Origin of the sequence: Peribacillus cavernae (genome assembly GCF_003989135.1) — a bacterium.
GTDB lineage: Bacteria > Bacillota > Bacilli > Bacillales > DSM-1321 > Peribacillus > Peribacillus cavernae.
This window is the reverse complement of sequence record NZ_RYZZ01000016.1, coordinates 57,294-111,395: the sequence shown is the minus strand read 5'-3', so window position 1 is coordinate 111,395 and position 54,102 is coordinate 57,294. Positions and strand designations below refer to the sequence as shown.

At 43.5% G+C, this 54,102-nt stretch carries 55 protein-coding genes and 1 pseudogene (1 of these 56 cut by a window edge); 48 read left to right on the top strand and 8 right to left on the bottom strand.

Going from position 1 to position 54,102, the window contains the following annotated elements:
* The 11 genes from ELQ35_RS22835 to deoC all read left to right on the top strand — a co-directional run.
* Positions 1–209, top strand: a 209-nt coding sequence (locus ELQ35_RS22835; protein ID WP_221884966.1) for a hypothetical protein, incomplete at its 5' end; no start/stop codon positions are given.
* On the top strand, positions 202–2,037 hold the full coding sequence (gene lepA, locus ELQ35_RS12865; RefSeq protein WP_126865230.1) for a translation elongation factor 4: 1,836 nt from the start codon (positions 202–204) through the stop codon (positions 2,035–2,037). The genes ELQ35_RS22835 and lepA, both read left to right, overlap by 8 nt.
* Positions 2,038–2,126: 89 nt before the next feature.
* Complete coding sequence (hemW, locus tag ELQ35_RS12860) at positions 2,127–3,266, top strand: radical SAM family heme chaperone HemW (protein ID WP_126865229.1); 1,140 nt, start codon at positions 2,127–2,129, stop codon at positions 3,264–3,266.
* Between the two features lie 85 nt (positions 3,267–3,351).
* Positions 3,352–4,383, top strand: a complete 1,032-nt coding sequence (gene hrcA, locus ELQ35_RS12855; RefSeq protein WP_126865228.1) for a heat-inducible transcriptional repressor HrcA — start codon at positions 3,352–3,354, stop codon at positions 4,381–4,383.
* A gap of 532 nt (positions 4,384–4,915) precedes the next feature.
* Positions 4,916–5,503: a nucleotide exchange factor GrpE gene (gene grpE / locus ELQ35_RS12850; protein ID WP_126865227.1), complete on the top strand. Its 588-nt coding sequence runs from the start codon at positions 4,916–4,918 to the stop codon at positions 5,501–5,503.
* Between the two features lie 34 nt (positions 5,504–5,537).
* Positions 5,538–7,373, top strand: a complete 1,836-nt coding sequence (gene dnaK / locus ELQ35_RS12845) for a molecular chaperone DnaK (RefSeq protein WP_126865226.1) — start codon at positions 5,538–5,540, stop codon at positions 7,371–7,373.
* Positions 7,374–7,756: 383 nt separating this feature from the next.
* Positions 7,757–8,884, top strand: coding sequence for a molecular chaperone DnaJ (dnaJ, locus tag ELQ35_RS12840; protein ID WP_126865225.1), 1,128 nt, complete (start codon positions 7,757–7,759; stop codon positions 8,882–8,884).
* Between the two features lie 21 nt (positions 8,885–8,905).
* Positions 8,906–9,847 carry a 50S ribosomal protein L11 methyltransferase gene (prmA, locus tag ELQ35_RS12835; protein WP_126865224.1) on the top strand — a complete coding sequence of 314 codons (942 nt, stop codon included), beginning with the start codon at positions 8,906–8,908 and terminating at the stop codon, positions 9,845–9,847.
* A gap of 76 nt (positions 9,848–9,923) precedes the next feature.
* Complete coding sequence (locus ELQ35_RS12830) at positions 9,924–10,676, top strand: 16S rRNA (uracil(1498)-N(3))-methyltransferase (RefSeq protein WP_126865223.1); 753 nt, start codon at positions 9,924–9,926, stop codon at positions 10,674–10,676.
* A gap of 5 nt (positions 10,677–10,681) precedes the next feature.
* Entirely contained in the window at positions 10,682–12,034 is a 1,353-nt protein-coding gene (mtaB, locus tag ELQ35_RS12825; protein WP_126865222.1) for a tRNA (N(6)-L-threonylcarbamoyladenosine(37)-C(2))-methylthiotransferase MtaB, read from the top strand.
* Between the two features lie 279 nt (positions 12,035–12,313).
* Entirely contained in the window at positions 12,314–12,985 is a 672-nt protein-coding gene (gene deoC / locus ELQ35_RS12820; protein WP_126865221.1) for a deoxyribose-phosphate aldolase, read from the top strand.
* Positions 12,986–13,101: 116 nt separating this feature from the next.
* On the opposite strand, the gene ELQ35_RS12815 is transcribed toward deoC, so the two are convergent.
* A complete protein-coding gene (locus ELQ35_RS12815) occupies positions 13,102–14,031 on the bottom strand; it encodes a Na/Pi symporter (RefSeq protein ID WP_126865220.1) in 930 nt (309 codons plus the stop codon).
* Positions 14,032–14,209: 178 nt separating this feature from the next.
* Between ELQ35_RS12815 and rpsU the strand changes: the two genes are divergently transcribed.
* The 26 genes and pseudogenes from rpsU to ELQ35_RS12685 all read left to right on the top strand — a co-directional run bounded on the left by rpsU (position 14,210) and on the right by ELQ35_RS12685 (position 38,302).
* Positions 14,210–14,383, top strand: coding sequence for a 30S ribosomal protein S21 (gene rpsU / locus ELQ35_RS12810; protein WP_126865219.1), 174 nt, complete (start codon positions 14,210–14,212; stop codon positions 14,381–14,383).
* Between the two features lie 14 nt (positions 14,384–14,397).
* Positions 14,398–14,844, top strand: a complete 447-nt coding sequence (locus tag ELQ35_RS12805) for a GatB/YqeY domain-containing protein (protein ID WP_126865218.1) — start codon at positions 14,398–14,400, stop codon at positions 14,842–14,844.
* A gap of 229 nt (positions 14,845–15,073) precedes the next feature.
* A pseudogene (locus ELQ35_RS12800) lies at positions 15,074–15,835 on the top strand (NfeD family protein); the annotation flags it as partial.
* A 24-nt stretch (positions 15,836–15,859) separates the two neighbouring features.
* Complete coding sequence (floA, locus tag ELQ35_RS12795; protein WP_126865217.1) at positions 15,860–16,852, top strand: flotillin-like protein FloA; 993 nt, start codon at positions 15,860–15,862, stop codon at positions 16,850–16,852.
* Between the two features lie 30 nt (positions 16,853–16,882).
* Positions 16,883–17,323: a hypothetical protein gene (locus tag ELQ35_RS12790; protein ID WP_126865216.1), complete on the top strand. Its 441-nt coding sequence runs from the start codon at positions 16,883–16,885 to the stop codon at positions 17,321–17,323.
* Between the two features lie 145 nt (positions 17,324–17,468).
* Positions 17,469–17,753 (top strand): sporulation protein YqfC, encoded by a 285-nt coding sequence (gene yqfC / locus ELQ35_RS12785; RefSeq protein ID WP_126865215.1) that lies wholly within the window; start codon positions 17,469–17,471, stop codon positions 17,751–17,753.
* Positions 17,754–17,770: 17 nt separating this feature from the next.
* Positions 17,771–18,958 (top strand): sporulation protein YqfD, encoded by a 1,188-nt coding sequence (gene yqfD / locus ELQ35_RS12780; RefSeq protein WP_126865214.1) that lies wholly within the window; start codon positions 17,771–17,773, stop codon positions 18,956–18,958.
* A gap of 3 nt (positions 18,959–18,961) precedes the next feature.
* Positions 18,962–19,924 carry a PhoH family protein gene (locus tag ELQ35_RS12775; protein ID WP_126865213.1) on the top strand — a complete coding sequence of 321 codons (963 nt, stop codon included), beginning with the start codon at positions 18,962–18,964 and terminating at the stop codon, positions 19,922–19,924.
* A gap of 293 nt (positions 19,925–20,217) precedes the next feature.
* The gene (locus ELQ35_RS12770) at positions 20,218–22,395 is read left to right on the top strand and encodes an HD family phosphohydrolase (RefSeq protein WP_246026063.1); all 2,178 of its coding nucleotides are present in this window, start codon (positions 20,218–20,220) and stop codon (positions 22,393–22,395) included.
* Positions 22,392–22,868, top strand: a complete 477-nt coding sequence (ybeY, locus tag ELQ35_RS12765) for an rRNA maturation RNase YbeY (RefSeq protein WP_126865211.1) — start codon at positions 22,392–22,394, stop codon at positions 22,866–22,868. The genes ELQ35_RS12770 and ybeY overlap by 4 nt, the downstream gene beginning before the upstream one ends.
* Positions 22,846–23,256 (top strand): diacylglycerol kinase family protein, encoded by a 411-nt coding sequence (locus ELQ35_RS12760; RefSeq protein ID WP_126865210.1) that lies wholly within the window; start codon positions 22,846–22,848, stop codon positions 23,254–23,256. Before ybeY ends, ELQ35_RS12760 begins: the two co-directional genes overlap by 23 nt.
* An 88-nt stretch (positions 23,257–23,344) precedes the next feature.
* Positions 23,345–23,743 carry a cytidine deaminase gene (locus tag ELQ35_RS12755; RefSeq protein WP_126865209.1) on the top strand — a complete coding sequence of 133 codons (399 nt, stop codon included), beginning with the start codon at positions 23,345–23,347 and terminating at the stop codon, positions 23,741–23,743.
* Positions 23,736–24,665 (top strand): GTPase Era, encoded by a 930-nt coding sequence (gene era / locus ELQ35_RS12750; RefSeq protein ID WP_126865208.1) that lies wholly within the window; start codon positions 23,736–23,738, stop codon positions 24,663–24,665. Before ELQ35_RS12755 ends, era begins: the two co-directional genes overlap by 8 nt.
* 139 nt (positions 24,666–24,804) lie before the next feature.
* Entirely contained in the window at positions 24,805–24,948 is a 144-nt protein-coding gene (locus ELQ35_RS12745) for a YqzL family protein (RefSeq protein ID WP_126865207.1), read from the top strand.
* 38 nt (positions 24,949–24,986) lie between these two features.
* Positions 24,987–25,739: a DNA repair protein RecO gene (recO, locus tag ELQ35_RS12740; RefSeq protein WP_126865206.1), complete on the top strand. Its 753-nt coding sequence runs from the start codon at positions 24,987–24,989 to the stop codon at positions 25,737–25,739.
* A 586-nt stretch (positions 25,740–26,325) separates the two neighbouring features.
* Entirely contained in the window at positions 26,326–27,222 is an 897-nt protein-coding gene (glyQ, locus tag ELQ35_RS12735; protein ID WP_126865205.1) for a glycine--tRNA ligase subunit alpha, read from the top strand.
* Positions 27,209–29,281, top strand: a complete 2,073-nt coding sequence (glyS, locus tag ELQ35_RS12730; protein WP_126865204.1) for a glycine--tRNA ligase subunit beta — start codon at positions 27,209–27,211, stop codon at positions 29,279–29,281. The genes glyQ and glyS overlap by 14 nt, the downstream gene beginning before the upstream one ends.
* 77 nt (positions 29,282–29,358) lie before the next feature.
* Complete coding sequence (gene ccpN, locus ELQ35_RS12725; RefSeq protein WP_126865203.1) at positions 29,359–29,997, top strand: transcriptional regulator CcpN; 639 nt, start codon at positions 29,359–29,361, stop codon at positions 29,995–29,997.
* 27 nt (positions 29,998–30,024) lie between these two features.
* The gene (locus ELQ35_RS12720) at positions 30,025–30,834 is read left to right on the top strand and encodes a pyruvate, water dikinase regulatory protein (protein ID WP_126865202.1); all 810 of its coding nucleotides are present in this window, start codon (positions 30,025–30,027) and stop codon (positions 30,832–30,834) included.
* Between the two features lie 365 nt (positions 30,835–31,199).
* Positions 31,200–31,700: a YaiI/YqxD family protein gene (locus tag ELQ35_RS12715; RefSeq protein ID WP_126865201.1), complete on the top strand. Its 501-nt coding sequence runs from the start codon at positions 31,200–31,202 to the stop codon at positions 31,698–31,700.
* A 29-nt stretch (positions 31,701–31,729) separates the two neighbouring features.
* A complete protein-coding gene (gene dnaG / locus ELQ35_RS12710) occupies positions 31,730–33,538 on the top strand; it encodes a DNA primase (protein WP_126865200.1) in 1,809 nt (602 codons plus the stop codon).
* Between the two features lie 43 nt (positions 33,539–33,581).
* Entirely contained in the window at positions 33,582–34,715 is a 1,134-nt protein-coding gene (gene rpoD, locus ELQ35_RS12705; RefSeq protein WP_126865199.1) for an RNA polymerase sigma factor RpoD, read from the top strand.
* A 423-nt stretch (positions 34,716–35,138) separates the two neighbouring features.
* Positions 35,139–35,687, top strand: a complete 549-nt coding sequence (locus tag ELQ35_RS12700) for a hypothetical protein (RefSeq protein ID WP_126865198.1) — start codon at positions 35,139–35,141, stop codon at positions 35,685–35,687.
* Positions 35,688–35,866: 179 nt separating this feature from the next.
* Complete coding sequence (cccA, locus tag ELQ35_RS12695) at positions 35,867–36,235, top strand: cytochrome c550 (protein WP_126865197.1); 369 nt, start codon at positions 35,867–35,869, stop codon at positions 36,233–36,235.
* Between the two features lie 241 nt (positions 36,236–36,476).
* A complete protein-coding gene (locus ELQ35_RS12690) occupies positions 36,477–37,187 on the top strand; it encodes a tRNA (adenine(22)-N(1))-methyltransferase (RefSeq protein WP_126865196.1) in 711 nt (236 codons plus the stop codon).
* Positions 37,184–38,302 carry a Nif3-like dinuclear metal center hexameric protein gene (locus ELQ35_RS12685; protein WP_126865195.1) on the top strand — a complete coding sequence of 373 codons (1,119 nt, stop codon included), beginning with the start codon at positions 37,184–37,186 and terminating at the stop codon, positions 38,300–38,302. Before ELQ35_RS12690 ends, ELQ35_RS12685 begins: the two co-directional genes overlap by 4 nt.
* Before the next feature lie 92 nt (positions 38,303–38,394).
* On the opposite strand, the gene ELQ35_RS12680 is transcribed toward ELQ35_RS12685, so the two are convergent.
* Positions 38,395–39,339 (bottom strand): 4-hydroxy-3-methylbut-2-enyl diphosphate reductase, encoded by a 945-nt coding sequence (locus ELQ35_RS12680; RefSeq protein ID WP_126865194.1) that lies wholly within the window; start codon positions 39,337–39,339, stop codon positions 38,395–38,397.
* Between the two features lie 178 nt (positions 39,340–39,517).
* Positions 39,518–40,123 carry a VrrA/YqfQ family protein gene (gene vrrA / locus ELQ35_RS12675; RefSeq protein ID WP_126865193.1) on the bottom strand — a complete coding sequence of 202 codons (606 nt, stop codon included), beginning with the start codon at positions 40,121–40,123 and terminating at the stop codon, positions 39,518–39,520.
* 204 nt (positions 40,124–40,327) lie between these two features.
* Between vrrA and ELQ35_RS12670 the strand changes: the two genes are divergently transcribed.
* Both ELQ35_RS12670 and ELQ35_RS12665 read left to right on the top strand, forming a co-directional pair.
* A complete protein-coding gene (locus ELQ35_RS12670; RefSeq protein ID WP_126865192.1) occupies positions 40,328–41,641 on the top strand; it encodes a DEAD/DEAH box helicase in 1,314 nt (437 codons plus the stop codon).
* Positions 41,642–41,673: 32 nt separating this feature from the next.
* Complete coding sequence (locus ELQ35_RS12665) at positions 41,674–42,567, top strand: deoxyribonuclease IV (protein WP_126865191.1); 894 nt, start codon at positions 41,674–41,676, stop codon at positions 42,565–42,567.
* A gap of 161 nt (positions 42,568–42,728) precedes the next feature.
* On the opposite strand, the gene ELQ35_RS12660 is transcribed toward ELQ35_RS12665, so the two are convergent.
* Positions 42,729–42,989, bottom strand: coding sequence for a DUF2624 family protein (locus ELQ35_RS12660; RefSeq protein WP_126865190.1), 261 nt, complete (start codon positions 42,987–42,989; stop codon positions 42,729–42,731).
* Between the two features lie 184 nt (positions 42,990–43,173).
* Here ELQ35_RS12660 and ELQ35_RS12655 point away from each other — a divergent pair, with 184 nt between their 5' ends.
* Genes ELQ35_RS12655 through ELQ35_RS12645 form a run of 3 tightly spaced genes read left to right on the top strand, consistent with a single transcriptional unit; the run spans position 43,174 to position 45,220 of the window.
* The gene (locus ELQ35_RS12655; protein ID WP_126865189.1) at positions 43,174–43,929 is read left to right on the top strand and encodes a metal ABC transporter ATP-binding protein; all 756 of its coding nucleotides are present in this window, start codon (positions 43,174–43,176) and stop codon (positions 43,927–43,929) included.
* Between the two features lie 18 nt (positions 43,930–43,947).
* Positions 43,948–44,787, top strand: a complete 840-nt coding sequence (locus ELQ35_RS12650; protein WP_126865188.1) for a metal ABC transporter permease — start codon at positions 43,948–43,950, stop codon at positions 44,785–44,787.
* A gap of 13 nt (positions 44,788–44,800) precedes the next feature.
* On the top strand, positions 44,801–45,220 hold the full coding sequence (locus tag ELQ35_RS12645) for a Fur family transcriptional regulator (RefSeq protein WP_126865187.1): 420 nt from the start codon (positions 44,801–44,803) through the stop codon (positions 45,218–45,220).
* A 137-nt stretch (positions 45,221–45,357) separates the two neighbouring features.
* Here ELQ35_RS12645 and ELQ35_RS12640 read toward each other — a convergent pair whose 3' ends face one another.
* The gene (locus ELQ35_RS12640; RefSeq protein WP_126865186.1) at positions 45,358–45,933 is read right to left on the bottom strand and encodes a 5' nucleotidase, NT5C type; all 576 of its coding nucleotides are present in this window, start codon (positions 45,931–45,933) and stop codon (positions 45,358–45,360) included.
* A gap of 151 nt (positions 45,934–46,084) precedes the next feature.
* On the opposite strand from ELQ35_RS12640, the gene ELQ35_RS23125 reads away from it, so the two are divergent.
* Positions 46,085–46,636 (top strand): DUF308 domain-containing protein, encoded by a 552-nt coding sequence (locus ELQ35_RS23125; protein WP_246026062.1) that lies wholly within the window; start codon positions 46,085–46,087, stop codon positions 46,634–46,636.
* Between the two features lie 51 nt (positions 46,637–46,687).
* Here ELQ35_RS23125 and ispG read toward each other — a convergent pair whose 3' ends face one another.
* The 3 genes from ispG to ELQ35_RS12620 form a co-directional block, all read right to left on the bottom strand.
* Positions 46,688–47,800, bottom strand: a complete 1,113-nt coding sequence (ispG, locus tag ELQ35_RS12630) for a flavodoxin-dependent (E)-4-hydroxy-3-methylbut-2-enyl-diphosphate synthase (RefSeq protein WP_126865185.1) — start codon at positions 47,798–47,800, stop codon at positions 46,688–46,690.
* Between the two features lie 150 nt (positions 47,801–47,950).
* Positions 47,951–48,295: a LysM peptidoglycan-binding domain-containing protein gene (locus ELQ35_RS12625; protein ID WP_246026061.1), complete on the bottom strand. Its 345-nt coding sequence runs from the start codon at positions 48,293–48,295 to the stop codon at positions 47,951–47,953.
* Positions 48,296–48,972: 677 nt separating this feature from the next.
* The gene (locus ELQ35_RS12620; protein WP_126865184.1) at positions 48,973–49,740 is read right to left on the bottom strand and encodes a DUF1189 domain-containing protein; all 768 of its coding nucleotides are present in this window, start codon (positions 49,738–49,740) and stop codon (positions 48,973–48,975) included.
* Between the two features lie 216 nt (positions 49,741–49,956).
* On the opposite strand from ELQ35_RS12620, the gene ELQ35_RS12615 reads away from it, so the two are divergent.
* From ELQ35_RS12615 to ELQ35_RS12595, 5 genes are all read left to right on the top strand, one after another.
* Positions 49,957–50,688 carry a PhoU domain-containing protein gene (locus ELQ35_RS12615; RefSeq protein ID WP_126865183.1) on the top strand — a complete coding sequence of 244 codons (732 nt, stop codon included), beginning with the start codon at positions 49,957–49,959 and terminating at the stop codon, positions 50,686–50,688.
* Positions 50,689–50,822: 134 nt separating this feature from the next.
* Positions 50,823–51,308: a DUF456 domain-containing protein gene (locus tag ELQ35_RS12610; RefSeq protein WP_126865182.1), complete on the top strand. Its 486-nt coding sequence runs from the start codon at positions 50,823–50,825 to the stop codon at positions 51,306–51,308.
* Between the two features lie 144 nt (positions 51,309–51,452).
* Complete coding sequence (locus tag ELQ35_RS12605) at positions 51,453–52,061, top strand: superoxide dismutase (RefSeq protein ID WP_126865181.1); 609 nt, start codon at positions 51,453–51,455, stop codon at positions 52,059–52,061.
* Positions 52,062–52,528: 467 nt separating this feature from the next.
* Positions 52,529–53,752, top strand: a complete 1,224-nt coding sequence (locus tag ELQ35_RS12600; protein ID WP_126865180.1) for an MFS transporter — start codon at positions 52,529–52,531, stop codon at positions 53,750–53,752.
* A 121-nt stretch (positions 53,753–53,873) separates the two neighbouring features.
* Positions 53,874–54,102, top strand: the beginning of a protein-coding gene (locus ELQ35_RS12595; RefSeq protein WP_126865179.1) for a peptidoglycan D,D-transpeptidase FtsI family protein. Its footprint extends 1,892 nt past the window's final position; the window shows 229 of its 2,121 coding nt (coding positions 1–229); its start codon is at positions 53,874–53,876; its stop codon lies beyond the right edge, outside the window.

Sequence of the window (54,102 nt, the reverse complement as noted above, 5' to 3'; positions counted from 1 at the left end):
ACCGCTCCCCATACAGCTGCTCGTCTTATGCTGGCGGACTTGCGCATGGATGCGCTGACGTCGGCGTTCGCCACAGGACGTGGCGGTTTTTAGTCGACGTTCCTTTATTCAAGGCGCTTGCGCTTTTCGTGTTGAATCTTGCTTTCTGTACTGATATAATCAAAAATAGTGTATTTGTGTCGAGAAGTAGGAGTGAACGTTATGAATAGGGAAGAAAAACTGAACAGGCAATCAAGAATTCGCAACTTTTCGATTATTGCTCACATTGACCATGGAAAGTCCACTTTGGCTGACCGGATTTTAGAGAAAACGAACGCCCTGGCTCAACGTGAAATGAAAAGCCAGCTGTTGGATTCAATGGATTTGGAGCGCGAGCGTGGGATTACGATTAAATTAAATGCCGTTCAATTAAAATATAAGGCTAAGGATGGAGAAGAGTATATTTTCCATCTTATTGATACCCCCGGACATGTCGATTTTACTTATGAAGTGTCCCGAAGCCTTACTGCTTGTGAAGGGGCCGTGCTGGTAGTCGACGCGGCGCAGGGCATTGAAGCACAAACGCTTGCGAACGTGTACCTGGCATTGGATAATAATTTAGAGATTATTCCGGTTATTAATAAAATCGACTTACCGAGCGCTGATCCGGAACGCGTCAGAACTGAAATTGAAGAAGTCATTGGCCTGGATGCCTCAGAGGCGGTCCTTGCTTCTGCAAAAGCAGGCATCGGCATCGAGGAAATTTTGGAACAGATTGTGGAACTTGTACCGGCTCCTGAAGGGGATCCGGATGCACCGTTAAAAGCGCTGATTTTCGACTCGATATATGATGCCTACCGAGGAGTAGTTGCTTACATACGTGTCATGGAAGGATCCGTGAAACCAGGCGACAAAATTAAAATGATGGCTACCGGAAAAGAATTTGAAGTAACCGATGTTGGTGTATTCACGCCGAAAATTGAAATGCACGACGAATTGACGGTTGGTGATGTAGGCTTCCTGACGGCAGCAATTAAGAATGTCGGCGATACGCGGGTTGGGGATACAATCACCAATGCAAAAAATGGCGCTACAGAAGCGTTGCCCGGATACCGAAAATTGAACCCCATGGTTTATTGCGGTTTATATCCAATCGATTCCTCGAGGTTCAATGATTTGCGTGAAGCACTCGAAAAACTTGAGCTTAATGACTCGGCGCTTCAATTCGAACCGGAAACTTCCCAGGCATTAGGCTTTGGTTTCCGCTGCGGATTCCTTGGGCTTCTTCACATGGAAATTATCCAGGAGCGCATCGAGCGTGAATTCAAGATTGATTTAATTACCACTGCACCAAGTGTTATCTATGATGTCATCAATACCGATGGAACACAGATCAAAGTGGATAATCCATCCAATATGCCCGATCCGCAAAAAATCGATCGTGTGGAAGAACCGTACGTGAAAGCTTCGATGATGGCCCCGAATGAATTTGTTGGAGCGATCATGGAGCTCTGCCAGAACAAACGGGGCATATTCATTGATATGCAATATATGGATGAAACGCGTGTCAGCATTGTCTATGAAATCCCGCTTTCTGAAATCGTTTATGATTTCTTTGACCAATTGAAGTCCAATACGAGAGGATATGCTTCCTTCGATTACGAGCTGATTGGCTATAAACCGTCCCAACTGGTCAAAATGGATATCCTTCTTAACAGTGAAACCGTCGACGCTCTAAGCTTTATCGTACACCGTGATTTTGCCTATGACCGAGGAAAAATAATTGTAGAAAAGCTTAAAGCGTTAATTCCAAGACAGCAATTCGAGGTGCCCATCCAGGCGGCAATCGGACAAAAAATTGTTGCACGGTCCACGATTAGCGCCATGCGGAAAAACGTGCTCGCTAAATGTTACGGCGGAGATATTTCCCGGAAACGGAAGTTGCTCGAAAAACAAAAAGAAGGTAAAAAGCGCATGAAGCAGGTAGGTTCTGTAGAAGTGCCGCAGGAAGCCTTCATGGCTGTTTTGAAAATGGACGATACAACACCAAAAAAATAAATCCGCTATAATAAGGAGGTTAGAATTATCGTTTTTCGATAACTAGCCTCTTTTTCTAATTGCAAAAATGATAAAAGGTCGTGTTATAAATGATACAAAGTGCATACATCCATATCCCGTTTTGCGAGCATATATGCCACTATTGTGATTTTAATAAAGTATTCCTTCAAGGACAGCCTGTTGATCAGTATTTGACTATGCTAAAAAAAGAAATGCAGATTGCCCTAGATAAATATCCTCAGCCAGGGCTGAGAACGATTTTTGTCGGTGGCGGAACCCCAACTTCATTAAATGAGCGACAATTGGAATTTCTATGTCAATCGATAAACGAAACGCTGCCATTTGGCGACTCTGTTGAATTTACATTTGAAGCGAATCCGGGCGATCTGTCAGAAGAAAAACTCGCCATCCTTTATGAGGCTGGTGTAAACCGTCTCAGTTTTGGGGTCCAAAGCTTTAACGATGAATTGCTGAAAAAAATTGGCAGGACCCACCGGGCAGCTGATGTATATGAAACGATCGAAAAGGCACAAAAAACGGGCTTTACCAACATAAGCATTGATTTGATTTACGGTCTTCCGGGCCAGACAATGGACGATTTTGTCGATACGCTTGATAAGGCTCTCGAACTTGGTCTGCCGCACTATTCAAGCTATTCCTTGATTGTCGAACCGAAAACGGTATTTTATAATTTGATGCAAAAGGGAAAATTACAATTGCCGCCGCAGGAACTTGAAGCCAGCATGTATGAACGGCTGATGGAGAGTATGAAAAGACGCGGATTACATCAATATGAAATCAGCAACTTTGCAAAACCCGGTTTTGAAAGCCGCCATAACCTGACCTACTGGAACAATGAGGAGTATTTTGGCTTTGGGGCCGGTGCCCATGGCTATATTTCCGAGAGGAGGGTGGCTAACTACGGGCCGATAAAGAAATATATTGTTCCTTTGTCGGATGGAGATTTGCCCCTTCTGGAAGAACATCTTGTTCCCAAGGCTGAAAAAATGGAAGAAGAAATGTTCCTGGGCTTGAGAAAAACGCAAGGGGTTTCCCTGGCAACATTCAAAAGGAAATTTTCCATTGAAATGACAGACATTTTTGCGGAACCGCTCAGAGAGCAGGGAAAACGGGGGCTAATTGAAATGGGAGGCGGTTTTGTACGCCTTACAGAGCGCGGCAGGCTGCTTGGAAACGAAGTGTTCCAATCTTTTTTAGGAATAATCTAAACCGTTGACATCATTGGCGTCATTTGATAATTTATTAATAGTATTAGCACTCGCCAAACAAGAGTGCTAACAGAGGTGATCAAAGATGTTGACTGAACGACAGTTATTAATACTTCAGGTCATTATCGATGAGTTTATTAGCTATGCTCAGCCCGTTGGATCAAGAAGCCTGTCGAAAAAGGATGAAATCACCTTTAGCTCGGCAACGATCCGCAATGAGATGTCGGATCTTGAAGAACTTGGGTTCATTGAAAAAACCCACACTTCATCGGGCCGTGTCCCTTCAGAAAAAGGATATAGATATTATGTAGACCATTTGCTGTCACCGCAGACATTGAAGTCCAATGATATGCTAATGATAAAATCGGTATTTGCCGAACGTATTTACGAACTGGAGAAGATTGTTCAGAAGTCGGCGAAAATTCTGTCTGAACTAACGAACTATACGGCGATCGTCCTCGGACCAAAAGTTAAGGACCATAAGCTGAAAAAAATCCAGATCGTCCCTATAAGCGAAGAGACAGCAATAGCAATCATTGTTACAGATACCGGCCATGTCGAAAATAAAGTGTTTTCGCTGCCGCCTTCTTTTGATGTTAATGAAGTCGAAAAAATGGCGAATATACTGAATGACCGTCTTGCCGGTGTTCCGCTGATGGAACTGAAAGACAAGATTTATAAGGAAGTAGCGATGCTGCTCAAGCAGCATATTCATAATTATGATGCCGTTATCGCAACACTTTCAGACACATTGAACCTGTCAAAGCCTGAAAAGCTTTTTTTTGGCGGGAAGACGAATATGCTGAGCCAGCCAGAGTTTCATGATATTGATAAAGTAAGATCACTTTTAGCGATGATTGAACAAGAAAAGGGTCTGTATGATTTGATGAAACGAAATCCAGCCGGCATTCATGTTAAAATCGGCCGGGAAAATAATAATTCAGCACTTGCAGCCTGCAGTCTGATAACGGCTACTTATTCCGTGGGTCCGGAACAGGTTGGCACGATTGCAATTCTTGGACCGACAAGAATGGAGTATTCACGGGTGATCAGCCTGCTCCAATTCATCACAACCGATTTGACTGCGCTTTTGACGAAGCTGTATCAAAAGGAATAGTAAAGGCAATATTGTTAGGGTGCCGGACTTCACTCAGAATCCGAGGACATCACAGAGCGGAAAGCTTTGACAGCAATAATTAATATGTAGGGAAAGAACGTATAAGTTTTTGAACTTAGACCGGTGTGGCCTCGAGTCATAAGCCAGCTTCCTACAGAAGGCAAAGAACGCCTTCTTTCGGGATCTGTCTTATGCTTGTCGGACTTGCACAGGATGTGCTGACGTCGACGTTCGCCACAGGACGTGGCGGCTCTTAGTCGACGTTCTTTTCAAGGCGCTTGCGCTTTTCTTGTAGGATAAGAAAGTATAACTTTTTCAATGTGAACTGATGTCTAGCTCCAGCGCCTAGCCCCTCGAGGTCATAAGTCGATCATCTGATGGGGAGAAAACCGCTCCCCATACAGATGCTCGTCTTATGCTTGTCGGACTTGCACAGGATGTGCTGACGTCGACGTTCGCCACAGGACGTGGCGGCTCTTAGTCGACGTTCTTTTCAAGGCGCTTGCGCTTTTCTTGTAGGGAGGTGATAGTAGTGACTGAAGATAAAAAAACTGACAACGTAACTGATACTGTTGAAGAAATCGAAGCAGAGCCGATTTTTGCTGAGGGCGATGTGACAGAAGAAGGTTCTCAAGAGGAAGCACTAGAGTCTTTCGAGATGGATCAGGCACAGCCGGAAATTGCTGAACTCGAGGCAAAAATTGAAGAAATGGATAGCCGTTATCTTCGATTACAGGCTGATTTTGATAATTCCAGACGCCGTGCCAGATTGGATATGGAGGCGGCGCAAAAATATAGAGCCCAAAGTCTGGCAACAGACTTATTGCAAGCTCTTGACAATTTCGAGAGAGCGATTCAAATTGAGCCGGATACTGAGCAAACGAAATCTTTGCTTCAGGGAATGGACATGGTGCATAAAGGCTTACTGGATGCATTGAAAAAAGAAGGCATTGAACCGATCGAGGCTGTTGGGAAAGAGTTCGATCCACATATACACCAGGCTGTCATGCAGGTTCAGGACGAGAGTTTCGATTCAAATGTTATCGTTGAGGAATTGCAAAAAGGATACATGCTTAAAGACCGTGTCCTTCGTCCTGCAATGGTGAAAGTGAACGAATAATTCCTACATAAATATATTGGAGGTAAGCAAAAAGATGAGCAAGATTATTGGTATTGACTTAGGTACAACAAACTCTTGTGTTTCTGTATTGGAAGGCGGAGAGCCGAAAGTAATTCCGAATCCGGAAGGAAACCGCACCACTCCCTCTGTCGTTGCATTCAAAAACGGCGAAAGACAGGTTGGTGAAGTTGCCAAACGCCAGTCCATTACAAACCCAAATACAATCATTTCAATTAAACGCCACATGGGTACAAACCATAAAGAAGAAATGGAAGGAAAAGAATACTCTCCACAAGAAGTTTCTGCCATCATTCTTCAATATTTAAAGTCTTATGCGGAGGAATACCTCGGCGAAAAAGTAACAAAGGCAGTTATCACTGTACCTGCTTACTTCAATGACGCGGAGCGCCAGGCAACCAAGGATGCCGGACAAATTGCAGGCTTGGAAGTTGAACGGATCATCAACGAACCAACTGCTGCAGCGCTTGCTTACGGATTGGATAAAACAGAGGAAGACCAAACGATTCTTGTATTCGACCTGGGCGGCGGTACATTCGATGTTTCGATCATGGAACTAGGGGATGGTGTATTCGAAGTAAAAGCAACTGCCGGCGATAACAGACTTGGCGGTGACGACTTTGACCAGGTTATCATTGATTATCTTGTAGCTGAGTTCAAAAAAGAAAATGGCGTTGATCTATCAAAAGATAAAATGGCGCTGCAGCGTTTGAAGGATGCTGCTGAGAAAGCGAAAAAAGATCTTTCCGGTGTGACTTCAACACAGATCTCCCTGCCTTTCATCACAGCCGGGGATGCAGGACCATTGCATTTGGATGTATCTTTAACAAGAGCTAAATTTGATGAAATCTCATCCAGTCTTGTAGAACGAACAATGGGACCAACACGCCAGGCGTTAAGCGATGCAGGTCTTTCACCATCCCAAATCGATAAAGTCATTCTTGTCGGGGGATCAACTCGTATTCCGGCTGTTCAGGATGCAATCCGTAAGGAAGTAGGAAAAGAACCTCATAAGGGCGTGAACCCTGATGAAGTTGTCGCCATGGGTGCAGCAATCCAGGGTGGCGTGTTAACGGGTGACGTAAAAGACGTCGTTCTTCTTGATGTTACGCCGCTTTCTTTGGGAATTGAAACAATGGGCAGCGTATTCACTAAGCTGATTGACCGGAATACAACAATTCCGACTAGCAAATCACAAGTTTTCTCAACTGCTGCCGACAATCAAACCGCGGTTGACATTCATGTGCTGCAAGGGGAACGGCCAATGGCTGCCGACAACAAAACGCTTGGCCGCTTCCAATTAAGCGACATTCCGCCGGCACCGCGCGGCATTCCGCAAATTGAAGTAACATTCGATATTGATAAAAACGGAATCGTAAATGTACGTGCCAAAGATCTTGGCACGAACAAAGAACAGACGATTACGATCAAATCTTCATCTGGACTTGCTGATGATGAAATCGATCGCATGATCCGTGAGGCTGAAGAAAACGCGGAAGCTGACAAAAGCCGTAAAGAGGAAGTAGAACTTCGCAACGAAGCTGATCAGCTTGTATTCACAACGGAAAAGACATTGAAAGACCTTGAAGGCAAAGTGGATGAAGCAGAAGTTACGAATGCTAACGAAGCGAAGGATGCCCTAAAAGCTGCGATTGAGAAAAATGATATCAACGAGATTCGCGAAAAGAAAGATGCGCTTAACGAAATCGTTCAAAACCTAACGGTCAAGCTGTACGAAGAAGCTGCTAAAGCTCAGGAAGCACAAGCCGGAAGCGAGCCTGGCCAGGAAAAAAAGGATGATAATGTCGTTGACGCTGAATATACTGAAGTGAATGATGACGAAAAAAAATAAGACAGCTTTGTAAAGAGAAACATTCACCTGTTTTTCAGGAAAAGTCAAAGTCAGGATTTCTTGGCTTTGGCTTTTTTGGTTGTCTAGTGCAAGCAGCCTAGCCCCGACGCACAGGACGTGCTAGTGCCGACGAAGACATAAGGACGTGTCGGCCTCGAAGTCATAAGCCAATAATCTGATGGGAAGAAAACCGCTCCCCATACAGCTGCTTGTCTTACGCCTGTCGGACTTGCGCAGGATGCGCTGACGTCGACGTTCGCCACAGGACGTGGCGGATTTTAGTCGACGTTCCTTTTAGGCGCTTGTGCTTTTCTTGTTGCACTTTATTTTAAAAAAGTGATAGAATTATCTTTATGTGAAACGAACCGGGAGTGGATTTAGTAATGAGTAAACGCGATTATTATGAAGTGCTTGGCGTGTCGAAGGGCGCTTCAAAAGATGAAATGAAAAAAGCATACCGCAAGCTCTCCAAACAATATCATCCTGATATTAACAAGGAAGCGAACGCGGCTGATAAGTTCAAAGAAATTACGGAAGCATACGATGTACTGAGCGACGATCAAAAGAAAGCTCAATATGATCAATTTGGCCATACCGATCCGAATCAGGGCTTTGGCGGTGGACAGGACTTCGGCGGCGGTTTTGGCGGCTTTGAGGATATCTTCAGCACATTCTTTGGCGGAGGAGGCGGAAGAAGAAGAGATCCAAACGCCCCGCGCCAGGGAGCTGACCTTCAATATACAATGCCTTTGAAGTTTGAGGAAGCCGTCTTCGGAAAACAGACGGAAATCGAGATACCGCGTGAAGAGAACTGCGATACATGTAAGGGTACTGGTGCCAAGCCTGGAACAAAAGTAAACACATGCTCACATTGTCATGGAACTGGACAGCTGAGTGTAGAACAGAATACCCCGCTTGGACGGATTGTCAACAGAAGGACTTGTCATTATTGTCAGGGAACCGGGAAAATCATTCCTGAAAAATGTTCGACCTGCGGCGGTGCAGGCAAAGTCAAAAAACGCAAGAAAATCCAAGTCCAGGTCCCTGCTGGAATCGATGATGGGCAGCAGCTACGTGTATCTGGACAGGGAGAACCGGGAGTCAACGGAGGCCCGTCAGGAGATTTATATGTGGTCTTTAGTGTCCGCTCCCATGAGTTCTTTGAACGTGATGGCGATGACATTTATTGTGAAATGCCAATCACAGTTGCACAAGCGGCCCTTGGTGATGAAATCGAAGTGCCGACGTTGCATGGGAAAGTCAAATTGAAAATCCCTGCTGGCACCCAAACAGGAACAAGATTCCGTTTAAAAGGAAAAGGCGTGTCGAATGTCAGAGGGTATGGCCAGGGGGATCAGCATGTCGTTACCCTGCTCGTAACACCAAGGAAACTAACAGACAAACAAAAACAGCTGCTTCGAGAATTCGCAGAAATCAGCGGCCAGGAAGTGCCTGATGAACATGAAGAAAGTTTCTTTGGAAAAGTGAAACGAGCATTTAAAGGTGACTAATTGAAACAGGAGTGGAAGATTATGAAGTGGTCTGAAATTGCGATCCATACGACAAATGAAGCGGTTGAGCCCGTTTCTAATATCCTGCACGAGGCGGGTGCAAGCGGCGTTGTCATTGAAGACCCCAATGATCTGTTCAAGGAACGTGAAAACGTCTTTGGAGAAATCTATCAGCTAAATCCTGCCGACTATCCGGATGAGGGAGTTATTGTAAAAGCCTATTTGCCTGTAAACAGTTTTCTTGGAGAAACGGTAGACGAGATTAAGGAAGCGATTCATAATTTGCTTTTATTTAATATTGACCTTGGAAGGAATTCAGTTTCTATTAGCGAAGTAAATGAAGAAGAATGGGCCACAGCCTGGAAAAAATACTATAACCCGGTTAAAATATCTGAAAGGTTCACCATCGTCCCCACCTGGGAAAATTACGAGCCGGTTTCAAGCGACGAGCTCATTATCGAACTCGATCCTGGAATGGCGTTTGGAACCGGTACACATCCGACTACTGTCATGTGCATCCAGGCATTGGAACGTACGGTTAAGCCGGGCGATTCTGTCGTCGACGTTGGGACCGGGTCGGGAGTCCTCAGCATCGCGGCTGCCATGCTCGGGGCACAGAGCGTTACTGCCCTGGACCTTGACGAAGTAGCAGTTGCTTCCGCGAAGCTGAATGTAAAGCTGAATAAAGTGCAAAATGTAGTTTCCGTATCACAGAACAACTTATTGGATGGAGTTGAAAGGTCGGCTGACGTTGTAGTTGCCAATATTCTTGCCGAGGTGATTGTCCGCTTTACAGATGAGGTCGCGGCGGTCGTTAAACCCGGCGGATCCTTCATTGCATCAGGCATCATCCAGCCAAAAAAGCAAGAAGTGAAGGATGCCATCACTGCGTCCGGATTTACGATTGAGGAAACCATTCTCATGGAAGATTGGGTAGCCCTGATTGCGAAAAGGAATCAATAGTCTATATGAGGCGCTCATTATCCATGGATGATGCTGCGCCATTTTCCTTATAAAATTGAGAAAAGCAGGTGCCATAGTGCAGCGTTATTTTTTACAGGAGGATGATTTTGAGGATAAATTGATAAGAATTTCAGGTGAGGATTACCATCATATTACAAGAGTGATGCGGATGGAACCGGGAGATCAAATGATCTGTGTAATAAATAACCAACAGACTGCGCTCTGTGAAATCACCGAAATTGCGAATGATACGGTTGTAGGAACTGTTATTGAATGGAAGAATGAAACACAAGAGCTACCGGTGAAGGTAACAATTGTGAGCGGTCTGCCTAAAGGGGATAAACTGGAGTACATCATTCGAAAAGGGACAGAATTAGGTGCAGCTGAATTTATCCCTTTTATTGCGGCTCGTTCTGTTGTGAAATGGGACCAGAAAAAGGCAGCCAAAAAACAAGAGCGCCTGCAGAAAATCGCAAAGGAAGCAGCTGAGCAATCGCATCGGACTGTAATGCCAGCTGTTTTAGAACCTAAAACAATGGATGAATTGCTTCTATACTCTGACGCCTATGACTACAAGCTGATTGCGTTTGAAGAAGAAGCCAAACGAGGGGAAACAGGAGTCCTTGCTTCCGTCTTGAGAGGGATAAAACCAGGCCAGTCACTCCTGTTTTTGTTCGGACCAGAAGGCGGCCTGGCCCAAAATGAAATTGACAGGCTTATCCGTGCTGGCTTCATGGCTTGCGGACTTGGGCCGAGAATATTAAGAACGGAAACAGCGCCGCTTTATACTTTATCTGCTGTTTCCTACCAATTAGAATTATTGAGGTGATCAAATTGGCTACTGTAGCTTTCCATACTTTAGGATGCAAAGTAAACCATTATGAAACAGAAGCGATATGGCAGCTATTCAAATCAGAAGACTATGAACGTGTCGAATTTGAATCAGCAGCTGATGTTTATGTGATCAATACATGTACGGTAACAAACACGGGCGACAAAAAGAGCCGGCAGGTTATCCGCCGCGCCATCCGCAAAAATCCAGATGCCGTTATCGCTGTAACTGGTTGTTATGCCCAAACATCACCTGCTGAAATCATGGCGATTCCTGGAGTGGATATTGTGGTCGGAACCCAGGACCGTACAAAAATGCTCCCGTATATCGAACAGTATAAAAAAGAACGCCAGCCAATCAACGGTGTTGGCAACATTATGAAGAACCGCGTCTACGAGGAGCTGGATGTTCCGGCATTTACCGACCGTACACGTGCTTCCTTGAAAATCCAGGAAGGCTGCAATAACTTCTGCACCTTCTGTATCATCCCATGGGCACGCGGATTGATGAGGTCGCGTGATCCGAAAGAAGTTATCCGCCAGGCGCAGCAGCTTGTCGATGCGGGCTATAAAGAAATCGTGTTAACCGGAATTCACACAGGCGGATATGGCGAAGATATGAAAGATTATAACCTGGCCATGCTTCTGCGTGATCTAGAAGAACAGGTTATAGGGTTGAAACGGATCCGTATTTCCTCAATCGAAGCGAGCCAGATTTCCGATGAGGTTATTGAAGTGCTGGCCAATTCCGAAAAGGTTGTACGACACCTTCATATCCCAATCCAATCCGGATCTGATACAGTATTGAAGCGGATGAGAAGAAAATATACGATGGAATTTTTCGCTGATCGTTTAATCAAACTTAAAAAGGCGCTGCCGGGTCTTGCAATCACATCTGATGTCATTGTCGGCTTCCCTGGTGAAACGGAAGAAGAGTTCATGGAAACCTATAACTTTATTAACGAGTACAAGTTTTCCGAGCTTCACGTATTTCCATATTCTAAGCGGACAGGCACTCCCGCTGCGAGAATGGAAGACCAAATTGACGAAGAAATTAAAAACAAGCGTGTGCATCAGTTAATAGCCCTTTCTGATCAGCTTGCAAAAGAATATTCATCTCAATTTGACGGAGAAGTGTTGGAAGTGATCCCTGAAGAACGCTTTAAGGAAAATCCGGAAAGCGGCCTCTACGAAGGATATACCGATAACTATTTAAAGGTGGTATTTCCAGCCGATGAAGAAATGGTCGGCGAAATCGTGAAGGTGAAGATTACAAAGGCGGGATACCCGTATAATGAAGGCCAATTTGTGACGGTCGTCAAGGATGCTGCAGAGTTGAAGGCAGCCGCGAACTGACTGCCTGGAAAAAAGAACAACCTACTGTTTCACCACCAAGGGTGTTAGAGATTCAAAGAAAACCAAGCTAAACCGGAGAAGTGATGATCCAGTTCTTAAAATCCTTGGAAGAGTATAATACCTCTTTTAATACTTCTTTATATATTTGATATTGCCTCTAAAAAAGCGCATCTTCTGATTGCAGAATTTATTGTGATACAGGCTCGTATAACCTGCTTAAACATGATATTATTGAGAGGTACGGACAACTTATTTGCCGTGTTGAAAGGAGATGCTATAATGGTTCAAAATGTTGCCGGTTTCATCGACCATACACTTTTAAAAGCAGATGCAACAAAAGATCAAATAAAGGTTCTTTGTGAAGAAGCCAGGGAGTATACATTTGCCTCTGTCTGTGTTAACCCAACCTGGGTGAAGTATGCAAGCGAACTGCTTCAAGGCACTGATGTTAAGGTTTGTACGGTTATCGGTTTCCCACTGGGGGCTAACACTCCGGAAACAAAGGCGTTTGAAGTAAAGAATGCGATTGAGAACGGAGCACAGGAAGTCGATATGGTTATCAATATTGGAGCTCTTAAAGGAAAAGATAATGAGCTTGTCGAGAGGGATATCCACGCTGTTGTTGAAGCGGCGAAAGGAAAAGCATTGACAAAAGTAATCATAGAAACATCTTTATTAACAGAAGAGGAAAAAGTCCGTGCATGTGAACTTTCGGTTAAAGCGGGCTCTGATTATGTGAAAACCTCAACAGGGTTTTCAACAGGCGGCGCAACACCGGTAGACGTAGCGCTTATGAGGAAAACAGTCGGACCGAAAATCGGGGTTAAAGCTTCCGGCGGTGTGCGTAATACGGAAGACGCCAATAAAGTAATCGAAGCTGGGGCAACACGGATTGGTGCAAGTGCCGGTGTTTCCATCGTAAAAGGCTTGGCTGCTGATTCTGATTATTGATTCGGATATTTTCCCGGGCAATCATCCAACTGGAGCGTAGCAAGATCTCTGGATGATTACCCGGAATCTCATTGCGATACAGTCGAGTCAGCGATTTTTTTTAGCTGACCTTCTTTTTATGTTTTCAAAGGTCTATGGATGATATGAATCAATTTCGCAAACTGCCTCGAAAACGGCAGTACAATCAGAGACGTTATCACATTAAACAAAACACTTGCGTGGGCCAACTGTGTCGCTTTATCTGGAGTGAAATGGGCTGCTGCATCTTCCAACAGATGGATGAATGGAATAAAAGCAAGCACGCCAAGAACATTCAGCCAAATATGGGCATAGGCGGTGAATCTGGCTTCATTGCCCGAACCGAAGCTGGCCATATATCCCGTGATGCATGTACCGATATTGGAGCCCAGCATGATCGCAATCGCAGCATAAACAGTCAATTCATCACTGGCTAAGAAACTCATCGAGATCCCGATTGTAGCGGAGCTGGAGTGGATGACAGCGGTGATGACCAGGCCAGTTAAAAGAGCAATGAGGATATTTCGATCCATACTGTCAGTCAAGGTTTGAACGGTGGAATAAGACGAAATAGGCCCTGCCATTTGCTTGAATCCGCTCATTGCCGCAAAAATCGCGCTAAGTCCAATCAGCGATATGCCGATGCTTTTACACACATTCTTTGGGACAAAACATAAAAGAGCCCCGCTAATCACTCCGGGAACAATCCATTTGTCAAATGAGAATGTCATAAATTCGGCAGTCAAGGTTGAGCCGATGTTCGATCCCAATATGATTCCGATTGTTTGCGGAAAAGTCAGGGAGCCCGCTGAAACAAGACCTATTGTCATCACCATCACTGCTGCACTGCTTTGCAGGATTCCCGTTATGCATGTCCCGACGATAAAGCCCTTCCACGGGGTATTTGTCACCTTCGAGAGGAACGCTTTCAACGATTCACCAGAAAGATTGAATAAACCTATCCGCAGTACGGCCATTCCTGCTAAAAAAATACATAGGTATAGAACAAAAAGAATAAGCTCATGCATTGTCTTCCCCCCTGTGATAATCCTATGGATAGGTACATGGGGACATGCCTGTTTTTTGAAATGTCAAACTGATAATATAGTTGACCTCCGATTTCGCTTATATTATAATAACTAAGTACATGTGACAACATGTTGCCAACTATGAGTTAGTGTGTTGTTTCCGGAGGGAGGGAAAGAGATGTCTAAAACCACCGTTCGTAAAAACGAATCGCTTGAAGATGCTCTTCGTCGTTTCAAACGTACTGTATCGAAAGCAGGATCGCTTCAGGAAGCAAGGAAGCGTGAGTTTTATGAAAAACCAAGCGTAAAGCGCAAGAAAAAGTCTGAAGCTGCCAGAAAACGTAAATTCTAAGAGAGGGTGGAAGTATGAGTCTTCTCGAGCGTTTAAATAATGATATGAAACAAGCGATGAAGAACAAGGAAAAGGACAGACTCTCTGTTATCCGAATGGTGAAGGCTGCCCTCCAAAATGAAGGTATTAAAGCCGGAAAACAGGATCTGACAGAAGAGGAAGAATTGACGGTACTTTCTCGCGAACTAAAACAGCGTAAAGACTCCCTCCAAGAGTTTGAAAATGCAGGCAGGATCGATCTCGTGGAAAAAATTCGTACCGAACTTGGTTACGTTGAGGCATATATGCCGGAGCAGCTTTCAGAAGAGGAAGTTAACGAGATTGTAAAACAAACAATCGAAGAAGTTAATGCATCCTCGAAAGCTGATATGGGGAGAGTTATGGGTGCTCTAATGCCGAAAGTTAAAGGAAAGGCTGACGGCACCGTAGTTAATAGGTTAGTACAACAATATCTATCTTAAACTCGAAACCTAAACCGCAGGCAATTATATTGCCTGCGGTTTTTTAAGTGAGAAAAGTAAAGCTTACAAGAAAACTTTTACATAAACCGTAACTTTCTGGTTGAAGATACGTAAGAAGAAATAGAATGGTAAAAATGGGGAAGGAGGGTTCTCCTTGCGAATTTGGCAAACAGCGGCAGGCTTGATATTAATCTCGCTCGCCATCATCATCATGCCGCATTACTTTTCGACGAAAAGCGAGGCTGTGCTTGCTGAATCAATGGAACATACAGTTTCGGCAAAAGGGGGACAATTCAAAGAACTTGCACTGGAAAACACTGATAACGAATCCGTAAACGAAGGTTTTTCAGAAAAATTGGCGCACTTTCTAACCAACCCGTTCATCATTCCGCTGCTTCTAACATTAGCGAGTGTGGGCTTTGTTATTGAGCTGTTCTCACCGGGATTTGGGCTTTGGGGCCTTGCAGCCATCATCGCCATGATCTTATTCTTTTATGGCCATCTTGTTGCCGGTACAGCAGGCTACGAAACAGTCGGGCTGTTTGTTGCCGGAATTATTCTGATCGTGCTTGAACTTTTTCTTCCCGGCGGCATTGTCGGGGCACTTGGATTATTTGCTGTGATCGGCAGTTTGTTTATGGCATCGGGCAATTTAATCCATATGGCGGTATCCGTACTGGTAGCCGTGACTGCATCAATTTTGGTCTCTATCCTATACGTAAAGGTGTTTGATAGGAAAATGAACTTTTTTAAGAGAATGATATTAACTGATCAGGCGAATACCGACAAAGGTTATGTGTCCAATCAAAATCGATTGGAGCTTATTGGGAAGCAAGGCCGGGCTATGACCGATTTAAGGCCGTCAGGTACCGCTGTAATTGAGGATGAGCGGGTGGATGTGGTCACCGAAGGCAGCTTTATTACCAAAGGTACATTGGTAAAGGTGATGAAAACAGAAGGCTCGCGTATCGTTGTTAGAGAAGTAACGTAATACTTCATATTGGAGGAGGATACTATGGAAATAACTTCAGGAACTATCTTATTAATTTTGGCAATCATTGCAGGAATCATCGTACTTGCTGTATTTTTGACCTTTGTGCCAGTGATGCTGTGGATTTCAGCACTTGCTGCGGGTGTAAAGGTCAGCATCTTTACATTAGTCGGGATGAGGTTAAGGCGAGTCATTCCGAGCCGTGTCGTAAATCCGCTGATCAAAGCACATAAAGCAGGTCTGGATGTTACGACCAATCAGCTTGAGAGCCACTATCTTGCAGGAGGGAATGTCGATCGGGTAGTGAATGCCTTGATTGCCGCCCAGCGTGCAAATATTGAGTTACCATTTGAAAGAAGTGCAGCGATTGACCTCGCGGGGCGTGATGTACTGCAAGCCGTTCAGATGAGTGTCAATCCCAAAGTCATCGAGACACCTTTTATCGCGGGTGTGGCCATGGATGGCATCGAAGTGAAGGCGAAGGCACGGATTACTGTCCGGGCCAATATTGACCGTCTGGTAGGCGGAGCGGGTGAGGAAACGGTTATTGCCCGTGTTGGTGAGGGGATTGTTTCAACGATTGGCTCCTCTGGCAATCATAAAAAAGTGCTCGAAAATCCAGATATGATTTCAAGAACCGTATTATCAAAAGGCCTGGATGCGGGAACGGCTTTCGAAATTCTCTCGATTGATATTGCCGATGTCGATATCGGCAAAAATATTGGTGCGATTTTGCAGACCGACCAGGCAGAAGCAGATAAAAAGATCGCTCAGGCGAAAGCTGAAGAGCGGCGTGCCATGGCAGTTGCGCAGGAGCAGGAAATGGTTGCGCGGGTTCAGGAGATGAGAGCGAAAGTTGTAGAATCTGAAGCTGAAGTTCCGTTAGCGATGGCCGAAGCTCTGAAAACAGGGAATATCGGTGTAATGGATTATATGAATATCCAAAACATATCAGCAGATACGGATATGCGTGATTCGATTGGCAAGGTATCTAAGGATCCGAAAGATAAAAAATAAATTATCTGGATCTTCGAAGGGAGGGCTTTTGTGGAATCTTTACTGGAGTTTTTATTTGGAAACTCTCTCTTGATCATTATCTTGATTGGCGTTATTTCCACCTTTCTGGGCAAAAGAAAAAAAACGGATGAAACCTCAGGGCGGGACCGAAGAATGACAATTCCCGACGTCATAAGAGAAACCTTGGAAAAGCAATCGGCTCCTGCAAAACGGCATAACGAACAGACTGAATGGCCAGAAAGGACGAAAATCAGTGATATAGAAGTCAAGCTGGAACAGGCACGGGATGTTTTGGAACAAAAGCTTCCTGATCCTGCAAAAAGTCCTGTTATCTATCATAAGTCTATTGAGGAAACCGAAATATCCGATTATAAACCAAATCTTCATTTTGACCGCCAAAAACTGATTGATGGAATCATCATGTCGGAAGTGCTTGGCCCGCCAAAATCGAGAATGAATAAGAGAAGGTAGCCTCGCCTTACTTTTCTTATGGTTCGCCACAGGACGTGGCGGATGTTAGTCGACGTTCCACTCAAGGCGCTTCCGCTTTTCCTAAAATAACTGTGCTAGAACCCCTTTTCATTTCATACATTGAGATGAAAGGGGGTTCTTTTTTATGGCATCAAAATGGGGGCAAAACATTAAAAAGCTGCTTGTAAGGACCATAGACCTTCCACAAGATGTCATGATGGACCTGCCAAGAATCACGATGATCGGACAATTACATATTTATATTGAAAACCACAGGGGCTTGCTTGCCTTTACAGATACGGAAGTAAGATTGATGCTGAAAAAGGGTCAGCTTTTGATCAGGGGGAACGAATTTGTCATCAGAACGATTTTACCTGAAGAAATCATGCTTCAAGGCAAAATCGATCAGGTTTTTTTTATAAAAGAGTGATTACCGGGAGGAGACTCATGAAGAACCAGTGGACAAACTTTTATACAGGGTATGTAAAAGTGAAGGCAAATGGAAAGGGTTCAGAGAGGCTTATTAATGCCCTTACGAGAAGGGGCATCCATGTTTGGGATGTGAAGCGTGCCGGGACTGAGTCGGTCGTCTTCTGCATTGATTTAAAAGAAATACCAAAGCTGCGTGAGACAGTCAGGGAAAGCAATTGTAAGGTTACTTTCTTATACGGGAAAGGAGGTCCGTTCCTAATCAAGAGACTGCTGAAAAACAGCGGCTTTTTGGCGGGAAGCCTTGCTTTTTTAGTTTGCCTGTTTGTTCTTTCCAATATGGTGTGGGATATACAGGTGCATAACGCGAAACCCGAGACGGAATACGCCATTCGTAAAGAATTGGATCAAATGGGCATTAAAATTGGAAAGGTACAATTCTTACTCGATGATGTCGATACTATCCAGCGAAAGCTGACCGATAATATCGGTACCGTAACCTGGATAGGTGTCGAGTTAAAAGGGACAACCTACCATTTTCAAGTTGTCGATAAAAAGCAGCCAAAGGCAGAAAAAAAGACGTCTCCACGTAATCTTGTTGCCAAGAAAAAAGCCATCATCACTGATATGTTTGTTGAAAAAGGACAACCTAAAATCAAAGTCAACGACTATGTAAATAAAGGGCAGCTGCTCGTGTCCGGTATGATTGGGAAAGAGGACAGCCCAAAAGTTATATCTGCAAAAGGTGTAATAAAGGGTGAAACCTGGTATAAATCGACCGTTGAAGTTCCTTTGGATTCTACCTTCTCGGTGTTTAATGGTGAAGAGAAGACAAAGCATTATCTCGCCTTTGGGAACGTTTCAATCCCTGTGTGGGGCTTTCAGGATCCTGGATACAAGCGGTACGAGAAAGATATCACAGTAAGGACGTTTCATTTTCTGAAATGGGAGCTGCCGATTGCCTATAAAACGGCAACGAAAAGAAGCAAAGAGGAAATCGTCCGTAAGTATACCAATCAGGAAGCGTATGACGAAGCAAGAAAAATGGCCAGAGCTGACCTCAAAAAACAATTGCCGGTTGATGCTGAAATAATTGGACAAAAAATTTTGCAGGTAATCCCTGAGAGTGGTAAAGTTAAATTAACAATTCATTATCAGGTTATCGAAAATATCGCAACAGGACAACCAATCATTCAAGGAGACTAACGAATGCCAGAAGATCTGAAAGTAATAAATCTAGAGCTAGAATCGCCGGGTGAAGCGCAGGCTTTATTAGGAAATGCGGATTCCCATGTAAAAGTGCTCGAAGAAGAACTTCATGTATCGATCATTACCCGGGGTGAAGGAATTTCAGTTGCGGGTGAACTGGAGAACGCCATCCATGCAGAAAATATCCTGAAAGAGTTGCTGGCTGTGATCAGGAAAGGGGTTCATATCAGCTCCCGGGATGTGATCTATGCCATCGGGCTTTCCAAAAAAGGTACATTAGAATATTTCCGTGAGCTATATGAAGAAGAAATTGGCAAGACGGCAAAAGGAAAATTAATCCGTGTCAAGACGCTGGGCCAGCGCACATATATTTCGGCAATCAAAAAGCATGATCTTGTTTTCAGCATCGGGCCTGCCGGAACAGGCAAAACATATCTTGCAGTAGTAATGGCCATAAATGCACTGAAAAGCGGACAGGTAAAACGGATCATTTTAACACGGCCTGCAGTTGAAGCGGGAGAAAGCCTTGGCTTCCTGCCAGGCGATTTGAAAGAAAAGGTGGATCCATACTTAAGGCCGCTTTATGATGCCCTCCATGACCTGTTCGGGATGGAGCATACACAGAGGCTGATTGAGAGAGGGACCATAGAAATCGCTCCTCTTGCCTACATGAGAGGCAGGACTCTGGATGACGCTTTCGTCATTTTGGATGAGGCGCAAAATACGACCCAGGCACAAATGAAGATGTTCTTAACCAGGCTTGGATTCGGCTCCAAAATGGTAATCACTGGCGATAGCTCACAAATTGATCTGCCTAAAGGGGTTAAATCAGGACTGATCGCTGTAGAGGACATTCTTAAAGGAGTACCAGGTCTTTCTTTTATATACCTGGAGCAAAGCGATGTTGTCAGACATCCCCTGGTTGGGAAAATAATCACTGCATATGAACAAGCAAATGAATAGTTTGTCACCAGATCCGCCTTTCATTGGGGCGGATTTTTCTTTCTTATTTCATAATAGGATGAAAGTTGATTTAAAAACTGTTATCATTTTACATAATTAGATAAAACGCTTCCGCTTTCTAAAGATTCAGTACAATTTTTTGAAGTTTGAAAGGGTCTAGCGCAAGCAGCCTAGCCCCTCGAGGTCATAAGCCAATCATCTGATGGGGAGAAGACCGCTCCCCATACAGCTCTTGTCTTATGCTTGTCGGGGCTGAACAAGGCGCTTCCGCTTTTCTGATAGGAGGGGAATTTTTGAATTTCATTCAGGCTAATTTAACGCGGCTGAGAGCTTTGCTCGGCAACCGTCTTTTTCAGATTTTGCTCTTTGTCGTGCTTGGGATTTTCGCTTATTTGATGATGTATTCGAATGTGAAGCCGGAAAAAGTGAAAATTGAGCTTTTAAAGCCTGCTGAACAAACGATCAGGTCTACAAAGACAGTGGAGGATACATATAAAACGGAACAGGAAAAAGAAGAAATCACCCAGCAGGTGGCGGATGTTTATACGTTAAAAAAAGAGTATGCCCAGAATAAAGTTGATTTGATCGCTTCGATTTTTGACTCCGCATTGGAAGTCAAGAAGGAAACAAGTCCGGAAGATCCGGAATCGGCCGGGAAAGACGAAAATGAGAATAATTCATCAAAAACAGCGACGCCAGCTGAAAAGACAGTGATGTTAAAACAAAAGCTGACGGATGAGGTAAATAAAGAGATCCCCGAATCCGTTTTTCTTGCGCTTGTAGAGGCTGATGAAGACGATCTTAAGATTTCAAAGGATTTGACAATTACAGCGGTCAACAACGTCATGAGCCAGAGAATAACTGCCGCCGACGTCGAAAATGCCAAAAAACGTGCGGAAGAGGAATTGAAGTATACAAGCTTGGATAATGAACTGAAAAATGCTTCCATTTCACTTGCGCGAAATGCAATTATTCAGAACGTCTTTTTTGATAAGGACAAAACGGAGGTACAGCGGACACAAGCTGTGGAGACGATTGAACCGATTAAGATACTCCAGGGGCAAATCATTGTCGAGGAGGGCCAGCTGATTGACCGTGAAGTATACCGGCAGCTGGAATTGGCCGGATTTTTGAACAATGATAAGACTGTTTTCCCCTATCTAGGTTTATTCCTGTTTCTTACGCTTATCACTGGTGCGTTGTACTATTACTTTTATTTAAGCAATAATACGGAGGACAGAAAAGTCACCCAGATGCTGGTATTTAGCCTCGTGCTGATGCTCTCCCTATCGGTGATGAAGATATTCAGTCTTTTTTCCGATTTGAAGTATGTCGATCTGGGCTATTACTTTCCAGCGGCAATGGCTGCCATGCTGATTAAAAATTTGCTCCATGAGCGTTTCGCAGCGGCAATCACGATTATATTAGGAGCGTTTGGAACGATCATCTTTAATGGCGATGTATCCGGTAACCTTGATTTTTCGATCGGCCTATACATCATGTTCAGCGGACTGGCAGCGATTATCATTCTTTCTAAAAAAAATTTCAAGACAAAAATCCTGCAGGCCGGACTTCTGTTGTCCGTTATCAATGTAGTTCTTTTGTTTTCCATCCTGTTTATCATGGATGGCAACTATTCAAAAATGGAATATCTCTTTTATATGATAGCAGCGATCGTTTCCGGCGTTGCTTCATCTGTGCTGACAATCGGGCTGCTGCCTTTTTTTGAAGCCGGGTTCGGAATTCTTTCGTCGATTAAGCTGCTTGAGCTATCGAATCCCAATCATCCGCTTCTGAGGAAGATCCTGACGGAAGCACCAGGCACATATCATCATAGTGTCATGGTGGCAAACCTTGCTGATTCAGCTTGCGAAGCGATCGAAGCAAATGGGCTCCTTGCGCGGGTTGGCAGCTACTATCACGATATAGGGAAGACGAAGCGGCCCCAGTTTTTTATCGAGAACCAGATGAATATCGAGAATCCGCATGACAGACTTCCGTCGGCAACGAGCCGGGATATCATCATTGCCCATGTAAAGGATGGGGCCGAAATGCTGCTAAAATGCAAAATGCCCCAGGAAATTATCGATATCGCTGAACAGCATCATGGAACGACGCTGCTTAAATTTTTCTATCATAAAGCTTTGAAGCAAGGAGAAGATGTTAAAGAGGAAGAATACCGCTATTACGGTCCCAAGGCGCAGACGAAGGAAATTGCGGTTATAGGGATTGCCGATAGTGTCGAGGCTGCTGTCCGATCAATGGTTCATCCTACTCCAGAGAAAATAGTGGAACTGGTTGAGAAGATCATCAGTGACCGGATGAATGACCATCAATTTGACGAATGTGATATAACCATGAAAGAATTAAGTGTAGTTAAGCAATCACTCTGTGAAACATTAAATGGCATTTTTCACTCAAGGATTGAATATCCGGAGTTTCCTAAATTAGAACAGAAGGTGAGACCATGATTTTTACCATCGACTTTATGGACGAAACGGAAAAAGTAACTGAAGAGGCTAAACAACTCGTGGAGGGTGTTCTTCAATTTGCCGCTGAGCATGAAGGGATCGAAGAAGGCAGTGAGCTTTCTGTCACCTTTGTGGGCAACGATAGAATCAGGGAGATTAATAAAGAGTATCGTGGCAAGGATGCCGCCACTGACGTCATTTCATTTGCGATGGAAGAGCTGGGCGAGGATGAAATCGAAATCGTTGGTGCTAAAACCCAACGTCTCCTGGGCGACATTATCATTTCCATCGAGAGGACACAGGAACAGGCTGAGGAATATGGGCATTCCTTTGACCGTGAATTAGGGTTCCTGGCCCTTCATGGTTTTTTGCATTTGCTAGGATACGACCATATGAATGAGTCGGATGAAACAAAAATGTTTACTAAACAGAAGGATATATTAAACCGATATGGGCTTACAAGAGAAGTCTAAAACAAGTCGGCCCTTATACAAGAGTTTTATGTTTGCCTTTCAGGGGATCAAGGGAGTCGTGAAGTCGGAAAGGAACATGAAAATTCACCTGGCCGCCGCTTGTGCAGTTTTATTTTTCGGCTGGTATTTTTCTGTTTCACGATTGGAGTGGCTATTCCTGCTGGTTGCTATATCTGGTACCATCACGCTTGAAATGGTGAATTCAGCAATCGAAAGGACTGTCGATCTGATTACCGGGGACATTCATCCCCTGGCAAAGCAGGCAAAGGATATAGCGGCCGGTGCCGTCCTTGTTTACGCGGTATTTTCTGTGTTAACCGGACTGATTATCTTTTTGCCTAGATTGTTCGGTATTATGTATTACGTTATTTCTCCTTTATTACGGTAGATTTACACTTGGATTATTAGGTATTCAAGACTAGTTAGGATGCGTTACAATAAGAGTGCGTCCTCTTTTCTGAAAGGAAGATGTGAAAATGGAACTAAAAAGTCTAGTGGAAGAAGCTAAAAAAGCCAGGGAAAAAGCCTATGTGCCTTACTCCAAATTCCCGGTGGGAGCCGCGCTGCTTACTGCCGATGGCCGCGTATACCATGGCTGCAATATTGAGAACGCTGCCTACAGCATGACGAATTGTGCTGAGCGCACAGCATTATTCAAGGCTTATTCAGAAGGTGACAAGAAATTTACCGCACTGGTTGTCGTAGCGGATACAAATAGGCCGGTCCCTCCATGCGGGGCGTGCCGCCAGGTCATTTCAGAGCTATGCAACAGTGACATGAAAATTGTTTTAACGAACTTAAATGGAGATATAAAAGAACTAACAGTAGAGGAATTGCTTCCAGGAGCTTTTTCACCGGAGGATTTACATGAATAAACTATTTGACGATACACAATCGACAGACCACAAATCAGGTTTCATTTCGATCATCGGCAGACCGAATGTCGGCAAGAGCACTTTCCTGAACAGGGTAATCGGCCAAAAAATCGCAATTATGAGTGATAAACCGCAAACGACCCGCAATAAGATCCAGGGAGTGCTTACCCTCGATGACGCCCAAATGATTTTTATTGATACGCCGGGCATTCATAAGCCGAAGCATAAACTTGGCGATTTCATGATGAAGGTTGCCACCAATACGCTTAAAGAAGTGGATTTAATTTTATTTATGATCAATGCACAGGAAGGGCTGGGGCGCGGGGATGAATTTATCATTGAAAAATTGCAAACCGTGCAAACACCGGTCTTCCTCGTTGTGAACAAGATCGACCAGGTGCATCCGGATGAACTGCTGCCCTTGATTGAGACGTACCGGAATCTGTATCCATTTGCTGTGATTGTGCCAATTTCTGCATTGGAAGGAAATAACCTGGAAACACTGCTTGGCCAGATTAAAGAACATCTTCCCGAAGGACCGCAGTTTTACCCTGCCGATCAAGTGACCGACCATCCGGAACGTTTTATTATTTCTGAACTGATCCGTGAAAAGGTCCTCCACCTGACACGCGAGGAAATCCCGCATTCTGTTGCTGTCGTGATCGATTCGATCAAGAAAATGGAAAACAGTGAAACGATCAACGTGATGGCAACGATCATTGTTGAGCGTGATTCACAAAAGGGTATTGTCATCGGGAAACAAGGAAAAATGTTAAAGGAAGTCGGCAAACGGGCCCGACTCGATATTGAAAATCTGCTTGGCTCCAAGGTTTTTCTTGAGCTATGGGTAAAAGTGCAAAAGGACTGGCGCAATAAGATGTCACAGCTGCGGGATTATGGCTTTAATGAGGATGAGTATTAAATCGTGTCTTAAAGCGCTTGCGCTTTTCTGATATTATTCCTAGCATTATTTGTTTATCATGTTTTAGGGAAGCAGGGTCAAGATAATCTTAGGGTTGGAATTTTAAATATGCTAGTTACATGAAAGGTGGGCCTTTATTATGTTAGATTTTACATGGAAAGTGTTCAGCCAGACTGGTAACGTTGATACCTACCTTCTTTTTAAGGAGTTAGAGGTGGAGAGACAAGAAAGATCCGAAGGTCAGAAGGAAGAACTAGCAGAGATTGATTTTCCCATCTCCTAGGTTAGTCTTGTCCTTAAGAGATTGGATGGTGGCTTGTCTTGCTCCAAAAATGTGAAGGCATTGTCATACGGCGGACGGATTATGGAGAAAGCAATAAAATTATAACGATATATACACGTGAATGGGGGAAAATTGGCGTGATGGCAAGAGGTGCCAGCAAACCGAGCAGCCGCCTCTCTGCCGTCACCCAACTCTTCTATTACGGATATTTCCTTGTCCAAACATCAAGCGGTCTTGGCGGCCTGCAGCAAGGTGAGACAGTGAACTCGATGCGCTCCATCCGCGAGGATATCTTTTCAACTGCCTATGCATCCTATATTGTCGAGCTTCTTGATAAAAGCATAGAGGATAAAAGTGCGAATCCTTATCTGTTTGAACTGCTTTATCAAACATTGAATTACATAAACGAAGGATACGATGCAGAGGTCCTCAAATTTATTTTTGAGATGAAAATGCTGCAGGTTAACGGTTTGAGTCCCGCTCTTGACCAGTGTGCTGTTTGCGGCAATACGGAGGGGGAATTCGCCTTTTCTTTAAGGGAAGGCGGCTTTATTTGCCACAGATGTTACGGCAAAGATCCGTATCATTTTAAGATTTCCCCTGCTGCTGTTAAACTGATGAGGCTTTTTTATTATTTTGATTTGTCACGGCTTGGAAACATCTCGATCAAGCCGGAAACCAAAAAAGAACTGGAGCAGGTAATCGATGCTTACTATGAGGAGTATTCCGGCCTGTATCTGAAATCAAAGAAATTCTTAAAGCAGATGGATAAGATGAAGGACATGTTTTAACGGCGGACGCTTCCGCCGCCTATTGACAATAGCAGCTTACTCCGCTAAAATCTATTTAATAGAAAAAGTATAACTGTTATGATGGAAAAGAGTACCTGTTCTCCTCCATAAAAAGCGAACCCGGGATAGTGCAAGCCGGGATATGGATATTCAGGGAAGGCGTTCCGGAGCAAAATGGACTGCTAAAACAGCAGATTGAAAGAGGCCGATCTTTTCGGCAAATAGGGTGGAACCGCGGGTAAACTCTCGTCCCTATGCGATAGGCATAGTGGCGGGAGTTTTTTGGCGTTTCAGAAAGTATAAAAAACTGGGGTTCTTCCTTTTTAGAGGAAGCCAGGTATGTATTTAACCAATTAAAAGAATCAATAACTTTTTCAACATGTACTTGTGTCTAGCTCCGGCGCCTAGCCCCTCGAGGTCATAAGCCAGCTCCCTATAGAAGGCAAAAAGCGCCTTCTTCGGGATCTGTCTTATGCTTGTCGGACTTGCGCATGGATGCGCTGACGTCGACGTTCGCCACAGGACGTGGCGGATCTTAGTCGACGTTCCTTTTTCAAGTTTCTTACAAACCTTTTGGAGGTGCTTTATGAATATTCAAAACATGATTTTAACGTTGCAAAAGCATTGGTCCGGTCATGGCTGCATTCTTATGAATGCCTATGATACAGAAAAAGGGGCCGGTACGATGAGCCCGTATACATTCCTGCGTGCAATTGGGCCTGAGCCATGGAGTGTTGCCTATGTGGAACCGTCAAGACGGCCGGCAGATGGACGGTACGGAGAGAATCCAAACCGGCTTTATCAGCACCATCAGTTTCAGGTGATCATGAAGCCGTCCCCTGACAACATTCAGGAAATCTATTTGGATTCCCTGCGCGCGCTTGGAATCGATCCGCTTGAACACGATATCCGCTTCGTCGAGGATAACTGGGAAAACCCTTCGCTTGGCTGCGCAGGCCTTGGCTGGGAGGTCTGGCTTGATGGAATGGAAATTACGCAATTTACTTATTTTCAGCAAGTTGGCGGTCTTGAATGCAAGCCGGTATCCGTAGAAATTACGTACGGCATCGAACGGCTTGCTTCGTATATACAGGAAAAAGAAAATGTCTTTGACCTGGAGTGGACAGATGGATTTACGGTACGCGACATTTTTATGCAGCCTGAATATGAACACTCTAAGTATACGTTTGAAACATCGGATTTAGATATGCTGTTCCAGCTGTTCACTATGTATGAAAAAGAGGCACACCGCCAAATGGAGGAAGGCCTTGTTCATCCTGCTTATGACTATGTACTGAAGTGCTCTCATACGTTTAATCTGCTTGATGCCAAAGGGGCGATATCCGTTACCGAACGGACCGGATATATTGCCCGCTGCCGCAATCTTGCCAGAAAAGTAGCGAAGACGTTTTATGAAGAACGCGAAAAGCTGGGATTCCCGATCCTTAAGCAGAAGGAGGAGAGAATCAATGGCCAAGCATGATTTATTAGTGGAAATCGGATTAGAGGAAATGCCGGCACGCTTCGTCACTTCTTCGATGAACCAGCTGTCTAAGAAAATGGAGAAATGGCTGAACGAGAAGGCTATAGAGTTCGATCATATTAACATGTTTTCAACACCCCGCAGGCTCGCGGTGTTAGTAAAGGGTGTCGCCGAGGCCCAGAAGGATATCCATGAGGAAGCCAAAGGGCCGGCTAAAAAAATCGCCCGGGATGAAAGCGGCAATTGGTCAAAAGCGGCGATCGGGTTTACGAGGGGGCAGGGCGTTTCCGTCGATGATATTTATTTCAAGGAAGTTGGCGGTGTCGAATATGTCCATGTCAACAAATTCATTAAAGGCCAGCCTTCAATAAGCCTGCTGCCTGAATTGAAAGAAATGATTACCAGCATGTCTTTTCCTAAAAATATGCGTTGGGCAGATCAGGATCTGCGCTACATCCGCCCGATAAAATGGATAATCGCCCTATTTGGGAATAAAATCATCCCTTTGGGCATCACGCATGTAACATCTGGCAACGAAACAAGGGGGCACCGCTTTCTTGGCGGTCCTGCTGCCATCGAAGCGCCGGAACAATATGAAGCGGCGTTATCGAAACAATTTGTTGTTGCTGACCCGGTTAAAAGAAAAAATATGATTCTTGACGGAATTAAAAAACTGGAGGATGAACAAGGGTGGGATATCCCTGTTGATGAAGATCTTCTCGAAGAAGTCAATAACCTTGTCGAATATCCGACTGTCCTGTTTGGCGGTTTTGAAAAGGAATTCCTTGAATTGCCCCAGGAAGTCTTGATTACTTCGATGAAGGAACATCAACGTTATTTCCCTGTTAAAAACCAGAATGGCGAGCTTCTTCCTTTTTTCGTGACTGTGAGAAATGGTGATAGCCGTCATCTCGAGATCGTTTCAAAGGGCAACGAAAAGGTTTTGAGGGCAAGATTGTCAGATGCTTCATTCTTCTACAAAGAAGATCAAAAAAAGGATATCGACAGTGCGCTGAAAAAACTTGAGACAATCGTTTACCACGAGGAAATCGGCACCCTTTCCGAAAAAATGGCCAGAGTACGAAAATTGACAGCTCAATTATCCAGTGCTTTGCAATTGAGTGAGAATGCGAAAAAACTGGCAGACCGTGCCGCAGAAATCGCAAAATTTGATTTAGTCAGCCATATGGTTTATGAGTTCCCTGAGCTTCAAGGGTATATGGGTGAAAAATATGCGAAACTCCTGGGTGAACCGCAGGAAGTCGCAGCCGCCATCAATGAACATTATATGCCAAGACATGCGATAGACTCTGTTCCACCCTCATTGACGGGTGCGATTCTCAGTGTAGCTGAAAAAATGGACACGATTGTTACATTCTTTTCGATTGGGATCATTCCGACAGGCTCACAGGATCCATACGCGTTAAGAAGGCAGGCAAGCGGGATCGTGCAAATTCTGTCCGAAAAAAAATGGGAGCTGAGCCTCGAGAAAATCATGAAAGCTTCCCTCGGAGAAATGGAAGCGAAAGGTATAATGAAGAGGGACCGCAACGAAACCTTACACGACCTTGAACAATTTTTCAAAGCGCGTGTAAAACATTTACTGAATGAGCAAGGCATCCGCTATGATCTGATCGATGCTTTGCTTGAAAATGAAATTGGCAACATTGCCATCCTGTCAGAAAGAGCTTCCGTTTTGGAGGTAAAAAAGCAGGAAGCAGGCTTTAAAGAGAATCTGGAAGCATTAAGCAGGGTTATCAATATCGCGGTAAAATGCGAGAACAAAGTTGAAGTTTCCCCGGCTCTATTTGAAAATAAGTTTGAAGCGAAGCTATATGAAAAATATCAGGCTGTCTATGCCGATTACCAATCTGCTGGATCAGAAACAAGAGCGTTTGAACTGCTGGTCTCTTTGAAAGCGGAGATTGAAGACTATTTTGAACATACAATGGTAATGGCGGATGATGATAAATTGCGAAAAAACCGTTTGTCTTTGATGAAAGATATCAGCGATTTAATCTCCGGCTTTGCAGCAATGAATAAAATTATTGTTTCCTGACAGCACTTTTAGCAGAAATAGTATATAATTATAAAATATAGTATGGCATATTACTTTTTCTCTGCTAGAGCAGTAGGGTGGTGTTTAAAATCGAGCTAAGCAAACGGCAGGAACATATTTTACAAATCGTCAAAGACAATGGGCCCATTACAGGTGAGCATATTGCAGAACAGCTTCATTTAACAAGAGCGACATTAAGGCCTGATTTAGCGATCTTGACGATGGCCGGATTCCTGGATGCAAGACCCCGGGTCGGTTATTTTTACACAGGGAAATCGGGGACACAGCTACTTACGGACAACCTGAAGAACATATACGTCAAAGACTACCAATCGATTCCGGTAGTTGTCGGGGAAGGAATTTCCGTATATGATGCGATTGTCATGATGTTTCTTGAAGATGTAGGGACGCTGTTCGTCGTCGATAAAAATTCACTGCTTGTCGGTGTTTTGTCACGGAAGGACTTGCTGCGTGCGAGTATTGGCAAGCAGGAGCTGACAACGATTCCAGTCAATATTATCATGACAAGGATGCCCAATATCACAATGTGCATGAAGGAGGATTTACTGATCGATGTGGCTAGGAAGCTGATTGAGAAGCAAATCGATGCCTTACCGGTCGTAAAGGAGACAGGTATCGGGTATGAAGTAATCGGGAGACTTACGAAGACAAATATTACAAAAGCTTTTTTGGCCCTGGCTGATGAAAGCATTTAAGAGCATGCATGGGGGATTGAAGAGAATATGAATAGTACAATCATTTATGTTGTATCCGATTCGGTGGGGGAAACTGCGGAATTAGTTACAAAGGCCGCAGCAAGCCAGTTTGCAGGCTCGCATTTCTCGATTAAACGCATTCCATATGTGGAAGATGAGCAAAATGTCGATGAAGTGATTTCTCTTGCAAAACTAAACAATGCGATTATTGCCTATACCCTTGTTAGGCCTCAAATCAGGATGTATATGCAGGAGCAGGCAGAGAAGGAAAACATTTTGGCGTACGACATCATTGGGCCTTTGATGGATATACTCCAGCAACGGGCTGCTATTTCCCCGCTGAATGAACCCGGAATGGTCCGCAAGCTTGATGATGAATATTTTAAGCGGGTGGAAGCGATTGAGTTTGCTGTTAAGTATGATGACGGCAGGGACCCGCGCGGTATCCTGCGGGCGGACATCGTCCTGGTTGGGGTTTCACGGACTTCCAAGACACCGCTATCCCAATACCTGGCGCATAAGCGTTTCAAAGTAGCCAATGTCCCGCTTGTCCCGGAAGTGGAACCGCCTGAAGAGTTGTTTTTGGTTCCGCCTGAGAAGTGCTTCGGCTTGAAAATCAGTCCGGAAAAACTGAACGATATCCGTAAGGAACGTTTAAAATCGCTTGGGTTGAATGACCATGCCATATACGCGAATATGGAAAGGATCAAGGAAGAATTGAAATATTTCGAATCGATCGTTTCCAGGTTGCATTGTCCGATTATTGACGTGACGAATAAAGCTGTGGAAGAAACAGCAAATACCATCATCCAAATCATTCACAACCGCACGATCTAAGAGACCGGCCTATTAGTAGACAGTCTGCGTGACAAAGCATATAGTAAGCATATGTAAAGATCATTCTACCACAGTAATTTTTTTACATATGTTTATTTTTTGGAAGGGCTTTGGTCCCGTTTTGCCCGTCGCTTTTAGTGCCGGCTCTTTTTTCTGTGAAAAAGCCAACCACGTTCAAGTTTTATTTATGGCATAATAGCTTAAAGTGTACTATAATAAAAAATTGTGAGAAAAATGAATTCTCAAGGTTTAGACTCGACCAATAAGGAATAGACTATAAAGGGAAAGAAGTCAAGGCTTTCGTCTGAATAAAATTCGACAAATCGTTTTATCTCCATAAACTTCAAAAGGATAAAAAAAGGATAATGCAGAAGGATGTAGAATTAAACCATAGTGATAATAAACCGATAATCTATGTGGATGCGGATGCGTGTCCGGTAAAAAAGGAAACCCTTCAATGTGCAAAGCTGCACGAAGTCCCGGTTTGTTTTGTGGCGTCATATAAAAACATGATGAATGAACCGGAAGGGAAATGGGTTTATGTCGATGCCGATAAAGAAGCGGCAGACCTTTATATCACAAATTCTGTTCAAAAAGGTGACATTGTGGTGACAGCTGATATTGGTTTAGCGGGAACCCTGCTCGTTAAAAGCGTTTACGTACTTTCGCCGCGGGGAAAGGAATATACAGATGGGAACATATCCTCTCTTCTCGATATGCGCTACCAATCCGCAAGACTTCGCAGGCAGGGTAAACATACAAAAGGCCCTAAAGCTTTTACAAAACAAGATCGTTTGAACTTTACAACTTGTCTTACAAAAATCTTGTCGAACTTTGCAGGAGAAAACGAAATAATATCGAATTAAACACTATCACCGAAACGTAAGGTGAAAATATGACAAATGCCCGAATTCAAGATGAAAAAATAAATCAGATTCGAGAGGCTGTAGATATCATCGACTTGATTGGCGAGTATGTGCAGCTGAAAAAACAAGGGCGAAATTATTTCGGCCTTTGTCCTTTTCATGGTGAGAATACACCCTCTTTTTCAGTATCTCCTGATAAGCAAATCTTTCATTGCTTTGGCTGTGGGGCAGGCGGCAACATTTTTACCTTTATCATGGATATCGAAGGTTACAGTTTCATTGAAGCTGTCGGGGTATTGGCTGAAAAAGGAAATGTTCCACTTGATGTTGAAATCCAGAAAGATGCGGCGAAGTCAAACATTCCCGAGTCTTCCAAGCAGATGCTTGAGTCCCATGATCTTCTAAAGAAATTTTACCATCATTTACTGGTAAATACAAAAGAGGGACAGGAAGCGCTTGAATATTTGCTTAACCGGGGTTTCAGCATCGATACAATCGAGAAGTTCCAAGTCGGCTATGCCCTTGATTCATGGGATTTTGTTTTTAAATTCCTGTCGAAAAGGGGGTATTCAGCCGATATTCTCGAAAAAGCAGGTCTGGCCATTTTCAGGGAACGGGATGAAAAGTACTTTGACCGTTTCAGGGACAGAATCATGTTTCCGATCATGGATCGACAGGGAAATACGATTGCGTTTTCGGGAAGAGCACTCGGGGCTGGTGAGCCTAAATATTTAAACAGCCCGGAAACAGCGATCTTTACTAAAAGTACAATCCTTTATAACTTTCACAATGCGAGGCCGCATATCCGAAAAAAAGAGCAAGTTATCCTTTTTGAAGGATTTGCAGATTGTATTTCAGCGGTACGGGCCGGCGTTGAAAACGCAGTTGCAACAATGGGGACATCATTGACCGACCAGCATATCCAATTGATCAAAAGAAACACGGAAAACGTCTTGATATGCTATGATTCCGACTCCGCTGGACTTGCTGCGGCCAACAGGGCTTCAAATATGCTCAATGAAGCGGGACTTCATGTGAAAGCCGCGCTTATGCCGGATAATCTCGATCCCGATGACTACATTCAGAAATATGGGGAGAAGAGCTTCGTTTCTGATGTAATAGGGTCCAGCTTAACGTATATGGCGTTTAAATTACAATATCTGCGTAAAGGAAAAAATGTAAATAATGAAGGAGATCGCATCCAATATATTGAAGAGGTATTAAAGGAAATCTCGCATTTGCCAAACGCGGTTGAGAGAGACCATTATCTAAGGCAAATATCTTCGGAATTTTCTTTGTCGCTGGACGCATTGGAAAAGCAGCAAAGACAGATTTTTTTCGCAGAAAGAAGAAAAGGGAATGTCGGGCAACCCTCCTTTCATAAGAGAATCACGTTACAATATGAAAACAAGCTGAAGCCCGCCTATCATAACGCTGAGATTAAGCTGATCGCCCATATGCTGAAAAGTAAGGAAACGGCCTTTAAAATCCAGCAAATGATGAATGGCACAGTCTTTAACCATGATGAACACCAGGCAATCATAACGTATTTATATGCTTTTTATGAGGACGGACACGAACCGGATACAAGCTTTTTCCTGACGTACCTGCCTGATCAAAACCTGAGAAGAATCGTATCCGAGATAGAAATGATGTCAGTAAATGGCGAAGTTTCGGATAAAGAGCTGACAGATTATATAAAACAAGTGTTGAAATACGAAAAGATGTTAAAGATAAAGGAAAAAGAGGCGGAAGAAAAGGAAGCGGAACGCCAAAGTGATCATGTGAGGGCGGCTCAAATCGCCATGGAGATCATTCAAATGCGAAAATCATTATAAATCATGCAAGGTTACCGTGTAAGTTTTGGAAGGAGGGGAACAGATGGCTGACAAACCAGCACGTTCCAAAGAGGTTGAAAATGAAGTGAGTCTGGATCAAGTGAAAGAACAATTACTGGAACTAGGGAAGAAGCGCGGATCCCTGACAATTGAAAAGATTGCAGAACGGATAGGAAGCTTTGAATTGGATTCAGACCAAATGGATGAATTTTATGAATACCTGGGCCATCACGGGGTTGAAGTTCTTGCTGAGAGTGAAGAAGAAGATGATGATGAAGATCCAAACAGTCAGGAACTGGAGAAGGAAGAAGAATTCGACCTTAATGATTTAAGCGTCCCTCCTGGCGTTAAAATCAATGATCCTGTACGGATGTATTTGAAGGAAATTGGCCGGGTCAATTTGCTATCGGCAGAAATGGAAATTTCACTTGCTATCCGGATCGAAGAGGGCGATGAAGAAGCCAAGCGCCGTTTGGCCGAAGCCAACCTCCGTCTTGTAGTGAGCATTGCCAAACGCTATGTCGGCCGCGGTATGCTTTTCCTTGATTTAATTCAGGAAGGCAATATGGGCCTTATTAAGGCCGTTGAGAAGTTTGATTATCGAAAAGGGTTCAAATTCAGTACGTATGCGACCTGGTGGATACGCCAGGCTATTACACGTGCGATTGCTGACCAGGCCAGGACGATTCGTATCCCCGTCCATATGGTAGAAACGATTAATAAATTAATTCGTGTTCAAAGGCAATTGCTTCAAGATCTTGGCCGCGAGCCTTCTCCGGAAGAAATCGCCGAAGACATGGACTTAACGCCTGACAAGGTCAGGGAAATCCTGAAGATTGCCCAGGAACCGGTATCGCTGGAAACCCCTATCGGTGAAGAAGATGATTCTCATTTGGGTGACTTCATTGAAGATCAGGATGCCACATCTCCTTCCGAGCATGCCGCCTATGAGCTGTTAAAAGAACAGCTTGAAGATGTGCTCGACACATTGACGGACCGTGAAGAAAATGTACTTCGCCTCCGTTTTGGCCTGGATGATGGACGCACGCGTACCCTCGAGGAAGTCGGGAAAGTTTTTGGCGTAACCCGTGAACGTATCCGGCAAATTGAAGCGAAGGCCCTGCGCAAGCTTAGACATCCAAGCCGCAGTAAAAGGCTAAAAGACTTTTTAGAATAAAATATGCAGTAACAGGAATCGAGTAAGGCGCGTACGGAAGCATTGGTTTAAACGAGAGGGAACTTGCAGGCCTGGAGCCTGCCTGAAATCTTCTCTCATTATCCACTGCTGGCATACGCCTCTGGTTGGTTCCTTTTTTTCATTTTTACAAGACGATTGCGCTTTTTTTATTGTTAAGGAGATTATAAAATTATTTTATGTGGATAATTTAATCTAGGTTATCTGCATCCAGCTCCAGCGCCTAGCCCCTCGAGGTCATAAGCCAATCATCTGATGGGGAGAAAATCGCTCCCCATACAGCTGCTCGTCTTATGCTTGTCGGGGCTGACCAAGGCGCTTGCGCTTTTGTTCTGGTCTTGTTCCTAAAAAGACTGCCTTTTTAACCGATATAGTAAGAAAGTGACATTCCCGGGATGTGCGTTTATGAATGAAGTCCGAAAGAAAATCATCATTCAAGAATTACATTATTGGAAACACAGCCGTATGCTGCCTGAACAATATTGCGATTATTTGCTTGCCATGTACAGCGAAGGAGAGGATACACAACAGCAAGATGGCAAATCGGCCGGAATAACTGCAAGAATGATGATTCCGTATCTTTCCGTTGCCATTATCATTTTGCTAACGCTATTTTTGAATTATTTTACTCAATTACCATATAGAATGCAAATCAGCCTATCAATTATTTCGATCCTCACGCTGTTATGGGCGTCGTTCTTTTTCTCAAAACGTTTTTACCACTACCATATTCCATTAATTGGAGCAGCCTTTCTGTTTCTATTAGCTACTGTCCAGGCTGTGGAACATTTTGTTCCGGGCCAAACAATCATCCTGTATCTCTGCTTGCTTTGCCATAGCGGGATGTGGATTTATACAGGAAAACGGCTGTCGATTGCTTCTTTTTCTGCGGCAGGCTTTTTGGGGGCGGGAGTGATCATTTACTTCATAGTTAAATTATACAATATCTTTTGAAAATTAAAAATATTGTTTTTCAAATTTGTTTAAGACTTCCCGAAAAAATATTTTTTGAAAAATTCTTGAATATCTTATCGTTTAGGACTTTTACTTGAAACATTTTTCAAGTAAAATATAACTTGTTTGTATATAATATTTTTATGGACACTAAGGTTTACATAGGGGAGGTAAAAACTATGAATCGAAATCCACTTATTCCGTTTCTGCTTATCTGTATATTGGGAATTGGACTTATGTTTATCCTTTCTTTTAAAGGCTTGGGAGATGCTAAGGATCTTGCAAAGGAAAAGGAAGGCGGTGGAAAGGAAAAGACGGAACAAACCGCTTCTGCTAATCCTGAGGAAATTTATCAGCAGAGCTGTGTCAGCTGCCACGGTGATCAATATCAGGGCGGCGCTGGCCCGGCATTGAAAGGTGTAGGAGAGCGTTTATCCGAAGCAGAAGTTAAAACAACGATCCAAAATGGTAGAGGAGCCATGCCGGCCGGGCTTGTTGAAGATGAAAATCTTGATGCAATGGCTAAATTCGTTCATGGCTTAAAATAATCGTTTGGAGAATGGCTGGGGTTCCCTATGGGATTTCAGCCATTTTTTCATTGTATAGGAAACTATAGATTGAATTTTATGTGGATACCTTAAATTTGGTTATCTGCATCCAGCTCCAGCGCCTGCACTTTTGTTGTCTATTTATTATTCATGAAAGTCTTTGCTATAATGAAAAAGCGTGGATTTGTAAACTTCTATTAATCCCATTAAAATGCGATAAACAAGTAAGCGAGATGATAAGATGAACCATGAAAAGCTATCAAGGCGTTTAGAGCGTGTAGCGATTCATATACCGAAAGAAAGCACATTGGCTGATATAGGTTCGGATCATGCCTATTTGCCCTGTTATGCCGTCTTAAAGGGGCTCATAGCCAAAGCAATTGCGGGAGAGGTAGCTGAGGGCCCTTTTCGGTCGGCCAGGGAGCAGGTGGAGCAAATGGAACTGCAGCATGCAATTGATGTACGTAAAGGGGACGGCCTTGAGGTTCTATCACCTAATGAAGCTACCTGTATTGCGGTTGCGGGAATGGGCGGGACTCTTATTTCAAGTATCCTGGAAAGAGGAAAAGACAGGCTTGCAGGGGTAAAACGGCTCATCCTTCAGCCTAATGTCGGCGCATCCAACATCCGCATATGGCTGCTTGAAAATGACTGGGAACTCATTGATGAAGAGATTTTGGAAGAAGATGAACAGATTTATGAAATCTTAATCGCAGAAAAAGGCGATCCGCTCCGTCCATATTCTGAAAACCGGGATTTGGAAATAATCCTTGGTCCTTTCCTGAAAAAAGAACAAAATAAAGCGTTCGCAAAGAAATGGTCCCAGGAAAAGGCTCACTGGGAAAGGATCGTTAAGCAGCTCGAAGAAAAAGGGCAAAATCCTGATTTGAATGCAAAACGTTCAGAGCTGCTGATGCAAATAAGAATGGTGGAGGAGGCGCTGAACCAGTGAAGATGACGAATGGTGCAGAAATAATAAGTTTGTTGGAAAGCTTTTCACCGAAAAGCTATGCGATGGATGGAGATCCAGTAGGACTCCAGATTGGCAGGCTGAACAAGTCTGTTTCAAAGGTCATGATCGCTCTGGACGTTCTCGAGGAAGTCGTCGATGAAGCAATCGAGAAAGGGGTTCAGCTTATCATTGCCCATCACCCGCTCATTTACAGGCCTTTGAAGAAAATTGCCACAGATGTGCCGGGCGGGAGAATCATCGAAAAGCTGATCAAGCATGATATTGCCGTCTATGCGGCGCATACCAATCTCGATGTCGCGAGAAATGGGGTAAACGATTTCCTGGCGGAGGCTCTCGAGCTTCAAGACACGGAAGTTCTCATTCCCACCTACCAACCAACGTATAAAAAACTGGTCGTATATGTTCCTGGCGATTCAGAACAGCTAGTCAGGCAAGCATTAGGGAATGCCGGGGCGGGCCATATCGGTAACTATAGCCATTGTTCATTTTCAAGCGAAGGCGTCGGCAGATTTCTTCCAGGGGAAAATAGCAATCCGGCAATTGGAACACAGGGCAGGCTTGAAAGTGTCGAAGAAGTAAGAATTGAGACGATTTTTCCTGAAGAGATCGAAAAGAAGCTGCTAGCTGCGATGATCAAAGCACACCCTTATGAAGAACCGGCTTATGACATTTACCGGCTGGAAAACAAGCCGGAACCGCTCGGGCTCGGAAGGATCGGGACCTTGAAACAGGAAATGACATTAGATCAGTTTGCCGGGCATGTGAAGGATGCCCTCGATGTGAAAGCGGTAAGGGCTGTCGGCAACCTAAACTCCAGGATCAAAAAAGTAGCCGTCCTCGGCGGGGACGGAAATAAATATTTTACAGAGGCGAAATTCAAGGGCGCCGATGTTTACGTAACCGGAGACATGTACTATCATACGGCACACGATGCCATGATGATGGGACTGAATATCGTCGATCCCGGCCATAATGTAGAAAAGGTAATGAAAAAAGGAGTGGCGGATGTTTTGGCAGTTCTCTGCAGAGACAGAAAATTCGAAGTGGAATTTATTATTTCGGAAATAAATACCGATCCGTTTACGTTTATCTAAAGCAAATGCAGGCATTAAACAGCATGCCTGCATTTTTCTGTAAATAAGGAAATATAACTTTTTCAATGTGTATTAGATTGAATTTTATATTCTTATGCTTTTATTTTAACCTTCGGAAGGATCTTGTTTAATGGAACCCTTTTTTCAGTTGTCCAGGTAGACTCATTGCCGGGATCGTACTGCTCCAGGAATGTAATAACTTCTTTTGTAATCGGTGTCGGGGTCGAAGCTCCTGATGTCACAGCGACAGTTTCCGTATTCTGCAGCCAATCTAATTGCAATTCGGATAGATCGGCAATCCGATACGCCCTTGTTCCGGCGACTTCATCAGAAACCTGGGCAAGGCGGTTTGAATTATTGCTTTTTGGGTCTCCGACAACAATTAAAACATCCGCCTCCCCAGCCTGCTTTGCAACTGCTTCCTGCCGGACCTGGGTTGCGAGGCAGATTTCCTTGTGTACCTCTGCATGAGGATATTTCCCCTGAACCTTTTCTATAATATCCAAGACATCCCATTGGCTCATGGTTGTCTGATTTGTGACAATAATCCGCTCGCTGTCAATGGACAAGGCGTTTACATCATCGATGGTTTCCACAAGGTGGACGATTTCCGGAGCGACTCCGACAGCACCTTCCGGCTCGGGATGTCCCTTTTTGCCAATATAGATAATTTGATAGCCCAATTCTTTCTTTTCTTTAATTAAATTATGGGTAGCTGTTACGTCCGGGCAAGTTGCATCAATGGAAACAAGCCCTTTTTCCTCTGCTAATTTCCTTACTTCCGGAGATACTCCGTGTGCGGTGAAAATAACAGTTCCTCCATCGACTTTTTCGAGGATTTCTTTTCGGTTTTCTCCGTCAAGCGTAATGATGCCTTCCTCTTCGAAAGCATCGGTCACATGCTTATTATGGACAATCATTCCTAAAATGTATATCGGGCGTGGCAGGGTTTTATCTAAAGCGGCATTTTGGGCGATGACCATGGCATCGACAACCCCGTAGCAATATCCGCGTGGTGAGATTTTGATAACCTTCATAGTGTACCTCCTTTAAGAAAAGCGCCATGGAGAAATTTCCATGCCTGCTACTCTATATTATATAAGACACTGCCGGATATTACAAAGCATCATACTGCCGTAAGCCATTCTTGAAAGCAACAAAAAAGAATGCAACACCGGCTGCATTCGGGAGATAGCCTATTGTGACAATCAAGTTCTAAATGTAAAGTTTCGGCACAGAACTGCCTTTTTGCTCATGTATCTTGCCGTTTTTTTGTTCATTTTTACCTTCAAGCTGTTTTTCTTCACCGGCGATAGCGATCTTTTCATCGTTTTCTGATACAACGGAGTCTTCCTTTTCTTCTTCGTTTATCTCGTTTTTTGCTCCTGTGGAGTCTTCGGAGTCCTTCATGCTGCGGTAAATTTTCCACATGGCGGGCAGGTTTTTAATTAGAGGGCCGTATTCCTGGACCATGGGCCCGAGCCGCTCTGCCGCTGTTAGCATCTTTTGAGTATTGGCGAGCATGGTGGTAATCGTACCCGGATTTTTTAACCCAGCGATAAATCCACCAGATACTACAGGCTGCGCTTGAGGGCGGCTGAAAAATGAAACAGGGGAAGGGCTTTGCTGTTTGGATTTTCCCAGCAGCTTAGAGAGAAGACCGCCGCCGCCCTGCTGCTGCATTCTCTGGTTTTGCATCGGAGGCCTGTTTTGAAATGGAAATCCGCCAGGCCCTCTAAAGTTCGGTTGAGTTCCCATCCGCGGGCCGTTTGGAAACATGCCAAAATTCCCGCCGGGGCGATTATTTATTCCTGGGGGCATATTTTCACTCCTTCCATGTAAGACCGTCAATTAGCGGTACATAATAGACTATGCTGCAATCGCAAAAAAGTTTGAACGATTCATCAAACAATATCAAGAAGTAGATTAGTTAGGTTGTGAACTTCAGGAAAAGACGATAAGATAGGAACGGTAGTTTTTTTCTTGAATGTAATTTTTAGCTTAATGATAAAAAGGAGTTTTACAATGGAACAAAGTAATTTTGAGAGATTTAAGCTGCAAAGCTATATTATAAACGCGGTGGGAACGTTAGGCTTTATTAAGCCAACCGAAATCCAGGAGCGGGTGATTCCTTCCGTGCTTAAAGGTACAAGCCTGATTGGGCAATCACAAACAGGGACAGGCAAAACTCACTCCTACCTGCTCCCGATCATGGATAAAATCGACACTGGGAAGGGGGAAGTGCAGGCAGTCATCAGCGTCCCGACAAGAGAGCTCGCCAATCAAATCTATCAGGAAGCGCTGAGAATTGCTGAACATTTTCCATCAGAAGCCCCGATTCAGGTTCGCTTGCTTGTAGGCGGCACAGACAAACAGCGTACAATTGACAAATTAAAAAAGCAGCCACAGCTTGTGGTCGGTACGCCAGGCCGGATTAAGGATATGGTCGATGAACAGGCGCTCCATGTTTTTTCAGCAACGATGCTCGTGGTCGATGAAGCTGACCTCATGCTTGATATGGGATTTATTGAGGATGTCGATAAGTTTGCCTCTAGGATGGCCCAGGATATTCAGATGCTCGTTTTTTCTGCAACCATTCCTGAGAAACTCAAGCCCTTTTTGAAAAAATACATGGATAATCCAAAGCACGTGCAGGTCGATCCAAAAAAGGCTGTAGCCGAGAAAATCGAACATGCGCTAGTACCGCTGCGCCATCGGAATAAAAACCAGCTGCTGTACGACATGGTCGTCCAGTATAATCCTTACCTCGCGATCATATTTACGAATACGAAGAAAATGGCGGATGAAGCCGCCGATGCCCTGATTGGCAAAGGACTCAGAGTCGGACGGATACATGGAGACCTAAGCCCGAGAGAACGCAGGAAAATGATGAAGCAAATTAACAGCCTGGAGTACCAGTACATTGTGGCAACTGATTTAGCTTCAAGGGGTATTGATATCAAAGGCGTCAGTCATGTTATCAATTATGAGCTGCCTTCCGATCTTGACTTTTATATACACAGAACAGGCAGAACGGCCCGGGCGGGATACTCCGGTGTTGCTGCTACCATTTATGAAACATCGGACGAGGATGCGCTGAACCGTTTGGAAAAAATGGGCATCCAATTCAAGAACATCGATATTGATAAGGGTGAATGGATTGAGATTGATGAGCGCAATAAACGCAAAAACCGTAAAAAGCAGGAAAATGAAGTAGATACCATCGCGAAAAAGCTGGTCAAGAAGCCGGCAAAAGTAAAGCCAGGGTACAAAAAGAAAATCCAGCGCGAGGTTGAAAGCTATAAAAAACACCAGCGCCGCATCCAGAAAAAGAAATAGACTAATTAATAAATAATGGGGGAAAAGATGTTATGTTGAAGCTTGGTTCACATGTATCCATGAGCGGAAAAGGTATGCTTCTTGCTTCGAGCCAGGAAGCAGTGTCCTATGGAGCGAATACGTTTATGATTTATACAGGAGCTCCGCAAAACACAAGACGGAAAAAGATCGAGGATTTGAACATCGAGTCTGGCAGATCGCATATGGAGCAAAACGGCATCAAGGAAATTATTGTCCATGCACCGTACATCATTAATATTGGAAACACGACAAATCCTAATACCTTCGAGCTCGGCGTGAATTTCCTGCGAAGTGAAATTGAACGGACAGCCGCGATCGGAGCAAAGCAGATCGTGCTTCATCCCGGAGCCCATGTCGGGGCGGGGACTGAAATCGGCATAAAAAAGATTGTAGAAGGCTTAAATGAGGTGCTGACTGAAGAGCAGGATGTGCAGATTGCCCTTGAAACAATGGCAGGAAAAGGTTCAGAATGCGGCAAGAGTTTTGAAGAGCTGGCGATGATCATTGACGGTGTAAACTTGAGTGATAAACTGTCAGTCTGCTTTGATACCTGCCACACTCACGATGCCGGATATAATATCGTCGAAGATTTTGACGGTGTCCTTAATGAATTTGACAAAATTGTCGGTATCGACAGAATCAAGGTCCTTCATATCAATGACAGCAAAAACGCTGTCGGAATGCGTAAGGACCGCCATGAAAATATCGGATTTGGTCATATCGGTTTCAAGGCGCTAAGCTGCATTGTCCACCATCCGCAGCTGATGGACATTCCCAAAATCCTTGAAACGCCATATGTCGGGGAAGATAAGAAAAATAAAAAACCGCCCTATTTATTTGAAATCGAAATGCTAAAGGATAAAACATTTGACGAAAATTTGCTTGATACAATCATGAATGGGTAATGGCTACAAGTAAAAAGGACAGCCAAAAAACAGTTTTTAATGCCAAAGCAGAGTTTGGACAGTCTCATGTCCTCATGCCTGCGATGAAACCAAACTGCTCGGCAGTCCCTTTTATTGATAGACTAACAAAGTGTGGTCTCAAGGACCTTAGTCCTCGTTCCTTAAAGATTTGCGGTTAGCTGATTGAAAATGGTTTCGAGTTCTTTTGAGGTCGCCAGTCCTGTCTGGGCGGAAACTAATTCTAACGCCTTGAGCCGCTCTGTTTTATTAAAGACGTTGATATTTTTGCCGGCTACAATCTTGGAAACAATCCTCGCCTGGTCAGGTTTAAGGTCCACATCATATTGGCGGGCCAATTTTAAAAGCTCATTGGGTGTAATCGTATTCACTTTATGGTTAATCATCATTTCAAATAACTTCATACCATCCCTCCTGCATCTAAGATATGAAGCAACAGTCAACAAGTGAACAAAAAAGGAATCAGTTAAAGGGAAATATTGCGAAGCGGCAGGGGCTGGATTCTTTACATTACGGCGTGTTTCCTTTATACTTCTCTTTGTTAAATCGTAATGATTCTTAAAAAAGCTGCTTCTTTTGGAGGAAAAAATGACAAGACCGATTATCGAGGTTGAAGATCTATCGTATAAATATGCCAGGGACAGCGTGCTCGAACAGGTCTCCTTGAAAGTGCCAGAAGGAGCGTTTCTGGCACTGGTTGGTCCTAATGGCTCCGGCAAATCAACATTGCTCAAATTAATCCTTGGCTTATTAAGGATACAAACAGGAACAATCAAGTTATTCGGTGAAGACATCCGTCAGTTTACAAATTGGGATAAGATAGGTTTTGTGTCACAAAAAGCCAATTCATTTAATTCCGGTTTTCCGGCTTCCGTTTTGGAGGTCGTCCAAAGCGGATTGACAAAAAAAATCGGTCTTTTTAAATTTCCGGGAAAAGAGCACAGGAAAAAAGTTCTCGAAGCATTAGAGTCAGTCGGAATGCTTGATTTCAAAGACCGGAACGTTGGTGAATTATCGGGCGGCCAGCAACAGCGAATATTTATCGCCAGGGCATTAGTAAGCGAACCCGAATTGCTGATTCTGGATGAACCAACCGTAGGCGTTGATTCGAAAAATGTCCATCAGTTTTATGAATTGCTGGAAGTGCTCAATAAAAATATGGGGATTACCCTTATTCTCGTCACCCATGACGTCGGAACCGTAACAAATATTGTCACCCATGTAGCCTGTCTGAATAAACGGCTTCATTTCCATGGCGATGCCAATAAGTATCATTCTTTGGATGAGAAGGAGCTTTCATCCATATATGGCCACGGCGTCCAGCTGTTGAGCCATAATCATTAATGTTTTGGAGGATATCCCATGATTTCGGGAATATTTCAGTTCGAATTTCTACAGAACGCTTTTTTAACAGGGATCATTATCGGGGCGCTTGCGCCGTTATTGGGAGTATTTGTGGTCGTGCGCCGCATGTCGCTTATTGCCGATGCGCTGAGCCATGTTACACTCGCAGGGATTGCTTTCAGCCTTTTGCTGGAAAAAAGGTTTCTGGTTTTTGCAGGCTTAAATCCGTTATACATGGGAATGGCATTTTCAGTTATTGGCTCGCTGTTTATTGAACGGCTGAGAGATGTGTACAAGCATTACCAGGAGCTGGCGATACCGATCATCCTGTCAGGCGGGATTGGATTAAGTGTCGTTTTTATCTCAATTGCCGATGGCTTTAATGCTGACTTGTACGGTTATTTGTTTGGCAGTGTCAGTGCCGTCAGCCGTACAGACTTGTGGATGATCGCCGTAATTTTTGTTATAGTCATCCTTACGATTATCTTTTTATTTAAGGAATTATTTCTTTTATCTTTTGATGAAGAACATGCCAAGGCTTCAGGAATCCCCTCTAAATGGATTCATTTTATTTTTATCATCATGGTTGCTTTGGTTATCTCTGCATCGATGAGAATTGTCGGGATTTTGCTTGTATCTGCCTTGATGACACTCCCGGTGGCGGCGAGCCTCCGTTTTGCGAATGGGTTTAAACAAACGATTTGCTATTCCGTTCTGTTCGGGGAAATTTCAGTGGTCGGGGGACTGTTTTTAGCTTACTATTTAGATCTGGCTCCCGGCGGGACGATTGTCATGATTGCGGTCGGATTGCTGATAGCGTCAATATTGGTTGGAAAATTAAAGGTTAGAATCGCATAGCGGGGTGATTGGAATGAATGTGGCAGCGGCCATGCAGCTGTTGAAAGAAAAAGGTTTTAAGCATACCGGAAAACGGGAAGAAATGCTTCTGCTTTTTTCAGCGAGCGATAAGTATTTAACCGCAAAGGATGTTTTGGAATCAATGAAGGAAGAATATCCAGGCTTAAGCTTCGATACTATTTACAGGAACCTTTCGCTCTTCGCCGAGCTTGGCATATTCGAAATGACGGAACTCGCAGGGGAAAAACATTTCCGTTTTACATGCAGCCATGAAAACCATCATCATCATTTCATTTGTATGGATTGTGGCAAGACGAAGGAGATTGAATCGTGCCCAATGAGCGGTTTGGAAGCCAATTTGCAGGATTATGATATCTCCGGCCATAAATTTGAGATATACGGCCGCTGTCCTGAGTGCTTACAAGTGGGATAGGAGCTTTTGTCCAAGGTTCAGTGATAAATTAATCCAGTTTCGAAGATAATTAATCCAATTCCAATGATAATTAATCCCTTTCAATAAATAATCAAAAAAAACAATAAGGCTGCCAGTTCCGAACGGAATGGACAGCCTTATTTTTTTTCGTTTTTCAGCCATTGATCTACCCACTGTTTGGCCTGTTGCCAGTTGGTGACACGAATGACTTGTGCGGGGACCGACAACCGATTATAGGGCGTGTCGAATAAAATCACCGGAATATTGCATTCGCTGGCAATAGCGACCGCATTATCGTGCTTATCTTCAAAAAAAATATCAACCCCGAATTTCTTAGCTGTTTCGACTTTATCATGGGATCCGGTTAATTCAATATGATGAAAGGTTAATTCATTTTTATGGAACCACTTTTCAGTAACTTTCAAGAGGTCATGATGCCGGGCACTAATGAAGTAGAGGTCAGCTTTATCCACCCATTCGGCTATCGCTTCTTTCGCTCCATCGGCTAACAGGGATTCGGCATAAATAATCGGTTCATTTCTGGCAAACCAATCTGCAAAGGCATCCTTGGTAATAGTAACGAACGGATTAAGATCATATTCAGTAATGTCTTCATACACCAGATTTAGTTGAAAGGCTTTATTTAAAAATGGAATCATGGTATCGGGACGGGTTATCGTCCCATCTATATCAATGCCAAAGCGCTTTTTCATCGTTACAGCTCCTGTCAGTGTGTAGAGTAAGTTGGATTGTTTGTTATAACATGAAATATTATCCAGCACATGTAACCTTTTTCAAGTGGTTTTTTTCAGAAACCACATACACTATAAGTGCACCTATCTTTTTAAAAGCGAGGGATGCATGATGGACGATAACCGAAACAGCTATTCCAGTTTGGAAGATGAAATGAAAAATTCTTCAAAAAACGAAACAGATCCTGAAACCAGCAGTGTCACAGGCCGTTCGAATGCTGATTATGACGACATCTCTCCAGCGGCGAAAAGCAGCCAGGGTGCAAATCGCGGACAAAACTCCGTTGAACGCAGCCAGACCTCTTCAGAGCAGGATAGCTATGAAGAATTATACGGAATGACCGCTGCAGAAGATAATCGTTATCAAAACGGGTATTATGAAGAATCGTCCTCTGAACTTGCGGTACCTCAAGCCTTTGATCGAAGCGATGCAGGAGATTCCGATGAGGCTACCGAGCAAAATACAGCCGGGACCACATTTGGTCTTTCAGCATTAGCTTTATCCGTGCTTTCCCTTTTTATAATGCCAATCTTGTTTGGAGCAGCAGGAATTGTGCTGGGATTTGTAGCGCGCAGAAGAGGAGCAAACACTCTTGGAGCCTGGGCTATCGGTGTAGGAGCCGTTTCGATAATCATTGGGATATTCATTCTCCCGTTTTTTTAAATAGGGCATAAAAACGCTTGGATTCAATTTATGAATCCAAGCGTTTTTTCGTTAAATAATCGGTTCGGTTTGCTGATTTCTCTGTTTTTCATAATATTCTTCGGCAATTTTGTCGATTTCTTTTTTGAGTTCTTCAACCATAGTTGCTTCGGGCACTTTTCTTACGATTTTCCCTTTTCGGAACAGCAATCCTTCTCCGCGTGCCCCGGCAATGCCGATATCAGCTTCCCTGGCCTCTCCTGGTCCATTAACAGCACAGCCGAGAACAGAAACCTTGATTGGCGCTTTGATTGTTTGAATGTATTCTTCGACTTCATTGGCGATACTGATTAAGTCGATTTCGATTCGGCCGCATGTCGGGCATGAAATTAAAGTCGCCATGTTTGACGCGAGGCCGAATGATTTCAACAATTCACGGGCCACTTTCACTTCTTCAACAGGATCTGCGCTGAGGGAAACACGCATGGTATTCCCGATTCCTTTGCTTAAAATCGCCCCAAGTCCGGCTGCGCTTTTCACGGTGCCGGAAAAAAGAGTTCCCGATTCGGTAATCCCGAGGTGAAGCGGATAATCAAACGCCTGTGCCGCCTTGTTATATGCTTCGATAGCTAAATTTACGTCGGAAGCCTTCATCGAAACGATGATATCATGAAAATCAAGGTCTTCCAGGATTTTAATATGGTGCAAGGCACTTTCAACCATGCCGTCAGCGGTTGGATAGCCATATTTATCTATAATACGTTTTTCCAGGGAACCGGCATTTACTCCGATTCTGATTGGAATTCCCTTTGCTTTCGCGGCTTTGACGACGGCTTCGACTTTTTCGCGGCGACCGATATTTCCCGGGTTGATACGGATTTTGTCCGCTCCCCCTTCAATCGCCTTCAAAGCGAGCTTATAGTCAAAATGGATATCTACAACCAGTGGGATATTAATCCGCTTTTTTATTTCCGGAATAGCGTTCGCTGCTCTTTCATCTGGGCAGGCAACGCGGACAATCTGACAGCCTGCTTCTTCGAGGCGCTTGATTTCGGCCACCGTTGCTTCTACGTCATGCGTCTTGGTGGTCGTCATACTCTGGACGATAACCTCGTTATTGCCCCCAATTGTTAAATTGCCGACTTTTATTGGACGGGTTTTGGTTCGATGTATAATTTCACTCAAGTGGAATTCTCTCCTTTAGGAAAAAATCAAATTCAGTTGATGACTATCCTTTTATGTCATCACTACAACATTGTATCAATGTTAGACTGTAATTGACAAGGATTAGAATTTTACTCAGTGCTGACATCAACGGTTGCTCTACCTGCTCTGCTATTTTTTATAAGATGGAATCTTATAAGTTTTCCCGATTTGCATTTCTTCCGGCTTCAGTCCCTTATTCAATTCTTGGAAATCCTCAATAACAATTTCTATAGAAACATTCTGGCCGCCTTTTTCTTTTTCAATGATCGTTAGCAAGGTATCGCCGGGTTTAACAATAGCATCTGTATATGGGATTGACGCTTTTTCGGTTTGTTCTGGATATGGTTTCGCAGCCTGCCTTGCTTCTGCTCCGAACGCCGGAAGTGTGCCCGTCGTTAAATCAAAATAAATGATGAATCCAATGAAACATACAGTAAGAAAAAGCAGGAACCGTTTCATTTTTTCAACTCCCATGATTGTCTTACTCCATATATATGGATCGGAAATTAATAATATGCCTAAAATTGGGCACACCTTTATAAAAAAGTTACGAAACCTTTACAGCTTGTAACGGATCAGCTACATCAAATAGAGGATATCCTGAAAGATTTACATAATTCCTTACCTGAAATGGAGCAGGCCACCGAAAAGTATGTTTCCTTTCACAGCAAACAAGCGCAAGTGCCGAGCAAATGCTTTCAAACTCGTATGAACAGGCGCGTAAATAAAGGACACCTATGAGATCGGCGCAAAACTTCATGAATTATCCGGTGTTTTAACACATCAAACGGAACAATTAAAAGCATAAAATAAGAGGCAGCCCTAAATTGGTAAGTAGTTCCGTTTTTGTGGAGAAAACCTCAAATAACAAATTAAATAGCATGCAATTCACGGTATAAAATCACAAAGTAATTAGCACTAAAAAACGCTCAGCAAATCTCTGAGCGTTAATCTTTTTTAATGATTTATTCAAATAAAGCCCCTATAAATAAAAAAGAAGGGTTCTTTGGATTTAGCTCATTTAAACTTATCAGGTTCTTTTACATAAAACCCGATAAACCCACGATTTCATACTCGATTTCCTATACTATTCCTACTGTTTCTCCACATTATCGGAACTACTTACTAAATTGGGCATGTCTCTTATTTAGCTATTCACTTTTCGGAATTTCTTTTATAGCGAGATAAAGCATAATCAAGGAAACAAACCAGCTAATCAAGATTCCAAAGGGAACATATGCTTCGAAGGCATCCATGATTGTAAAGAAGATCGCCGGCAGTGTAATCGAGTAGGCTGTCAATCTCCACGAATGGCGGTATGAGATAGGTTTCTGCAAAACATTTTTAAAGACCAATCCAAACAACGCCAGAAATGAAATCTTGATGAAATTCAAAGCAGCCGTGAATAGATACATCATGACAACAATAATCGGCAGCACAATCACTAAAGCAGAATCTGCAGAATCAAGGAATTTATCGATGTCTTTGCTTGTGATTGAGAAACCTTCCAATATTGAATAGGGGTTGGACTGCGCTTGGCCTGCCGTGACAAACACAAGATCATTCTTCAATAACCCTATACCGTTTTCAGTCTGGGCAGCGATATCGCTGCTTTTCCATTTCCCGGTATCATCCAAAACAATCTGAAAGCCCTCTTTATTAACGATGACCGGCTCATCTGCTTCTGAGGTCAGCGTACCATTGCTGATCTCAAAAGCGGGCAATTCCCCTTTTATCGTTTCCGCGAATGCCTGTATTCCGCTATTGACGGTTGAGCTAAAATGATAAGCAGCTGGAATGACTGAAATTAATGTCAGTAAAAACACAAAAGCAATCGTCTTTCCGATGCCCTGATTGCGAAACGTTGCAATATCCTTTGGCGAATACAAGCTTACAATCAATTGTTTAAAAATATTCATTGTCGACAACACCTTTATATTAAAATCATATAGTTTATTCTATCTATCACTTATCAATAAAACAACTTTTTGTATTCTCGCGTTTTTCCGCTGAATTGTTAAGCTAATGTAAATATTAGAGCAAACTCCTTTACACAAATTTCATTTCATCATCATAATTAAAAAGGATGGACTTAGGCAGGGAGGATTTCTTGCTATATTCAAGGGGTTGAAACTATGGGCAGGTATCCTTTTATCACAATACTGGCTAAAGCTGTAACAAAGCTTATTCCAGGGGATGATTCGCTAAAAGAAGGCAACTCGCGGCATTTAGCTGCGATCTCTATGGAACAATCACCATCGATAGCGCTTGGACAGGCCAAGGAAGAAATCATTAAAATGGGTTATTTATCTGTCAAAGGCTTGAATGAGTTATTGCAGTATCTATTAACAAATAGTAATAAACATAGAGAAACCGCTTTACAGTTTAAGGGTGCTATTAACAGTCTGGATGAAAAAGTAAGCGATTATCTGGTACGAATATCGACTATAGATTTCTCAAAGAAAGAAGCCGCGAAATATGTAATGCTTATTGATACAGTGCGTGAAATTGAAAAAATCGGGGATCGCTTTGAAAATATCATCGACTTAGTGGAACATCCATTTTCACATAAAGCCGTCCCGACGGACCCTTGGCTTTCCGATCTAAAAGAGGTATTCCAGATGACAATTGATACGGTTGACCAGGCAATCATCGCTTTTGACCATTATGATCTTGAACAGGCAAAAGAAATAGTCGAAAACAAAGATATCCTCGGTAAAACGGAAAGGATGCTGCGGAGGGAGCGAGTTTTCCGTATGAATGGCGGTCAAGGGGAAATTAATTTGGTGGACCTGGTCACAAACCTCGAGAAAATCGAGGCACATGCTGTCAAACTATCCAAAACTATTATAGGAGATTGTCGATAACTGAAGTTTGATACTGTTCGAAATTGGATATCTTACCTATATGTAACTTTTTATCGTTTCAATCGTATGGAAATAAAGATATCCATCCTATCATTTGAAAATAGAACACTTCAAAAGAGGAAAGGAGGAGCAGTTTGGAAACAATTTATTGGGTATTAATCGCAATCATGATCATCATTGGTTTTATCGGGCTGGTATTTCCGATCATTCCAAGTGTTTTGTTCATTTTCGGAGGTATCTTGTTGTATGGTTTCCTCTTTACGTTCGAGCAATTCAACTGGATATTCTGGGTGATTCAAATCCTCCTTGTGATCCTGCTGTTTACAGCGGACTATGTCGCGAACATGTTCGGGATCAAGAAATACGGTGGCTCGAAGGCGGGCATTTGGGGAAGTACGATCGGCATACTGGCAGGCCCTTTTATAATTCCGGCATTCGGGATTATCATCGGCCCTTTTATAGGAGCGATTCTTGCTGAGATGATCGTTCATAAAAAAGATCTGGTAACGGCTTCGAAAATCGGATTCGGCTCAGTGATTGGGTTTATCAGCAGTGTCGTTACAAAGGCGCTCATTCAACTGTTTATGGTAGGTTACTTTTTACTGGTCGTGCTGCTGTAGAAAAAAAAGGAAGCATAACGTTTGAAACAGAATACAATCTTTGATAGTCTAAAGGTAGCGAGTTTTAGAAGTGTCAGGAAATTCTAAGAAATTTCTAGCATTTTCTAAAGCCTGTAAATCATTTTACATAAGGAGGAATTTATCATGGCATTTGAACTTCCACAATTACCTTACGCGTACGATGCTTTAGAACCAAGCATCGACAAAGAAACAATGAATATTCACCACACTAAACATCACAACACTTATGTAACGAACCTGAACAATGCGTTAGAAGGCAACGAAGAGCTTCTTGGCAAAAGCGTTGAAGAAGTAATCTCCAATCTGGATGCTGTTTCTGCATCTGCACGTACTGCTGTACGCAACAATGGCGGCGGACATGCAAACCACTCTTTATTCTGGCAGCTTCTTTCTCCTAATGGCGGCGGACAGCCGACTGGTGAATTAGCTGATGCGATCACTACAAAGTTTGGCAGCTTCGACAGCTTTAAAGAAGATTTTGCAAAAGCAGCTACAACTCGCTTCGGCTCCGGCTGGGCTTGGCTTGTCGTCAATAATGGCGAATTAGAAGTAACAAGTACACCAAACCAGGATTCTCCTTTGATGGAAGGCAAGACTCCAGTACTTGGCCTGGACGTTTGGGAGCATGCTTACTACTTGAACTATCAAAACCGCCGTCCAGAATACATCAACTCTTTCTGGAATGTTGTAAACTGGGACGAGGTTTCAAAGCGCTACAGCGCAGCAAAATAATGCTGAATTTCTTCAGCAAAGAGCAGGAATCCTTGAGGGGTTCCTGTTTTTTTATGGCTTGGTAAATTGATGCCTAGGCTAAGAGCGCAGTCTTTCGCTTAAATAAAAACAGTTTTCGCTTAATTAGTTGTTTTTCCGCTTGAATCCACGTTATTATCGCTTAATTATCCGTTTTTTCGCTTAAATGAAGGTTTTTTTTACTTGAATCAGTGTAATGCCCCTCTTCGAATGTCCAATACAGCTGAGCTTTCAGGGGAAATTCAGCTAGAACAACATGAATCAGGTTAAATCACCTATTGTAAACATACCTTTTGAAATATATGCCGTTTAATGTATTGGAGAGGGATATACATGTAAATTAGACCTCTTCCTTGAAGTTTTCTCTGCGATGAGCGCAGCTCCTGCTTTTCGAATAAATGCCCTTGTTTCATCAAACACTATGTTTGAATGAAAGGGAGAGGTACACAATGGGCATTTTAAAAAAATGGATCGGAGAAGTGGAAGTAAAGAAAGATTTACATCTGCTGCTTTTGATCGGTGGACTGTACAGCCTCAGCATCGCGCTGTCTAACACCTTTGTGAATGTCTATCTTTGGAAGCAATCGGGTGAATTCCTTGATATCGGCATTTATAATTTATCAATTGTTCTTTTTCAGCCGCTTACATTTATTCTGGCCGGACGGCTGGCGAAAAAAGTCGATAGGATCATCGTTTTAAGGCTTGGCGTTATCTTTTTGTCTGCCTTTTACTTGTGTGTCCTGTTAGTAGGAACAAGAGCAACAGATTTTATTGTCCTGCTTGGCGGGTTGCTTGGCGTGGGCTATGGATTTTACTGGCTTGCGTTCAATGTTTTGACGTTTGAGATTACTGAACCTGAGACAAGGGACTTTTTCAATGGATTTCTGGGAATCCTGTCCTCGTTTGGCGGAATGATTGGCCCTGTCCTGGCAGGATTTATCATTTCCCGTCTTACAAAGTATTCCGGCTATTCGATTGTATTTGGCATTTCGCTTTTTTTATTTTTTATCGCAGTTATTTTGAGCTTTTCTCTGAACAGAAGGCCTGCCAGCGGTAAATATTCGTTTATGAGAATTTGGAAAGAACGAGGCAATAATCATAATTGGCGGATGATCACGTATGCCAATTTCTTTCAAGGATTAAGGGAAGGGACGTTCATGTTTGTCGTTTCAATTTTTGTTTTCATTAAAACGGGAAGCGAAATGGCAATCGGAAACTTCGGCTTGATTAACTCTGCGATTTCTTTTGTCGCTTATTATCTTGCTTCGCGTTACATAAAGCAGCCTATGAGGAAAAAGGCAATCCTTATAGGAGGAGTGCTGTTGTATATTGGAGTATTTTTGATCGCGGTTGATATAAGCTATGGGAAGTTGCTTATCTATGCCGGTACGATTGCAATCGCATATCCGCTCCTGCTCGTTCCTTATGTATCAATGACTTATGATATCATTGGCACTGCCTGGAATGCAGCAGAAATGAGGATTGAATATATTGTCGTGCGTGAAGTATTCACCCATTTTGGGCGCATCGTTTCCATTCTCGGATTTATCGCTGCAGTCACACTATTTGATCCAGAGGAAAGCCTGCCGCTGTTTTTACTGATCATTGGTGCGGGTCATCTGTGCATATCGCTTTTTGTCAGAAAAATAAACACCGCTCACAGGGCCGTTTAAGGGGATGGAAACAATCCTCTTTTTTTTCTGCTCAAATAAGGTATATAAAGGTAGAAAAAAGTAACATCTTTCTATAAAATAGATGGTGGATGAATACTAAACGAGGATGTGTGGCTTGATAGTGAATAACGAAAAAAAGAAAAAGACGCATGTTCCTTTTCGATTGAATTTGCTTTTCTTTTTAGTGTTTGTGTTATTTTCCGTGTTAATCCTGAGACTTGGCGTCGTGCAGATTGTTTACGGTGATGATTACAAGCGGGAATTGGACAGGAAGGAAGAAGTGCCGGTTAACAGTCCGGTGCCGCGCGGAAAAATGTACGACCGGAATTTAAAGGTCATGGTCGATAATG

Excerpts from the sequence above, each read along its gene's own strand:
- ELQ35_RS12805 (WP_126865218.1), top strand. The coding sequence starts at position 14,398 with ATGAGTCTTCTCGAGCGTTTAAATAATGATATGAAACAAGCGATGAAG.
- ELQ35_RS12670 (WP_126865192.1), top strand. The coding sequence starts at position 40,328 with ATGGAACAAAGTAATTTTGAGAGATTTAAGCTGCAAAGCTATATTATA.
- ELQ35_RS12620 (WP_126865184.1), bottom strand. The coding sequence starts at position 49,740 with ATGAATATTTTTAAACAATTGATTGTAAGCTTGTATTCGCCAAAGGAT.
- rpoD (WP_126865199.1), top strand. The coding sequence starts at position 33,582 with ATGGCTGACAAACCAGCACGTTCCAAAGAGGTTGAAAATGAAGTGAGT.
- glyS (WP_126865204.1), top strand. The coding sequence starts at position 27,209 with ATGGCCAAGCATGATTTATTAGTGGAAATCGGATTAGAGGAAATGCCG.
- dnaG (WP_126865200.1), top strand. The coding sequence starts at position 31,730 with ATGACAAATGCCCGAATTCAAGATGAAAAAATAAATCAGATTCGAGAG.
- ybeY (WP_126865211.1), top strand. The coding sequence starts at position 22,392 with ATGATTTTTACCATCGACTTTATGGACGAAACGGAAAAAGTAACTGAA.
- ELQ35_RS12775 (WP_126865213.1), top strand. The coding sequence starts at position 18,962 with ATGCCAGAAGATCTGAAAGTAATAAATCTAGAGCTAGAATCGCCGGGT.
- ELQ35_RS12625 (WP_246026061.1), bottom strand. The coding sequence starts at position 48,295 with ATGGGAGTTGAAAAAATGAAACGGTTCCTGCTTTTTCTTACTGTATGT.
- floA (WP_126865217.1), top strand. The coding sequence starts at position 15,860 with ATGGAAATAACTTCAGGAACTATCTTATTAATTTTGGCAATCATTGCA.
- ELQ35_RS12715 (WP_126865201.1), top strand. The coding sequence starts at position 31,200 with ATGCAGAAGGATGTAGAATTAAACCATAGTGATAATAAACCGATAATC.
- glyQ (WP_126865205.1), top strand. The coding sequence starts at position 26,326 with ATGAATATTCAAAACATGATTTTAACGTTGCAAAAGCATTGGTCCGGT.
- cccA (WP_126865197.1), top strand. The coding sequence starts at position 35,867 with ATGAATCGAAATCCACTTATTCCGTTTCTGCTTATCTGTATATTGGGA.
- ELQ35_RS12745 (WP_126865207.1), top strand. The coding sequence starts at position 24,805 with ATGTTAGATTTTACATGGAAAGTGTTCAGCCAGACTGGTAACGTTGAT.
- ELQ35_RS12660 (WP_126865190.1), bottom strand. The coding sequence starts at position 42,989 with ATGAAGTTATTTGAAATGATGATTAACCATAAAGTGAATACGATTACA.
- yqfD (WP_126865214.1), top strand. The coding sequence starts at position 17,771 with ATGAAGAACCAGTGGACAAACTTTTATACAGGGTATGTAAAAGTGAAG.
- ELQ35_RS12615 (WP_126865183.1), top strand. The coding sequence starts at position 49,957 with ATGGGCAGGTATCCTTTTATCACAATACTGGCTAAAGCTGTAACAAAG.
- ELQ35_RS12760 (WP_126865210.1), top strand. The coding sequence starts at position 22,846 with ATGGGCTTACAAGAGAAGTCTAAAACAAGTCGGCCCTTATACAAGAGT.
- hemW (WP_126865229.1), top strand. The coding sequence starts at position 2,127 with ATGATACAAAGTGCATACATCCATATCCCGTTTTGCGAGCATATATGC.
- ELQ35_RS12650 (WP_126865188.1), top strand. The coding sequence starts at position 43,948 with ATGATTTCGGGAATATTTCAGTTCGAATTTCTACAGAACGCTTTTTTA.
- ELQ35_RS12815 (WP_126865220.1), bottom strand. The coding sequence starts at position 14,031 with ATGCATGAGCTTATTCTTTTTGTTCTATACCTATGTATTTTTTTAGCA.
- deoC (WP_126865221.1), top strand. The coding sequence starts at position 12,314 with ATGGTTCAAAATGTTGCCGGTTTCATCGACCATACACTTTTAAAAGCA.
- ELQ35_RS12605 (WP_126865181.1), top strand. The coding sequence starts at position 51,453 with ATGGCATTTGAACTTCCACAATTACCTTACGCGTACGATGCTTTAGAA.
- vrrA (WP_126865193.1), bottom strand. The coding sequence starts at position 40,123 with ATGCCCCCAGGAATAAATAATCGCCCCGGCGGGAATTTTGGCATGTTT.
- ELQ35_RS12680 (WP_126865194.1), bottom strand. The coding sequence starts at position 39,339 with ATGAAGGTTATCAAAATCTCACCACGCGGATATTGCTACGGGGTTGTC.
- dnaK (WP_126865226.1), top strand. The coding sequence starts at position 5,538 with ATGAGCAAGATTATTGGTATTGACTTAGGTACAACAAACTCTTGTGTT.
- ELQ35_RS12645 (WP_126865187.1), top strand. The coding sequence starts at position 44,801 with ATGAATGTGGCAGCGGCCATGCAGCTGTTGAAAGAAAAAGGTTTTAAG.
- ELQ35_RS12690 (WP_126865196.1), top strand. The coding sequence starts at position 36,477 with ATGAACCATGAAAAGCTATCAAGGCGTTTAGAGCGTGTAGCGATTCAT.
- ELQ35_RS12755 (WP_126865209.1), top strand. The coding sequence starts at position 23,345 with ATGGAACTAAAAAGTCTAGTGGAAGAAGCTAAAAAAGCCAGGGAAAAA.
- prmA (WP_126865224.1), top strand. The coding sequence starts at position 8,906 with ATGAAGTGGTCTGAAATTGCGATCCATACGACAAATGAAGCGGTTGAG.
- ELQ35_RS12640 (WP_126865186.1), bottom strand. The coding sequence starts at position 45,933 with ATGAAAAAGCGCTTTGGCATTGATATAGATGGGACGATAACCCGTCCC.
- era (WP_126865208.1), top strand. The coding sequence starts at position 23,736 with ATGAATAAACTATTTGACGATACACAATCGACAGACCACAAATCAGGT.
- ELQ35_RS12700 (WP_126865198.1), top strand. The coding sequence starts at position 35,139 with ATGAATGAAGTCCGAAAGAAAATCATCATTCAAGAATTACATTATTGG.
- ELQ35_RS12655 (WP_126865189.1), top strand. The coding sequence starts at position 43,174 with ATGACAAGACCGATTATCGAGGTTGAAGATCTATCGTATAAATATGCC.
- yqfC (WP_126865215.1), top strand. The coding sequence starts at position 17,469 with ATGGCATCAAAATGGGGGCAAAACATTAAAAAGCTGCTTGTAAGGACC.
- dnaJ (WP_126865225.1), top strand. The coding sequence starts at position 7,757 with ATGAGTAAACGCGATTATTATGAAGTGCTTGGCGTGTCGAAGGGCGCT.
- ELQ35_RS12600 (WP_126865180.1), top strand. The coding sequence starts at position 52,529 with ATGGGCATTTTAAAAAAATGGATCGGAGAAGTGGAAGTAAAGAAAGAT.
- rpsU (WP_126865219.1), top strand. The coding sequence starts at position 14,210 with ATGTCTAAAACCACCGTTCGTAAAAACGAATCGCTTGAAGATGCTCTT.
- ELQ35_RS23125 (WP_246026062.1), top strand. The coding sequence starts at position 46,085 with ATGGACGATAACCGAAACAGCTATTCCAGTTTGGAAGATGAAATGAAA.
- hrcA (WP_126865228.1), top strand. The coding sequence starts at position 3,352 with ATGTTGACTGAACGACAGTTATTAATACTTCAGGTCATTATCGATGAG.
- lepA (WP_126865230.1), top strand. The coding sequence starts at position 202 with ATGAATAGGGAAGAAAAACTGAACAGGCAATCAAGAATTCGCAACTTT.
- ELQ35_RS12665 (WP_126865191.1), top strand. The coding sequence starts at position 41,674 with ATGTTGAAGCTTGGTTCACATGTATCCATGAGCGGAAAAGGTATGCTT.
- ELQ35_RS12720 (WP_126865202.1), top strand. The coding sequence starts at position 30,025 with ATGAATAGTACAATCATTTATGTTGTATCCGATTCGGTGGGGGAAACT.